This window comes from Streptomyces nigra (genome assembly GCF_003074055.1).
Classification (GTDB): domain Bacteria; phylum Actinomycetota; class Actinomycetes; order Streptomycetales; family Streptomycetaceae; genus Streptomyces; species Streptomyces nigra.
This window is the reverse complement of sequence record NZ_CP029043.1, coordinates 512,208-567,480: the sequence shown is the minus strand read 5'-3', so window position 1 is coordinate 567,480 and position 55,273 is coordinate 512,208. Positions and strand designations below refer to the sequence as shown.

Annotated in this window: 55 protein-coding genes (2 of these 55 only partly in view); 28 read left to right on the top strand and 27 right to left on the bottom strand. The window is 72.9% G+C overall.

The window, feature by feature from the left end; all coding sequences use genetic code 11:
• Nucleotides 1–332, top strand: partial view of a GNAT family N-acetyltransferase gene (locus tag DC008_RS02655; protein WP_108705518.1) — the final stretch only. 523 nt of this gene lie to the left of the window's left edge; only the last 332 of its 855 coding nucleotides appear in the window; the start codon falls outside the window, past its left edge; its stop codon occupies nt 330–332.
• Nucleotides 333–666: 334 nt separating this feature from the next.
• Here the strand turns inward: DC008_RS02655 and DC008_RS02650 are convergent, their stop codons facing one another.
• The 3 genes from DC008_RS02650 to DC008_RS02640 all read right to left on the bottom strand — a co-directional run bounded on the left by DC008_RS02650 (nt 667) and on the right by DC008_RS02640 (nt 6,308).
• A complete protein-coding gene (locus DC008_RS02650; RefSeq protein ID WP_108705517.1) occupies nt 667–1,395 on the bottom strand; it encodes a class I SAM-dependent methyltransferase in 729 nt (242 codons plus the stop codon).
• Between the two features lie 7 nt (nt 1,396–1,402).
• Nucleotides 1,403–5,692: an aminotransferase class I/II-fold pyridoxal phosphate-dependent enzyme gene (locus tag DC008_RS02645; RefSeq protein ID WP_108710535.1), complete on the bottom strand. Its 4,290-nt coding sequence runs from the start codon at nt 5,690–5,692 to the stop codon at nt 1,403–1,405.
• A gap of 130 nt (nt 5,693–5,822) precedes the next feature.
• Nucleotides 5,823–6,308, bottom strand: coding sequence for a nucleoside deaminase (locus DC008_RS02640; RefSeq protein WP_108705516.1), 486 nt, complete (start codon nt 6,306–6,308; stop codon nt 5,823–5,825).
• A gap of 142 nt (nt 6,309–6,450) precedes the next feature.
• On the opposite strand from DC008_RS02640, the gene DC008_RS02635 reads away from it, so the two are divergent.
• Nucleotides 6,451–7,230, top strand: a complete 780-nt coding sequence (locus DC008_RS02635) for a GNAT family N-acetyltransferase (protein WP_108705515.1) — start codon at nt 6,451–6,453, stop codon at nt 7,228–7,230.
• 78 nt (nt 7,231–7,308) lie between these two features.
• On the opposite strand, the gene DC008_RS02630 is transcribed toward DC008_RS02635, so the two are convergent.
• The 4 genes from DC008_RS02630 to DC008_RS02615 all read right to left on the bottom strand — a co-directional run bounded on the left by DC008_RS02630 (nt 7,309) and on the right by DC008_RS02615 (nt 11,470).
• Nucleotides 7,309–7,572, bottom strand: coding sequence for a GlsB/YeaQ/YmgE family stress response membrane protein (locus tag DC008_RS02630; RefSeq protein WP_055619720.1), 264 nt, complete (start codon nt 7,570–7,572; stop codon nt 7,309–7,311).
• A 185-nt stretch (nt 7,573–7,757) separates the two neighbouring features.
• Nucleotides 7,758–8,198, bottom strand: coding sequence for an SPW repeat protein (locus DC008_RS02625; RefSeq protein WP_108705514.1), 441 nt, complete (start codon nt 8,196–8,198; stop codon nt 7,758–7,760).
• Nucleotides 8,199–8,325: 127 nt separating this feature from the next.
• Nucleotides 8,326–9,696 carry a cryptochrome/photolyase family protein gene (locus DC008_RS02620; RefSeq protein WP_108705513.1) on the bottom strand — a complete coding sequence of 457 codons (1,371 nt, stop codon included), beginning with the start codon at nt 9,694–9,696 and terminating at the stop codon, nt 8,326–8,328.
• 247 nt (nt 9,697–9,943) lie between these two features.
• A complete protein-coding gene (locus tag DC008_RS02615) occupies nt 9,944–11,470 on the bottom strand; it encodes an SDR family oxidoreductase (RefSeq protein ID WP_108705512.1) in 1,527 nt (508 codons plus the stop codon).
• A gap of 264 nt (nt 11,471–11,734) precedes the next feature.
• On the opposite strand from DC008_RS02615, the gene DC008_RS35355 reads away from it, so the two are divergent.
• Complete coding sequence (locus tag DC008_RS35355; protein ID WP_164492252.1) at nt 11,735–11,902, top strand: hypothetical protein; 168 nt, start codon at nt 11,735–11,737, stop codon at nt 11,900–11,902.
• A 117-nt stretch (nt 11,903–12,019) separates the two neighbouring features.
• On the opposite strand, the gene DC008_RS02610 is transcribed toward DC008_RS35355, so the two are convergent.
• The gene (locus DC008_RS02610) at nt 12,020–13,090 is read right to left on the bottom strand and encodes an acyl-CoA dehydrogenase family protein (protein WP_108705511.1); all 1,071 of its coding nucleotides are present in this window, start codon (nt 13,088–13,090) and stop codon (nt 12,020–12,022) included.
• Nucleotides 13,091–13,189: 99 nt separating this feature from the next.
• On the opposite strand from DC008_RS02610, the gene DC008_RS02605 reads away from it, so the two are divergent.
• From DC008_RS02605 to DC008_RS02580, 6 genes are all read left to right on the top strand, one after another.
• Nucleotides 13,190–13,546, top strand: coding sequence for a YciI family protein (locus DC008_RS02605; RefSeq protein WP_108705510.1), 357 nt, complete (start codon nt 13,190–13,192; stop codon nt 13,544–13,546).
• On the top strand, nt 13,543–14,739 hold the full coding sequence (locus tag DC008_RS02600) for an RNA polymerase sigma factor (RefSeq protein ID WP_108705509.1): 1,197 nt from the start codon (nt 13,543–13,545) through the stop codon (nt 14,737–14,739). Before DC008_RS02605 ends, DC008_RS02600 begins: the two co-directional genes overlap by 4 nt.
• Before the next feature lie 199 nt (nt 14,740–14,938).
• The gene (locus DC008_RS02595; protein WP_425276563.1) at nt 14,939–15,646 is read left to right on the top strand and encodes a chitinase; all 708 of its coding nucleotides are present in this window, start codon (nt 14,939–14,941) and stop codon (nt 15,644–15,646) included.
• Between the two features lie 39 nt (nt 15,647–15,685).
• Nucleotides 15,686–16,594: an aldo/keto reductase gene (locus DC008_RS02590; RefSeq protein ID WP_164492251.1), complete on the top strand. Its 909-nt coding sequence runs from the start codon at nt 15,686–15,688 to the stop codon at nt 16,592–16,594.
• Nucleotides 16,595–16,800: 206 nt separating this feature from the next.
• The gene (locus tag DC008_RS02585; RefSeq protein ID WP_108705506.1) at nt 16,801–17,193 is read left to right on the top strand and encodes a VOC family protein; all 393 of its coding nucleotides are present in this window, start codon (nt 16,801–16,803) and stop codon (nt 17,191–17,193) included.
• A gap of 48 nt (nt 17,194–17,241) precedes the next feature.
• Nucleotides 17,242–18,306, top strand: a complete 1,065-nt coding sequence (locus DC008_RS02580; RefSeq protein ID WP_108705505.1) for an adenosine deaminase — start codon at nt 17,242–17,244, stop codon at nt 18,304–18,306.
• On the opposite strand, the gene DC008_RS02575 is transcribed toward DC008_RS02580, so the two are convergent.
• Both DC008_RS02575 and DC008_RS02570 read right to left on the bottom strand, forming a co-directional pair.
• Nucleotides 18,294–18,803, bottom strand: a complete 510-nt coding sequence (locus DC008_RS02575) for a mycothiol transferase (protein WP_108705504.1) — start codon at nt 18,801–18,803, stop codon at nt 18,294–18,296. The genes DC008_RS02580 and DC008_RS02575 overlap by 13 nt on opposite strands.
• Nucleotides 18,804–18,828: 25 nt before the next feature.
• Entirely contained in the window at nt 18,829–19,716 is an 888-nt protein-coding gene (locus DC008_RS02570) for a LysR family transcriptional regulator (RefSeq protein ID WP_108705503.1), read from the bottom strand.
• A gap of 140 nt (nt 19,717–19,856) precedes the next feature.
• On the opposite strand from DC008_RS02570, the gene mgrA reads away from it, so the two are divergent.
• Nucleotides 19,857–20,849: an L-glyceraldehyde 3-phosphate reductase gene (gene mgrA, locus DC008_RS02565; protein ID WP_108705502.1), complete on the top strand. Its 993-nt coding sequence runs from the start codon at nt 19,857–19,859 to the stop codon at nt 20,847–20,849.
• 18 nt (nt 20,850–20,867) lie between these two features.
• Here mgrA and DC008_RS02560 read toward each other — a convergent pair whose 3' ends face one another.
• Nucleotides 20,868–21,155 carry a DUF1905 domain-containing protein gene (locus tag DC008_RS02560; RefSeq protein WP_108705501.1) on the bottom strand — a complete coding sequence of 96 codons (288 nt, stop codon included), beginning with the start codon at nt 21,153–21,155 and terminating at the stop codon, nt 20,868–20,870.
• A 320-nt stretch (nt 21,156–21,475) separates the two neighbouring features.
• Here DC008_RS02560 and DC008_RS02555 point away from each other — a divergent pair, with 320 nt between their 5' ends.
• The 4 genes from DC008_RS02555 to DC008_RS02540 all read left to right on the top strand — a co-directional run bounded on the left by DC008_RS02555 (nt 21,476) and on the right by DC008_RS02540 (nt 25,888).
• Complete coding sequence (locus tag DC008_RS02555; protein WP_108705500.1) at nt 21,476–21,886, top strand: hypothetical protein; 411 nt, start codon at nt 21,476–21,478, stop codon at nt 21,884–21,886.
• 67 nt (nt 21,887–21,953) lie between these two features.
• A complete protein-coding gene (locus tag DC008_RS02550) occupies nt 21,954–24,299 on the top strand; it encodes an ABC transporter ATP-binding protein/permease (protein ID WP_108705499.1) in 2,346 nt (781 codons plus the stop codon).
• Between the two features lie 7 nt (nt 24,300–24,306).
• Complete coding sequence (locus DC008_RS02545; protein WP_108705498.1) at nt 24,307–24,852, top strand: hypothetical protein; 546 nt, start codon at nt 24,307–24,309, stop codon at nt 24,850–24,852.
• Entirely contained in the window at nt 24,842–25,888 is a 1,047-nt protein-coding gene (locus tag DC008_RS02540) for a serine/threonine-protein kinase (RefSeq protein ID WP_108705497.1), read from the top strand. The genes DC008_RS02545 and DC008_RS02540 overlap by 11 nt, the downstream gene beginning before the upstream one ends.
• 18 nt (nt 25,889–25,906) lie before the next feature.
• Here DC008_RS02540 and DC008_RS02535 read toward each other — a convergent pair whose 3' ends face one another.
• Nucleotides 25,907–27,205: a streptophobe family protein gene (locus tag DC008_RS02535; protein WP_108705496.1), complete on the bottom strand. Its 1,299-nt coding sequence runs from the start codon at nt 27,203–27,205 to the stop codon at nt 25,907–25,909.
• 236 nt (nt 27,206–27,441) lie between these two features.
• Between DC008_RS02535 and DC008_RS02530 the strand changes: the two genes are divergently transcribed.
• From DC008_RS02530 to DC008_RS35855, 3 genes are all read left to right on the top strand, one after another.
• Nucleotides 27,442–28,605, top strand: a complete 1,164-nt coding sequence (locus tag DC008_RS02530) for a DUF6777 domain-containing protein (protein ID WP_208645802.1) — start codon at nt 27,442–27,444, stop codon at nt 28,603–28,605.
• Nucleotides 28,606–28,703: 98 nt separating this feature from the next.
• Nucleotides 28,704–29,159: an ATP-binding protein gene (locus tag DC008_RS02525; RefSeq protein WP_055619741.1), complete on the top strand. Its 456-nt coding sequence runs from the start codon at nt 28,704–28,706 to the stop codon at nt 29,157–29,159.
• 78 nt (nt 29,160–29,237) lie between these two features.
• Entirely contained in the window at nt 29,238–29,726 is a 489-nt protein-coding gene (locus tag DC008_RS35855; RefSeq protein ID WP_108705494.1) for a helix-turn-helix domain-containing protein, read from the top strand.
• A gap of 17 nt (nt 29,727–29,743) precedes the next feature.
• On the opposite strand, the gene DC008_RS02515 is transcribed toward DC008_RS35855, so the two are convergent.
• Together DC008_RS02515 and DC008_RS02510 are read right to left on the bottom strand one after the other, a co-directional pair.
• Entirely contained in the window at nt 29,744–30,346 is a 603-nt protein-coding gene (locus tag DC008_RS02515; RefSeq protein ID WP_055619743.1) for a ClpP family protease, read from the bottom strand.
• A 2-nt stretch (nt 30,347–30,348) separates the two neighbouring features.
• Nucleotides 30,349–30,987 carry an ATP-dependent Clp protease proteolytic subunit gene (locus DC008_RS02510; RefSeq protein ID WP_108705493.1) on the bottom strand — a complete coding sequence of 213 codons (639 nt, stop codon included), beginning with the start codon at nt 30,985–30,987 and terminating at the stop codon, nt 30,349–30,351.
• Between the two features lie 193 nt (nt 30,988–31,180).
• On the opposite strand from DC008_RS02510, the gene DC008_RS02505 reads away from it, so the two are divergent.
• Together DC008_RS02505 and DC008_RS36320 are read left to right on the top strand one after the other, a co-directional pair.
• On the top strand, nt 31,181–32,014 hold the full coding sequence (locus DC008_RS02505; RefSeq protein WP_108705492.1) for an ATP-grasp domain-containing protein: 834 nt from the start codon (nt 31,181–31,183) through the stop codon (nt 32,012–32,014).
• An 89-nt stretch (nt 32,015–32,103) separates the two neighbouring features.
• On the top strand, nt 32,104–32,856 hold the full coding sequence (locus DC008_RS36320; protein ID WP_108705491.1) for a cellulose binding domain-containing protein: 753 nt from the start codon (nt 32,104–32,106) through the stop codon (nt 32,854–32,856).
• A gap of 3 nt (nt 32,857–32,859) precedes the next feature.
• Here the strand turns inward: DC008_RS36320 and DC008_RS02495 are convergent, their stop codons facing one another.
• From DC008_RS02495 to DC008_RS02480, 4 genes are all read right to left on the bottom strand, one after another.
• A complete protein-coding gene (locus DC008_RS02495) occupies nt 32,860–33,234 on the bottom strand; it encodes a hypothetical protein (protein WP_164492250.1) in 375 nt (124 codons plus the stop codon).
• Nucleotides 33,235–33,609: 375 nt separating this feature from the next.
• Complete coding sequence (locus DC008_RS02490) at nt 33,610–34,551, bottom strand: MurR/RpiR family transcriptional regulator (protein ID WP_108705490.1); 942 nt, start codon at nt 34,549–34,551, stop codon at nt 33,610–33,612.
• Nucleotides 34,552–34,606: 55 nt separating this feature from the next.
• Complete coding sequence (locus tag DC008_RS02485; protein ID WP_108710534.1) at nt 34,607–36,274, bottom strand: phospholipid carrier-dependent glycosyltransferase; 1,668 nt, start codon at nt 36,272–36,274, stop codon at nt 34,607–34,609.
• Between the two features lie 74 nt (nt 36,275–36,348).
• Nucleotides 36,349–36,996 (bottom strand): nucleoside/nucleotide kinase family protein, encoded by a 648-nt coding sequence (locus DC008_RS02480; RefSeq protein WP_108705489.1) that lies wholly within the window; start codon nt 36,994–36,996, stop codon nt 36,349–36,351.
• Nucleotides 36,997–37,212: 216 nt separating this feature from the next.
• Here DC008_RS02480 and DC008_RS02475 point away from each other — a divergent pair, with 216 nt between their 5' ends.
• On the top strand, nt 37,213–38,709 hold the full coding sequence (locus tag DC008_RS02475; protein ID WP_108705488.1) for a hypothetical protein: 1,497 nt from the start codon (nt 37,213–37,215) through the stop codon (nt 38,707–38,709).
• Nucleotides 38,706–39,650 carry a lysylphosphatidylglycerol synthase domain-containing protein gene (locus DC008_RS02470; protein ID WP_108705487.1) on the top strand — a complete coding sequence of 315 codons (945 nt, stop codon included), beginning with the start codon at nt 38,706–38,708 and terminating at the stop codon, nt 39,648–39,650. The genes DC008_RS02475 and DC008_RS02470 overlap by 4 nt, the downstream gene beginning before the upstream one ends.
• Nucleotides 39,651–39,663: 13 nt before the next feature.
• Here the strand turns inward: DC008_RS02470 and DC008_RS02465 are convergent, their stop codons facing one another.
• Both DC008_RS02465 and DC008_RS02460 read right to left on the bottom strand, forming a co-directional pair.
• Nucleotides 39,664–40,635 carry a hypothetical protein gene (locus DC008_RS02465; RefSeq protein ID WP_108705486.1) on the bottom strand — a complete coding sequence of 324 codons (972 nt, stop codon included), beginning with the start codon at nt 40,633–40,635 and terminating at the stop codon, nt 39,664–39,666.
• An 11-nt stretch (nt 40,636–40,646) separates the two neighbouring features.
• On the bottom strand, nt 40,647–42,119 hold the full coding sequence (locus DC008_RS02460; protein ID WP_108705485.1) for an APC family permease: 1,473 nt from the start codon (nt 42,117–42,119) through the stop codon (nt 40,647–40,649).
• Between the two features lie 312 nt (nt 42,120–42,431).
• Here DC008_RS02460 and DC008_RS02455 point away from each other — a divergent pair, with 312 nt between their 5' ends.
• Nucleotides 42,432–42,896, top strand: a complete 465-nt coding sequence (locus DC008_RS02455) for a DUF5709 domain-containing protein (protein WP_108705484.1) — start codon at nt 42,432–42,434, stop codon at nt 42,894–42,896.
• Between the two features lie 19 nt (nt 42,897–42,915).
• Here the strand turns inward: DC008_RS02455 and sthA are convergent, their stop codons facing one another.
• Nucleotides 42,916–44,319, bottom strand: coding sequence for a Si-specific NAD(P)(+) transhydrogenase (gene sthA, locus DC008_RS02450; protein WP_108705483.1), 1,404 nt, complete (start codon nt 44,317–44,319; stop codon nt 42,916–42,918).
• Nucleotides 44,320–44,411: 92 nt separating this feature from the next.
• Here sthA and DC008_RS02445 point away from each other — a divergent pair, with 92 nt between their 5' ends.
• Nucleotides 44,412–45,530 carry a sulfite oxidase gene (locus tag DC008_RS02445; protein WP_108710533.1) on the top strand — a complete coding sequence of 373 codons (1,119 nt, stop codon included), beginning with the start codon at nt 44,412–44,414 and terminating at the stop codon, nt 45,528–45,530.
• An 81-nt stretch (nt 45,531–45,611) separates the two neighbouring features.
• Here DC008_RS02445 and DC008_RS02440 read toward each other — a convergent pair whose 3' ends face one another.
• Both DC008_RS02440 and DC008_RS02435 read right to left on the bottom strand, forming a co-directional pair.
• Nucleotides 45,612–45,818, bottom strand: coding sequence for a hypothetical protein (locus tag DC008_RS02440; RefSeq protein ID WP_055620155.1), 207 nt, complete (start codon nt 45,816–45,818; stop codon nt 45,612–45,614).
• 208 nt (nt 45,819–46,026) lie between these two features.
• Entirely contained in the window at nt 46,027–47,241 is a 1,215-nt protein-coding gene (locus DC008_RS02435; protein ID WP_108705482.1) for a glycoside hydrolase family 64 protein, read from the bottom strand.
• A gap of 367 nt (nt 47,242–47,608) precedes the next feature.
• Here DC008_RS02435 and DC008_RS02430 point away from each other — a divergent pair, with 367 nt between their 5' ends.
• Complete coding sequence (locus DC008_RS02430; RefSeq protein WP_108710532.1) at nt 47,609–48,505, top strand: GNAT family N-acetyltransferase; 897 nt, start codon at nt 47,609–47,611, stop codon at nt 48,503–48,505.
• 11 nt (nt 48,506–48,516) lie between these two features.
• On the opposite strand, the gene DC008_RS02425 is transcribed toward DC008_RS02430, so the two are convergent.
• On the bottom strand, nt 48,517–49,425 hold the full coding sequence (locus DC008_RS02425; protein ID WP_108705481.1) for an AraC family transcriptional regulator: 909 nt from the start codon (nt 49,423–49,425) through the stop codon (nt 48,517–48,519).
• Between the two features lie 169 nt (nt 49,426–49,594).
• Here DC008_RS02425 and DC008_RS02420 point away from each other — a divergent pair, with 169 nt between their 5' ends.
• Entirely contained in the window at nt 49,595–50,350 is a 756-nt protein-coding gene (locus DC008_RS02420; protein WP_108705480.1) for an SDR family NAD(P)-dependent oxidoreductase, read from the top strand.
• Nucleotides 50,351–50,410: 60 nt separating this feature from the next.
• On the opposite strand, the gene DC008_RS02415 is transcribed toward DC008_RS02420, so the two are convergent.
• Nucleotides 50,411–51,298 (bottom strand): Gfo/Idh/MocA family protein, encoded by an 888-nt coding sequence (locus DC008_RS02415; RefSeq protein WP_108705479.1) that lies wholly within the window; start codon nt 51,296–51,298, stop codon nt 50,411–50,413.
• Nucleotides 51,299–51,531: 233 nt separating this feature from the next.
• Between DC008_RS02415 and DC008_RS02410 the strand changes: the two genes are divergently transcribed.
• From DC008_RS02410 to DC008_RS02400, 3 genes are all read left to right on the top strand, one after another.
• On the top strand, nt 51,532–52,389 hold the full coding sequence (locus tag DC008_RS02410) for an aldo/keto reductase (protein ID WP_108705478.1): 858 nt from the start codon (nt 51,532–51,534) through the stop codon (nt 52,387–52,389).
• A gap of 106 nt (nt 52,390–52,495) precedes the next feature.
• A complete protein-coding gene (locus tag DC008_RS02405) occupies nt 52,496–53,761 on the top strand; it encodes a glycosyltransferase (protein ID WP_108705477.1) in 1,266 nt (421 codons plus the stop codon).
• Nucleotides 53,761–54,600, top strand: coding sequence for a transferase (locus DC008_RS02400; RefSeq protein ID WP_108705476.1), 840 nt, complete (start codon nt 53,761–53,763; stop codon nt 54,598–54,600). The genes DC008_RS02405 and DC008_RS02400 overlap by 1 nt, the downstream gene beginning before the upstream one ends.
• A 13-nt stretch (nt 54,601–54,613) precedes the next feature.
• Here the strand turns inward: DC008_RS02400 and DC008_RS02395 are convergent, their stop codons facing one another.
• Together DC008_RS02395 and DC008_RS02390 are read right to left on the bottom strand one after the other, a co-directional pair.
• Nucleotides 54,614–54,961, bottom strand: coding sequence for a hypothetical protein (locus DC008_RS02395; RefSeq protein ID WP_108705475.1), 348 nt, complete (start codon nt 54,959–54,961; stop codon nt 54,614–54,616).
• Nucleotides 54,962–55,034: 73 nt separating this feature from the next.
• Nucleotides 55,035–55,273: the 3' end of a GlxA family transcriptional regulator gene (locus DC008_RS02390; RefSeq protein ID WP_108710531.1), read on the bottom strand. 736 nt of this gene lie beyond the right edge of the window; only the last 239 of its 975 coding nucleotides appear in the window; its start codon lies off the right edge, out of view — the gene reads right to left on this strand; the stop codon is at nt 55,035–55,037.

Below are 55,273 nucleotides of genomic sequence, written 5' to 3'. Positions count from 1 at the left end.
TCGGCGCCCCCGGCCACCACGCCGTCGTCCGGCGCTCCGGGAGCCGTGTGACCGGGTACGGCGTCGTACGGCCCGGACACGACGGCCCGCGCATCGGCCCGCTGTTCGCGGACGGCCCCGAGGACGCCCGGGCCCTGTTCGACGCGCTGGCCGCACACACCGGTGGCCGCGAGGTCGCCGTCGATGTGCCCGAGACCAACCCGGCGGGCGTCGCTCTGGTCGAGGCGGCCGGCTTCACCCCGTCCTTCGAGACGGCCCGCATGTACACCGGGCCGGTCCGCCCGTACGCCCGGGACCGGGTCTTCGGCGTCACCACCCTCGAACTGGGATAGCCCGGCTAAGGGCTGTCCCGTCATTCCCGGCGGGCGTGCGACGCCGGCTACGGCACCTCGCCGCGTTGTCGGGCCGTCCGCATGCATCCAGTTTGCGGACGGCCCGCCGCCTCGCGATGCACCGCATCCGACGCCGCGCGCCGATCCACCGGGAATGACGGGACAGCCCTTGGAGCTCCGAACAAAAATGGAGCCCGGCCCGCGGCGTCTGGCCCGCACGCTCGCCGCGTTGCCGAAAGCCTCTGGTGGCCCCAGCTACCAGGGCTTCCGGCGCCTTGCGATCGCACGCGCCAGACGCCGCGAGCTGATCGGACTCCACTTTTGTTCGGAGCTCTTAGCGCGCCCGCCCCGCCAGCAGCACCATCCCCGAGTCGCCGTAGTCCGGGAGCGTCGGGTCGGCGTCGATGCGGGTGACGGCGAGTTCGCGGGTGAGCGGGGTGAACACCTCCGACACGATGTCCGGGTCCACGGGGCAGCCCGGCCAGCGGGAGGCCGGGCCGATCCGGTACGTCGGCATGTTCTCCATGAACGCCGCCACCAGATGTCCGCCCGGCGCCACGCACCGGACGAACGTCCGGCAGAACGCGGTGAACTCGGCGCGGTCCTCGGTGGCACCCTCCGCCACGAAGTGCATGGAGGCCAGGTCGTAGTGGCCGGGCCGCAGATCCCGCACATCGGCGTGCACCACGTGCACCGGGGCCAGCGCCCCGGCCAGCGTGGCCGGCAGGTCGGGGTTCAGACGGCGGCACAGGTCGTGGAACGGCAGCCAGCTGGCGTCCGGCCCGTCCAGGATCTGCTGCTCCAGATAGGCCACGTTGCCCGCGCCGGCCTCCACCGCCTCCACCCGGCGGCTCGCCGCGGCGGCCAGGATCAGCGGATACACGTTCGGTCCCGCGCCGAACTCCACCGAGCGGCCGAGCGAGCGGGGCGGCAGCCGGCGGTAGAACGCCGAGTGGTGGGCGATGACCGCCGCGTCGCAGGGGTGCACCTCGCGGTAGTTCTCCGCGAGGTAGTCGGCCACCGGCCAGCGGTCCCAGTCCACGTCGTCGTTGTGCGTGATCATGCTCGGCTCAGTCCTTCGGCCGCAGCGGGAAACGTGCGGAGAGTCGGGTGAGGACGTCGTTCAGCCGGTCGATGTCCTCGTGCGTGTGCAGCGCCGTGAGCTGGACGCGGAAGCCGACCCGGTCCCGGGGGACCAGCGGATAGGCGGCCACCGTGACATAGATGCCCTCCTGCCACAGGAACCTCGCGACCTGCTCCAGGTCGGACGGGTCGGCGAGCGGGATCTCCACGATCGGCAGCCGGTCGCTGTTCAGGGTGCGCACCCCGAGGGTGTCCAGATGGTCAAGGACCCGGGCCGTCAGGCGGTACAGGTCGGCGCGCAGGGTGTCTCCGCGCCGGGCGTTCACCTCGAGCCCGGCCATCGCCGTCGCCAGCGACGCCGTGGGCGAGGGGCCCGAGTACAGATAGGGGGCGGCGGCCGTCTTCAGCCGGTTCTTCAGGTCGGTGGGCAGCGCCAGGAAGGCGAGCAGCGACGAGTACGCCTTGGAGAACCCGGCGGCCAGGACGATCCCGTCGTACGTCTCGCCGGTGTGCCGTACGACCGCGTTGCCCCGCAAGCCGTACGGGCACGGCTCGACGGGGGAGCGCTCGCCGATGACACCGAAGCCGTGCGCGTCGTCGACGTACAGGGTGGCGCCCCGGTCCCGGCAGACGGCGGCCAGCGTGGGCAGGTCGGGGATGTTGCCGGTCATGCTGTTCACCCCGTCCACGCAGACCAGCCGGGGCGCGCCGGCCGGGGCCGCGGCCAGCAACGCGTCCAGCTCCTCCGGGCGTTCGGCGTGGAACCGGCGCAGGGTCGCGCCCTGGCCGCGGGCCACCGTGCAGCCGTCGTACACCGTGCGGTGCGCGGTCGCCTCCACGAAGACCTGCCCGCCGTCGGCGAGGACCGGGATCACCGAGGTGTGGATGATCGTCAGCGTCGGCAGCAGCAGGGTGTCCGGGGCGCTCAGCAGTTCCGCGAGCCGCTCCTCGATCCGCGGATACAGCCGGGGACTGCCCAGCAGCCGCGACCAGCTCGGGTGCGTGCCCCACTCCTGCACCGCCGGGTCGATGGTGGCGGCGATCTCCGGGTCCCAGTCGAAGCCCAGGTAGTTGCAGGAGGCGAAGTCGATCAGCCAGTGCCCGCGGCTGCGGATCTGCCGGCCGCGGACCTCGTCGAGGACGGCGTCCGTCATCGGGCTGGTACGGCGCAGCCGGTCCAGGTCGCCCTCCCGGGCCACCCGCCGGCCACGCACCGGCAGGGTCGGCCGGTCGCCGTCGCGGCGCCGCTCTCCGGTGCCCGGCGCGGACCGGCCGCCGTCCCGGCGCAGCACCTGCCGGCTCTCCTCCAGCGTCATCGGCCGGGCGAACAGATACCCCTGCCCGAACCGACAGCCCATTTTGGCCAGCAGGTCCCGCTGGTCGGGCTCCTCGATGCCCTCGGCGATCACCTGGAGCCCCAGGGTGTCCGCGATGTGCACGATGCCCTCGACCAGCGCCACCTGCTGGGCGTCACGCGGGATGTCGTCGATGTACGACTTGTCGATCTTCAGGACGTCGATGGGGAAGTCCCGCAGATAGCGCAGCGAGGAGAAGCCGGTGCCGAAGTCGTCGACCGCGATGTGCACCCCCAGGTCCTTCAGGGACCGCAGCATCGACTGGACCTGGGTGTCCCGGCGCAGCAGCACCGTCTCCGTCAGCTCCAGCTGGAGACTGCCCGGCGCGAGCCCCGGCGTCCGCAGGGCCTGGTCGACCTGCTGCACGAACCCGTTGTCCCGGAACTGCCGGGCCGAGACGTTGACGCTGACGTACGGCGGGCGCTCCGCCCCGTGCTCCTCCTGCAGACCCGCGATGTCATGGGCCGCCTTCTCCAGGACCCATGAGCCGAGGGCGGCGATGTGCCCGGTCTCCTCGGCCAGGGTGATGAACTGCTCCGGGGTGACCGGCCGCTGCGCGGTGCGCGGCCAGCGGGCCAGCGCCTCGAAGCCGACGACCTCGCCGGCGGCGATGTCCACGACGGGCTGGTAGCGCAGCGCGAACTCCCGGGCCGCTACCGCCTTGGCGAGTCGGCTCTGCAGATTGTGGCGTTCGATCATGCGGCTGTGCAGCAGCGGCCGGAAGCGGCGCCACTGCCGCTTGCCCGCCGCCTTCGCCGCGTACAGGGCCAGATCGGCGTGGCCCAGCAACTCGTCGGCGTCCGTGCTGTCCCGGGCCGTCGCCACGCCCACGCTCGCCGACACGGTCACCGACTCGCCGCCCATCGCGAAGGGCCGGGTCAAGGTCTGGATCACCTGCGCTGCCAGCAGTTCCGCGTCGAGCGGCTGCCGCGCGTCCTCCATCAGGACGGCGAACTCGTCCCCGCCGAGCCGGGCCGCGGTGTCGGTGCGCCGCAGCGTCCCCGACAGCCGGATGCCGACGTCCTTGAGCAGATGGTCGCCGGCCGAGTGCCCGAGCGTGTCGTTGACCAGCTTGAAGTCGTCCAGGTCGATGAAGAGCAGACAGGTCAGCGACGACTTGCGGTGCCCGCGCAGCAGCGCGCGCTCGATGCGCTCCAGCAGCAGCGTCCGGTTCGGCAGCCCGGTCAGCGAGTCGTGGAAGGCGCGCTCGGTCAGCTCGTGCTCCAGCCGCCGCTGCTCGGTGACGTCCCGCAGCGTGACCACCAGACCGGCCACGGTGCGCTCGTCACGGAAGTCGCTGCACCGCACCTCCACCTCGCACCGGCCGTCCGGATGCCGCACCCACCAGTGGTCGTGGGTGGCCCGCGGGCCGATCTCGCGGACCGCCGCGAGCTGCCGGGCGGCCCGCTGCCGGTCCCCGGGGTCCACGAGGTCCGGCAGTACCCGGCCCACCAGGTCCGAGCTGCCGAACACGGAGGCCGCGGACGGGCTGGCGTACCGGATCACGTCGTCGTCCTCAAGGATCAGGATGACGTCGGACGCGTTGCGCACGAGGGTGCGGAAGTACGCCTCGCTCTCCCGCCGGATGACCTCCTGGCGCAGGACCACGCGCTCCTTCGCGAGACCCGCGTGCGAGGCGAGGATCTCCAGCGAGCTCCGGGTCTCGTTCAGCCGTCCGGGGGGCCCCGCCACCACCAGCACGCCCGGGATGTCCCCGGCCGGGCGGTCGGGCGGCACCATCGGGCAGACCAGCGCGGAACTCAGTCCGTCCAGGCGGGCCGCGATCTCCGGCTCCAGGCTGTCGGTCGCGACCAGCCGGGCGTGGCGCGGGGTGAGCGCCGACGTCCGCTCGGCCGGCAGCAGCAGCGTGCGGTGCCGCACCGCGGGCCCGAGCAGCCGGTCGACGGCGGCCTCGCAGGAGCGGACGACCTCCTCCTGCCGGACCGCCGACACCAGCGAGGCACCGGCCGCGCGCAGCGTCAGTTCCCGCTCCACGGCCCGGCGATGGGCCACCACCATGCCGGCCAGCCGCAGGATGACCAGCAGGAACAGCGTGGCGGAGAACGCGGCGATGACCGGGACACCGTGCGGCCGGTCCTTCACCCCCTCGATCAGCAGGACCGTCGGCGCGACGAAGGTGGCCACCGCCAGCAGCAGCAGCCGGCGCGGCGGCGGCAGCAGCGACTCGCGCACCGGCTCCGACGCCGTCAGCTCCACCATCGACGGGTGCAGCGCGGCCAGTCCCCACGCCGCGTAGAAGACGATCCACCCGGAGTCCACCAGGGTGCCGGTCCGCCACTCCTCGTGCAGCTGCAGGATCCCGTACGTGATGTCGAAGCCGAGCAGGGTCACGGTGCCCACGACGAGCAGCGCCAGCGAGGTGTTGTTCCGGGTCGTGCCGCTCGGGGTCAGCAGCCGGGCGAGCAGGGCCAGCACGAGCACGTCGCCGAGCGGATAGGCGATGCTGATGGCCCGCTGCTCCCAGGTCAGCCCGTCGATCTCGGTCAGCGGCCGGACGAGGAACGCCCAGACGGGCAGCGCCAGTCCCGCGGTCAGGATCAGCGCGTCCACCAGTCCGGGCAGGTCGTGACCGGTCCAGCGGTAGTGGACCAGGCCGGAGAGGCCGACGGCGAACAGCGGATAGGTGACGAGGTAGCAGGCGTCGGCGGGGGAGGGGAACGGATTCTCGACGTGGAAGTACGTCTCCACCACGTTGTAGTACGTGTCGCCGGCGATGAAGGAGAACAGCGCCGCGGCCAGCACCCACCAGGGCCAGCGGTGGGCGGGCCGGTTCACATGCGTGCCGGCCAGCATCGCCACGACACCGGACAGACCGATCAGCGCCCACACCGGAGTGAGCGCGTCCGGTACCGTCATGTACACGGCCGTCGCCGCGACGACCAGGGCGCCGTAGGCGATCATCAGCCGCCGGGGCGGCGGCCACGGCCGGCGACTCGCACCCTCGGTGGAGACCGGGCCCTCCACCTGGTCTGTGCCCATCCTCGATCGTAGGCACCCCCGATCGGCGCCTGCATCTCGGGCGGACGGGCCGTCAGCCGGCGTGCCCGTGGAACCGCCGATGCAGGGCCCGGATGTCCTCCGTCAGCTCGGGCACCGGCCCCTCGACGGTCACACCGGGTGCCACCTCGTGCACCGGCAGCGGCCGCACCGGCGCCGGCGGCACGCCCAACTCGGCAAGCCAGCCGCTCAGTTGCTCCGACGAGGCGACGTACACGATCCGTCCCAGGCCCACCCAGGCGTGCGCGGCCGCGCACATCGGGCAGTGCTCGCCGGAGGTGTACACCGTGGCCGCCGCCCGCTCCTCGGGGGACAGATGGGCGGCGGACCAGCGGGCCAGCTCGAACTCCGGGTGCCGGGTGCGGTCACCGGAGGCGACCCGGTTGTGGTCCTCGGCCAGGACGGTGCCGTCCGCTCCCACCAGGACCGAGCCGAACGGCTCGTCGCCCGCGTCCAGGGCCTCGGCGGCCAGCTCGACACAGCGGCGCAGATACGGCAGTTCGGCGTCCTCGACGACCATGGTGGGTCCTCCTCCAGGATCGGTTCCGTGCGGTCCTCCATGGTCGCCGACGGACGGGGCCGTGGCGCGCCGAGGCCCGGCAGGGGCGCGGCCGCGCGGTAATACGCTTGCCGCCGCCCCGGGTTGGTGCTGAGGTGACCGCATGGATCCCGCCGCCGTACTCGCCCTCTTCGACCGCGATCTGCGCCAGGGGGCGCGGCCGGACGGCCCGGACGCCGTCGTGGAGCGGGCAGGGCCGGTCGTCCGGCAGGTGTCGCCGGCGCCGGGGTGGAACGGCGTCGTCTGGTCCGCGCTGGACGAGTCGACCGCCGACGCGGCCATCGCCGCGCAGATCGATCACTTCGGCGGCCTCGGGCTCGAGTTCGAGTGGAAGCTGTACGGCCACGACCGCCCCCTCGACCTGGGCCGGCGGCTGAGGGGCGCGGGCTTCACGGCGGAGCCGGAGGAGACGGTGATGGTCGCGGAGGCCGCCGCCCTGGACCTGGACGTGCAGCCGCCGGCCGGGCTACGCCTCGTTCCCGTGACCGACGCCGCCGGTGCCGATCTCGTCGCCGAGGTGCACCGCCGGGCGTTCGGCGGCGACGGTGAATCGATCCGGCAGCGGGTGCTCGCGCATCTCGCCACGGGCGAGGACACCCTGCTCGCCGTGGTCGCCGTGACGGACGACGGTGAGCCCGTGAGCGCCGCGCGGATGGAACTCGTGCCCGGCACCCGGTTCGCCGGGCTCTGGGGCGGTGGGACCGTCGAGGGCTGGCGGGGCCGGGGGCTCTACCGCGCCCTCGTCGCGTACCGCGCCCGTGCGGCGGCGGACCGCGGTTACCGGTACCTCCAGGTCGACGCCATGAGCACCAGTCGCCCCATCCTGGAGCGGCTCGGCTTCGCGGCGCTGACCACGACGACACCTCATGTGTTCACGCCCTGAGGGCGCCCACGCCGAGGCCCGCGACCGGAGCCGGTCGCGGGCCTGTGCCTCGTGCGCGGTGGGTCGCCGCGCCTGATGTCAGCGGCGGGCCTTCGCCCGGTCCAGTGCGACGACGCCCAGCGCGGCGAGACCGATCTGGATGAGCCACTCGACCCAGTCGACGCCGTCCGTGTCGCCCACGTCCAGACCGGCGGCGATCGCCGAACCGATCAGTGCGGCCACGATACCGACGAGGATCGTCCACAGCACGCCGATGCGCTGGCGGCCCGGGACGACGAGCCGTCCGAGCACACCGATGACGATGCCGATCACTATGGCACTGATGATCCCCGAGATCTCCATGTCGCTCCTCTTCTCCGATCCCCGCATCACGGCGGGCTGTGCCCGCATCACAGCGAGTGCCCCGCGAAACGCCGGACAGTCCGGATCACCTCGAACAGCCTTACGGTCACGGACGCGGTCATGGACACGGAGGGGCCGGCCCGCCGTGCGGACCGGCCCCGGGCGATGTCCCCTGCCTCGGTGCGCTACGACCTGGTGGTGCTCCTTACCGCCGTGCCGGCGCACAGCAGACCGAGGACCACGGCCAGCGCACCGATGATGATGTTGTTCACGACCACGCCGGCGTCCGGGCTGTCCCCGACGATCCACGGCGCGATGATCATCCAGACGCCCATCGCGCAGAAGGCCCAGCTCAGGCCGTACATGCGCTCAGGAGCCCGGGTGAACCCGAGGGCCAGCAGACCGATGGCGATGCCCATGATCAGGTTGTGGGTCACCAGCGCCGGCTGGCTCGTCGTGTAGTGGAGTATCCAGGGGGACGCGGCGCAGTACAGACCGAGCAGGAACACCGGTCCGTCCAGGAGCGTCACATCGCGGCCCCCGAGCATGCGGTCGTACCGGTCCCGCATCGCGGATACGTCCGGATGGCTGGCCATGTCACCTCTGGTGTGCGAGACGTCGGCCATGACTCGTCTCCTTCGACTCATGCGCACACCGCTCGAGGAACGGTGTGCGTTGGATACCACCTTCAACCATTCTGCTCTTATTTTTTCCTTATGTGTAGAGCTGGGGTGCTTGCGGGGACCGACCGCTTCAGCGACCCCGGGCGCGCTTGAAGCGGTCGAGACCCTCGGCGAGCTCGACGACCGGGGCCGGGTAGCCGAGCGCGGCACGGTCGTCGTCGCCGAGCCGCCACGGCTCGTGCACCACGGCGCGCGGCACCTCCGCCAGCTCGGGCACCCAGCGGCGGACGTAACGGCCCTCGGGGTCGTACCGCTTGGCCTGCAGGACCGGGTTCAGCACGCGGTTCGGGCGGGTGTCGGTGCCGGTCCCGGCCACCCACTGCCAGTTCAGCTGGTTGTTGGCCAGATCACCGTCGACCAGCAGGTCCAGGAAGTGCCGGGCGCCGACCCGCCAGTCGACGTACAGCGTCTTGGCGAGGAAGCTCGCCGTCAGCAGCCGCCCCCGGTTGTGCATCCAGCCCTCGTGCCGCAGCTGGCGCATCGCCGCGTCGACGATCGGATAGCCGGTACGGCCCTCCCGCCACGCGGCGATGTCCCGCTCCGCCTCCCGCTCCGGCCGCCAGCGGTCGCCACGCGTGCGGTAGTCGGCCGTGGCGGCCGCCGGCCGTGCCGCGAGGACCTGTCGGTGGAAGTCCCGCCAGGCGAGCTGCCGTACGAACGCCTCGGCGCCCGCGCCGCCCGCCCGGCGGGCCCGGTGGACCAGCTCGACGGGCGAGAGGGTGCCGAAGTGCAGATGCGGGGAGAGCCGGGACGTGGCGTCACCGGCGAGGTCGTCGTGCCGGTCCGCGTAGGCGGCCACGCCGTCGCGCAGCCAGGCCGTCAGCCGGCGCCGGCCCTCCTTCTCCCCGCCCGACGCGAGCCCCTCCGACAGCCCGGACAGCGTGCTCCGCTCGGGCAGCGGCTCGGACCCCACGCCGTCCGGGACGCGCACCGCGCGCGGCGCGCCGAGCGGGTCCCGCATCCGATGGTCCGACCAGCGCCGCAGATACGGGGTGAAGACGGCGAAGTGGTCGGAGGACGCCGGGGTCACCGCGCCGGGGGCGACGGCGGTCGTCACCGTGTCGTGGACGTGCAGCCTTACGCCCTCCGCCTCCAGGGCCCGGCGCAGCCGCTCCTCGCGGCGCTGGGCGTGGGCGCTGACGTCGGACGCCATGTGCACCTCGGCGGCGTCCGCCTCCGTCACCACCCGGCACACCTGCTCGACCAGGTCGCCCCGGCGCAGGACCAGCCGGCCGCCCCGCTCACGCAGCCCGGCGTCCAGATCGCGCAGACAGTCCGCGAGGAACGCCAGCCGGTTGGGCGCCGCGAACCCGGCGGCGTCGACGGCCGTATCCCGCACGAACAGCGGAACGGTCCCGTCGGTGCCGTCCAGAGCCGCACGCAGCGGCGGATGGTCGTGCAGACGCAGGTCGCTGGTGAACAGGACGATCGAGACGCTCATGAGGGGTGCTCCCGGGGGTGCGGAACCAGGGCCTTTCGTTTGGATCATCCCGGCGTCGCGGGGTCCGGCACGCGCATCTGCGGCGTTGTCGTCGGTTGCCGACTCCCCCACGCTCGGCTTCGCTCGCGCGGGAGGGGCCCCATCGCGTCGCCGCCCTCCTCCGCCTTGCGGCTGCACGCACCAGCCCCCGCTCGGGCACGTCACCATGTCGTCCTGGCCGCAGCCGGGCTGATCCAAACGAAAGGCCCTAGCGAGAGGCGGTGCGTTGCATCGCGGGCGCGGACGAACCCGCCGCGGCCCGCGCGATGTTGCGGGCCATCCCGCCGAACACGATCGTGTGGAACGGCGACACGCCCCACCAGTACGCGTGGCCCGCCAGCCCGTGCGGATGGAACAGGGCGCGCTGGCGGTAGCGGATACGGCCGTCCGGACCGGTGAACACGCGCATCTCCAGCCACGCCAGCCCCGGCAGCCGCATCTCCGCGCGCAGCCGCAGCAGCCTGCCCGGCTCGATCTCCTCGACCCGCCAGAAGTCCAGCGAGTCGCCGACCCTCAGCCGCGCCGCGTCCCGGCGCCCGCGGCGCAGCCCCACCCCGCCCACCAGCCGGTCCAGCCACCCCCGCACGGCCCAGGCGAGCGGGAACGAATACCAGCCGTTCTCCCCGCCGATCCCCTCGATGACCCGCCACAGCGCCTCCGGCGAAGCGTGCACCACCAGCTCGCGGTGATCGGTGTAGAGGCTGCCGCCCGCCCAGTCGGGGTCGGTGGGCAGCGGGTCGCTGGGCGCGCCCGGCACCGACGCCGACGACCACCGCGTGGACACCTTCGCGTCGCGCACCCGCCGCAGCGCCTGCCGTACCGCCTCATCGAAGCCGATCGGATGCCCCGGCGGGTCCGGCACGTACCGGGCGATGTCGTGCTCGCGGCACACCACCTCGTGGCGCAGCGACTCGGTCAGCGGCCGGGCGATGGACGACGGCACCGGTGTCACCAGCCCCACCCAGTGGCTGGACAGCCCCGGCGTGAGGACCGGAATCGGCAGGATGAGCCGCCGGGGCAGCCCGGCCACCTGCGCGTATCGGACCATCATCTCCCGGTACGTCAGCACGTCCGGGCCCCCGATGTCGAAGGCCCGGTCGACGTCCGGCGGCATGAGGGCGCTGCCGACGAGGGCGCGCAGCACGTCCCGTACGGCCACGGGCTGGATACGGGTGTGCACCCAGCTGGGCGTGACCATCACGGGCAGCCGTTCGGTGAGGTAGCGCAGCATCTCGAAGGAGGCCGAGCCCGAGCCGATGATGACCGCCGCCCGCAGCACGGTCGTCGGCACCCCGGAGTCGAGCAGGATGCGCCCGACCTCCGCCCGCGAGCGCAGATGCGGGGACAGCTCGTGCTCCGGCACACCGGCCGGGGTGAGGCCCCCGAGGTAGACGATCCGCCGTACGCCCGCCGCCCGGGCCTGCTCGGCGAAGGTCCGCGCCGCCCTGCGGTCGGTGTCCTCGAAGTCCTTGCCGGTGCCCAGCGCGTGCACCAGGTAGTAGGCGACGTCGATGTCCTCCAGGGCGCGGGCCACCGACGCGGCGTCCGTGACGTCGCCGCGCACCACCTCCGCGTCCGGGGCCCACGGGTGGTCGCGCAGCCGCTCCGGCGAGCGGGCCAGACAGCGCACCCGGTGCCCGGCGGCCAGCAGTTCGGGCACGAGGCGCCCGCCGATGTATCCGGTGGCGCCCGTCACCAGGCACCGCACTCCCTCATCCGCCGCGTCGTGTTCCATGCCGTCGGTCGTCCTCACCTGTCGGGGCCTTCGTGAGGACTTCCCCGCCGACGCCCGATCGGGATGCGCCGCGGGCCACGTCGTACCCCCGTGCGTGCAGGGTTCGTCCGTTCGGGTTGATCCGGCGGGCCGGACACCGCTGACCGGGCGGGAAGTCGTGGACATGCTCGTGGCGGGCGGGGGCAGACGGGATGTACCGGGTGGGAGCCGACGCTTCGGTTCTCGTCCGATGACAGGGGCAACGGTGCGGAGGTGGCTGCCGGTATGGGCGCGAAGGTGTTGGAGCGGTTTCCCGCGGGGTCGCCGCGCGGATCGTGGCCGGCGGAGGAGTACGCGGCGGAGCGCCGCGCCGAGGGCGAACCGGCGACGGTCGTGATGGACCTGAAGTCCGACGCCTTCCTCGTCGTGGTCCCGGCGGCCGACGAGGACTGAACGCGCCCGGCAGGCACGACTCCGTTCAGGGCTTCTGACCGCCCCCGGCCGGCACGGCTCTGCTCCGGGCCTCTCCGTGCCGACCAGGGCTGACCGCTCCCGGCCGCACGGCTCCGCTCAGGGCTTCCCCGTGGCCAGCACCCGCAGATGGGCCTCTCGCGACGCGGCCGTCTGGCCCTGCACCAGCAGGAACAGGGCCTCCCGCGCGAGGCGTTGGGCCGTACTGGACAAGGAGAGGGAACGGCCGCCGCCGGCCACGACCGCCGCCGTGGTGGCCGTACGCATCAGCTCGGCCGCGTCGATCCGCAGTCCCAGGCGCTCCGCCAGGTCCGCCTCGGTGCCGGGCGCGTCGGCCAGTGCGTAGGCCCGCTCCCGGACCGTCTCCAGGCGACCGCGCAACGGCTCGGCCATCTCGTCGTCCAGCAGGGCGAGCGCCGCCTCGGCGATGCCGAACACCGCGGGTGAGGCGCTGACCGTCTTCCCCCGGTCCCGCGCCGCCCACTCCTCGTACGGCAGCCGCAGCGCGACGGACTCGAGCGGGAGCCGCAGCCCGTCCAGCTCCAGCGAGACCGTGCGGGACGCAGTGAGCGCCGCCAGCCGCATCGGTTCCGAGGGCCGCAGCCCCGGCTGCTCCCTGGCCTCGGTGAACGCGAACACCGCCTCGCCGTCCCGCGAGATCCCGGCGAGCAGCATCACGTCGTTGAGCCCCCAGCCGGTGTACCAGGGCACCCGCCCGTCGAACCGCAGACCGCCGCGCTCCTCGGTGACCCGCACGGGCGTGCGCGGGTACGTCCGCAGATGCGCGTACGCCACCCCCGACAGCAGCTCCCCGCGGGCCATCGGGCCGAGCAGGCGCGCCCGCACCGGGCCCTCGCACGCGGCCAGCGTCGCCACCGGCGTGTGGTGCTGGGTCTGCACGAACCACGTCGAACAGCAGGCACCCGCGAGGATCTCCGCCGTGCGCCGCGCCACCGCCGCGGGCGCCGCCCAGCCGCCGTATTCGCGCGGGGCGCTCACCCCGAGCAGCCCCGAACGCCGGATCGCCTCGATGTGCCCGGCGGGCACGCCCTCCTGGTCGACGCGTTCGGCCTGCGGCGCGAGCAGATCGGCGGCGACCTGCCGGGCGCGCTCGACGAGCGGGTGGTCCTCGACGCGGTCGGTGACGGTGGGGTGGTCCTGGCTGGTCATGACGAGAATTCTCGCCGTACGGCCCCGCGAGGTGTCGATCCGGGGGCGTGCCGTTCGTGTAGAGGGTGAAAGACCGGTACGACGCCCCAGGAGGCCGTCATGAAGTACTACCTGCTCAGTGTGATGCAACCGGTCGGAGAGCCGCCCGCCCCGGACGTCCTCGCCGAGATCGGGAAGAACCTCGACGCCCTGAACCAGGACCTGCGCGAGGCGGGGGCCTGGGTGTTCGCCGGGGGACTGCACGGACCGGAGTCCTCCACGGTGCTGCGGCCCCGCGACGGCGACGTCCTGGTCACCGACGGGCCGTACGCCGAGGGCAAGGAGATGCTCGGCGGCATCAGCCTCATCCAGGCGCCCGACCTGGACGCCGCCCTGGCGTGGGGCCGTCGGCTCGCCCTGGCCACCACGCTGCCCATCGAGGTGCGGCCGTTCGTCGGCGAGGCCGGGGAGCGATGACCGGACCGGACGTCGAGGTGGTCTTCCGCGCGGAGTACGGCCGTGCGGTCGCCGTCCTCGTCCGCCTCCTCGGCGACATCGACCTCGCCGAGGAGGCCGTCCAGGACGCCTTCACCACCGCGATGGAACGCTGGCCCCGCACCGGTGTGCCGCCGAGCCCGGCGGGCTGGATCGTCACCACCGCCCGCAACCGCGCGATCGACCGGCTGCGCCGCGAGGCGACCCGGGACGGGCGGCACGCGCAGGCGGCCCTGCTGCACGCCCCCGACGCACCGCCCGAGGAGGGCCCCGTGCGCGACGAACGTCTCCGCCTGATCTTCACCTGCTGTCACCCCGCCCTGGCGATGCCGGCCCGGGTCGCCCTCACCCTCCGTCTGCTCGGCGGGCTCAGCACCGCGCAGATCGCCCGGGCCTTCCTGGTGCCCGAACCGACCATGGCGCAGCGGCTGGTGCGGGCCAAGGCGAAGATCCGCGACGCCCGCATCCCCTACCGGGTGCCGCGCGCCGCCGACCTGCCCGACCGGCTCACGGCGGTGCTGGCCGTCGTCTACCTGATCTTCAACCAGGGCTGCGACGGGGAGCCCGCGCTGTGCGAGGAGGCCGTGCGCCTCGGCCGGCTGCTCGCGGACCTCATGCCGGACGAACCGGAGGCGACCGGGCTGCTGGCCCTGATGCTCCTCGTCGAGTCCCGACGCGCCGCCCGGCGGGACGAGAACGGCACGCTCGTCCCGCTCCCCGCACAGGACCGGAGCCGCTGGGACCACTCCCTCGTGGCGGAGGGGCAGGCGCTCGTCCGGCGGTGCCTGCGACTCGGCCGTCCGGGGCCGTACCAGATCCAGGCGGCGATCCAGGCCGTGCACAGCGACGCGCCGAACGCGACCCGCACCGACCGGGGTCAGATCCGGCAGCTCTACGACCAGCTCATGGCCGTCGCGCCCGGCCCCGTCGTGGCCCTGAACCGGGCGGTCGCGGTCGCCGAGACCGACGGACCGGGCCCCGCCCTCGCCCTGGTCGACGCCCTGGACCTCGACGGCTACCGCGTGTTCCACGCCGTCCGCGCCGATCTGCTGCGCCGCCTGGGCCGGACCACGGAGGCCGTACGCGCCTACGAGCGGGCCGTCGAGCTCTCCGAGAGCCCCGCCGAACGGGCCTACCTCACGCGCCGGTGCCGGGAGATCGCCCGGGAGCCCTGACCGCCTTTCCCTCCGGCCGAGTTGACTGGTCTACACCCTTGACTGGTACAGACCAAAGCGGTTGAGTGTGTCCCCACACCCCCCACCACGGCCGCCCCCACACCGTGGCCGACTTCGTCGGCGCGTGCGCACAAGGCCTTGATTTGTCATGCCCTTGTCCGGGTGCGGCCGTGCTCTCCGCAAAGGAGCTGATCACGTGCTGAAGCGCCGTCTGGCCGCACTCGTCTCCTCGCTGGCCCTGGGCAGCACCGCGCTGCTGCTCCAGCCCGCCCAGAGTGCCTCCGCCGCCGGATTCGTCGTCAGCGAGGCCCAGTTCAACCAGATGTTCCCGGGCCGGAACTCCTTCTACACCTACAGCGGCCTGGTCGCGGCGCTCAGCGCCTACCCCGGCTTCGCGAACTCGGGCAGCGACACGGTCAAGAAGCAGGAGGCGGCCGCCTTCCTCGCCAACGTCAACCACGAGACCGGCGGCCTCGTCCACATCGTCGAGCAGAACACCGCCAACTACCCGCACTACTGCGACTGGGGTCAGCCGTACGGCTGCCCGGCGGGCCAGGCCGCGTACTACGGACGCGGCCCGATCCAGCTGTCCTGGAACTTCAACTACAAGGCGGCCGGCGACGCCCTCGGCATCGACCTGCTCAACAACCCCTGGCGGGTGCAGAACGAGGCGGCCGTCGCCTGGAAGACCGGCCTGTGGTACTGGAACACCCAGACCGGCCCCGGCTCCATGACCCCCCACAACGCCATGGTCAACCAGGCCGGCTTCGGCCAGACCATCCGCTCCATCAACGGCAGCCTGGAATGCGACGGCAAGAACCCCGCCCAGGTCCAGAGCCGCGTCGACGCCTACCGGCGCTTCACCCAGATCCTCGGCGTCACCCCCGGCGGCAACCTCTACTGCTGACCGCCCTCCGGGTCCCGTGGCGTGTGCGACACTCCGCCGATGACGACGGAAACGATCACCGCGCACGCCTCGGGCACCTGGAACCTCGGCGACGACCTGCCCGTCAACCGCCTCGGCCTCGGCGCGATGCGGCTGACGGGCAGCGCCGCCTTCCATCACGGCGTCCCCAGCCGCAGGGAACGCTCCCTCGACGTCCTGCGCACCGCGGTCGGACTCGGCGTGAACCACATCGACACGGCCGCCTTCTACTTCTCCGCCCTGCGCTCCGCCAACGAACTCATCAACAGCGCGCTGGCGCCGTACCCCGACGACCTCGTCATCGCCACGAAGGTCGGCCCCCACCGCGACTACGACGGCGAGTGGGGCACCGCCGCCCGCCCCGACCAGCTGCGCGGCCACGTCGAGGAGAACCTCCGCCAACTCGGCCGCGACCACCTGGACCTCGTGTATCTGCGCCGGATGCGGCAGGACTCCATCGCCGAGCACTTCGGCGCCCTGGCCGAACTGCGCGAGGCCGGCCTCGTCCGCCACCTCGGCATCTCCTCCGTCCAGCCGCGCCACCTGGCCGAGGCACGCGCCATCGCGCCCGTGGTCGCCGTCCAGAACCGCTACGCCCTCGACCGCCCCGACCCGGACGCCGACGAACTGCTGCGCCTGTGCGCCGAGTCGGACATCGCGTTCGTGCCGTTCTACGCGGTGGCCGGGGAGGTGGGGGAGCGCGGCGCGACCGACGCGCACGACGAGGACGTCCGCGCCCTCGCCCGGGCGCACGGCGTCACCCCGGCCCAGATCCGCATCGCGTGGACCCTGAGCAGGGGCCCCCACGTCCTCGCCATCCCCGGCACCGGCAACCCCGACCATCTGCGGCAGAACGTGGCCGCGGGCGCGGTGCGCCTGACAGGGGAGGAGCTGGGGCGACTGAACGCGGTGCGAGAGCAAGGGAGTTGAGACTCGTGCCGCCCCCGCCCGGGAGAGGGGTGCTCCGGTGGTCCGTCGTCGGCGGGTGCGCCGCTTCCGGGCGTTCCCGCCTCTCTGCTCGGCGCCCGCTCCGGGCCCCTCGTCACACGCCCGTCGGCATGCCGTCCCCCAAGACTGGCGTCCCCCAAGTTTTACGTATAACCTCTCCCGCTAACCACCCGTCCCGGAAGGCCCCGATGCCGCACCTCGCCCTGGTCACCCTCGTCGTCGACGACTACGACGAGGCGATCCGCTTCTACACCGACGCCCTCGGTTTCCGGCTCGTCGAGGACGCGCCGCGGCCCGACGGCTCGCGCTGGGTCGTCGTGGCGCCGGTCGGCCCCGGTGCCGGCACCGGACTGCTCCTGGCCCGCGCCAAGGGTGACGGGCAGCGGGCGCGCGTCGGCGACCAGACCGGCGGACGGGTCGGCTTCTTCCTGCACACCGACGACTTCGCCCGCGACCACGCCCGGATGCTCGCGGCGGGCGTCACCTTCCTGGAGGAACCCCGGCACGAGCCCTACGGTTCCGTCGCCGTCTTCCAGGACCTGTACGGCAACCGCTGGGACCTGCTCCAGCCCGCCGGCTGACCCGCCCGTACCTCCGTCGTACCCCGCCCGACCCAGAGAGACCGCACCATGACCGCTACGCGCGTAGACGCCGCTGTGATCCGCCGCCTTCCCAAGGCCGTCCTGCACGACCACCTCGACGGCGGACTGCGCCCCGCCACCGTGGTGGAGCTCGCGGCGGAGATCGGGCACACCCTGCCCACCACCGATCCGGACGAGCTCGCCGCCTGGTACTTCGAGGCCGCGAACTCCGGCGACCTGGTCCGCTACATAGCGACCTTCGAGCACACCCTCGCCGTGATGCAGACCCGCGAGGGCCTGCTGCGGACCGCCGAGGAGTACGTCCTCGACCTCGCCGCCGACGGCGTCGTCTACGGCGAGGTCCGCTACGCCCCCGAGCTGAACACCCGGGGCGAGCTGACCATGGCCGAGGTCGTGGAGACCGTCCAGGAGGGCCTGGCCGCCGGTATGGCGAAGGCCGCCGCGGCCGGCACCCCGGTGCGGGTGGGCACGCTGCTGTGCGGCATGCGGATGTTCGACCGGGTGCGCGAGGCCGCCGACCTGGCCGTCGCCTTCCGGGACTCCGGCGTCGTCGGCTTCGACATCGCCGGGGCCGAGGACGGCTTCCCGGCCGCCGACCACCTCGACGCGTTCCAGCACCTGCGCCGCGAGAGCGTGCCCTTCACCATCCACGCCGGCGAGGCGCACGGCCTTCCGAGCATCCACCAGGCCGTGCAGGTGTGCGGCGCCCAGCGCATCGGCCACGGTGTGCGGATCACCGAGGACATCGTCGACGGCAAGCTCGGCCGGCTCGCCGGATGGGTGCGGGACCGCCGTGTCGCGCTGGAGATGTGCCCCACCTCCAACCTCCAGACCGGCGCGGCCACCTCGATCGCCGAGCACCCGATCACCGCGCTCAAGGACCTCGGCTTCCGGGTCACCCTCAACACCGACAACCGGCTCGTCTCCGGCACGACGATGACCCGCGAGATGACGCTCCTGGTCGAGGAGGCCGGCTGGACGGTCGATGACCTGCGCACGGTCACCGTGAACGCCGTCAAGAGCGCGTTCATCCCGTTCGACGAGCGCAAGGCCCTCCTGGAGGACGTCGTGCTCCCGGGCTACGCGCTCTGAAGGAGCCCGCGGACGTAGGCGGCCTGTCCGACGTGCTGGAGATCGTCGGACAGGACGCTGACCAGCCGGACGCCCAGGGTGACCGGCGGGTCCCAGTGCTCGTCGACGACGCGCTCCAGATCCTTGGCGGCCACCGTCCGCAGCACGCCCAGGGACTGCTCGTGCACGGCGTCGTAGTAACCGGTCAGCAGGTCGCCCGAGGACACCTGGACCTTGGCGACCTTCGCGGAGGTGTGTCCGTAGCCGGTGTCGTGGCGCGGCAGGTCGAGCGCGAACGTACGGTGCCAGTCCTGTGCCAGCCACACCTGTTCGAGCCCGAAGGCGTCGGCGATGTGATCGTCCTGGATCCGGGTGAGATGCCAGATCAGCCAGGCGATGGAATTGGCGTCGGGGGAGGGGCGGGCGCTCAGCCGGTCGGGGCCGAGGCCCTCGACGGCCGCGTGGACCTCTTCGCGGATACGGCCGTAGCCCTCGATGAGGATGTCCTTCGCATGCATGGGTCCACCATCGCGCATGTCCCCGTCAGGCGCCCTCGGTCTGGAGCAGTCCCATGAGCGCCCGCGCGGCCGGACTCGTGGCCTGCTCCGGCGGCAGCAGGGCGACCGTCTGGTACACGGTGTCGCCCGCGCCCTTCACCGGCAGGGCGGTCAGCGACGGGCGCTTGTGCCGGAAGTGACGTGGCACGACGGCGATCCCCAGGTTCTCGTCGACCAGGTCGAGCAGCCCGTGGACGTCGTTGACCTCCAGGGCGACCGTCCGGCGCACCCCGGCGGCGGCGAACACGGTGTCGGTGGCCCGGCGCGGACCCCAGTCCGGGTGGAAGTCGACGAACACCTCCCCGCCGAGGTCCTCGGGGGTGACGGCGGCGCCGGTCAGGGCGAGCGGATGGCTCGGATGGCACAGCACGGTCATGGGCTCGCTGGTCAGCGGCACGGTTCGCAGCTGGTCGGTCTCCTCCTGCGCGGTCCGTACGGCGAAGGCGAGGTCGAGGCGCCCGGCCGCGACCTCCTCCGCGAGCGCGCCGGAGCCCGCCTGCCGCAGGCAGATCTCCACGTCCGGGTGCTCCCGCCGGAAGGCCGCGAGCAGCCCCGCCACATGGACACCGGCGATGCACTGCTCGGAGCCGAGTGCCAGCATCCCGCGCAGCACACCTTGCACCGCGGCCACCGCCTCGTGCGCGGCCCGCACCTGGGCCAGGATGCGCTCGGCCTCGCACAGCAGGGCCCGCCCGGCCGGGGTGAGCGTCACCCGGCGGGTCGTCCGCACGAACAGCGGCGTCTGCAGCTCCCGCTCCAGGGCCCGGATGGAGGCCGAGAGGCCGGACTGGGACACCATGAGGCGTTCGGCCGCTCGGGTGAAATGCTGGTCCTCGGCGACCGCCACGAAGTGCTGGAGATGGCGCAGTTCCATGATTGAGCAGCCTAGCCGCTGAATCCCATCTGATTTACCTGTTGGACCACTGCCCGCAGGTCGCGACAGCATGGACGCCGACCGGAACGGCGGCTCACACCGGGGCCGCCTCCCCGTGTGCCCACCCCTCTGGAGTCGCGTTGTACACCGCACACCCCGACCGCTACGCGGACATGCCCTACCGGCGCACCGGACGCAGCGGCCTCAAACTCCCCGCGCTGTCGCTCGGCCTCTGGCACAACTTCGGGCCCGACCGCCCCGCCGAGACCCAGCGCGCCATCCTGCGCCGCGCCTTCGACCTGGGTGTCACCCACTTCGACCTCGCCAACAACTACGGCCCGCCGCCCGGCGCCGCCGAGTCGGCGTTCGGCGACGCCCTCGAGGCCGACCTCGCCCCCTACCGGGACGAGCTGATCATCTCGACCAAGGCCGGCTATCTGATGTGGCCCGGCCCGTACGGCGAGTGGGGCTCGCGCAAGTACCTGCTCTCCTCGCTCGACCAGAGCCTGAGCCGGATGGGCCTGGACTACGTCGACATCTTCTACTCGCACCGCCCCGACCCGGAGACTCCGCTGGAGGAGACGATGGGCGCCCTGCACTCGGCGGTGCAGCAGGGCAAGGCGCTGTACGTCGGCGTCTCGAACTACTCGGCCGAGCAGACCCGTGAGGCCGCCCGCATCCTGGGCGAGCTGGGCACCCCGCTCCTCATCCATCAGCCGCGCTACTCGATGCTCGACCGGCGCCCCGAGGACGAGGGCGTGCTGGAAGCGCTCGACGAGCTCCACGTCGGCTCGATCGTCTACTCCCCGCTGGAGCAGGGCCTGCTGACCGGCCGCTACCTCGACGGCATCCCCGAGGATTCGCGGGCGGCGAGCGACAGCCCGTTCCTGAACTCGGACGCCGTCACCGAGGACCTCGTCGGCCGGCTGCGTGCGCTGAACGAGATCGCCGCGTCCCGCGGGCAGACGCTGGCGCAGCTGGCCCTGGCCTGGGTGCTGCGCGGCGGCCGGGTGACGTCGGCGCTGGTCGGCGCGAGCAGTGCCCGCCAGATCGAGGACAGCGTCGCCGCGACGCGCAACCTCGACTTCGACGCCGAGGAGCTGGCCCGGATCGACGCGGCGATCAAGGGCTGACCCGCACGGGAGGGAGGCTCAGGCGCCGATCCGCTCGATGAGGCGGACGGTGACCGTGTCTCCCTCCTCCTTGCCGATGGCCTTGCGCACCCCGGCCTTGACGGGGAGCTTGTGGGTGCCGTCCCCGAGCGCCATGAACGAACTGCGGAACGGGTGCCCGTCGACGGTACCGCGGACCTTGACCAGTCCACGGGTGCCGAAGAACGCGGCGGACCGCGGCCAGACCACATAGGTCCAGCCCCCTTCGGCGGGGCTCTTGCGCAGGACGGCGGTGAACTCGGCGTCCAGGTCTGTGTGCGTGCTCATGGCGTCCTCCGGGGCGTGGCGGTCTCCTCGACCGGGGCGGTCCTCCCGCCTTCGCAGAGACAGACCGTCACGCCGTGCGGAAGTCATCGCCCGGGCCCCCGCCGGGGGGTGACCAGGTCTCCGTCTCGTTTCGGCCAGAAGCCGCCGTGAATATGCCAGGAGACTGGCCGGAAAGTCATGGTGACAGTGTTTCAGTAGTGAACATACTCGACAGCGAGGGTGCTTCACATGGGGCGACGGCGCGCTCACACACCGCTCACGGGCCGCACGGGAAAGCGAGGTCCGCCGACAGGCGACCACGGCACCACGGGGGAGGCTACGTGCACGACGAGTTCCTTTGCCATGTGACCGCGTACGGCGTCTGCGACGGGCGGCGGATCGGTGTACCGCTCGGGACCTACCGGGCCCCCACCCTCGCCCTGGCCCTTTGGTGGCTGCGCGACCGGGCGTCCTGGATGGCGGAGCGATTAGACCCGCGGCCGGAGTCCGAGCACATCCCTCCCGGTGCGCTCGTCCCGGTCGCCGACACCGTGCCCGACGTCCCCGCCGTACTGCGCTCCTGGTGCGGTGACCTGGACCGGCAGGAGCTGATCGCCGACGAGTTGGCGGCGGGCAGGCTGGTGCGGATCGCCGTGAGCGACGACACCACCGAGTACGAACTGCTCGCCGAGTCGGTGGACGCCCTCCGGATGCAGCGCACCGTCCCCGCCCTGATCGTGCCCGTCGGCTGACCTCTCGCCGACGTCCCCGGCCCGCGACGACCAGGCGCAGACCGGGACAGATCGATAGAATCCTGGCATGGCGGAGCGTTCGATCGCACCGACTGCGCCCGTACTGGTCCTGGAGACCGAGGCGGGCTCCACCGTGATGACCCCGGGCCGGGACTACCACGTGGGACGCGACCCACTCAGCGACGTCGTCATCGACGACGCCCGGGTCTCCTGGCACCACGCCGTGCTGCGCCCCGAGGACGGCCACTGGACCCTCGACGACGAGAACAGCACCAACGGCACCTACACCGACGGGCACCGCGTCGACCACCGCGACGTCGGCCCCGGCACCGTCATCCGCTTCGGCAACCCCGCCGACGGACCCCGGGCCGTCCTGCTCGACCGCCCCGCCCCGGCCGCCACGCCCGAGCGCCCCTCGGCCGTGTCCATGCCCAGCCGCACCGGCACCTTCCGGCAGCCCACCAACGTCCGGCCGCTGCCCACCCGGACCATCCGCGTCGGCCGCGCCGCCGACAACGACCTCGTCGTCGACGACCTGATCGTCTCCCGCCACCACGCCGAGCTGCGCGCCCTGCCCGACGGGACCTACGAGATCACCGACCTGGGCAGCCACAACGGCACCTATCTGAACGGCACTCCGGTCACCACCTCCCCCATCGCCGAGGGCGACATCGTCGGCATCGGCCACTCCGCGTTCTGCCTGGTCGGCGACCAGCTCCAGGAGTACGTCGACACCGGTGAGGTGTCCCTGGAGGTGCAGGACCTCGCCGTCGCCGTCGACCACGGCCGCAAGACCCTGCTCGACCACGTCTCCTTCCCGGTGGGGGAGAAGTGCCTGCTCGCCGTCGTCGGCCCGAGCGGCGCCGGCAAGTCCACCCTCCTCAACGCCCTCACCGGACAGCGCCCCGCCGACCACGGCACCGTCCTCTACGACGGCCGCGACCTCTACCACGACTACGCCGAGCTGCGGCAGCGCATCGGCCTCGTCCCGCAGGACGACATCCTGCACGGCCAGCTCACCGTCCGCAGCGCCCTGTCGTACGCCGCCGAACTCCGCTTCCCGCAGGACACCGCCAAGGCCGAACGCCGGGCCCGGGTCGACGAGGTCATCCACGAACTCGGCCTGGAGCAGCGCGCCGGGCAGCCCGTGCACAGCCTCTCCGGCGGCCAGCGCAAACGCGTCAGCGTCGCCCTGGAACTGCTGACCAAGCCGTCGCTGCTGTTCCTCGACGAGCCGACCTCCGGACTCGACCCCGGCATGGACCGCTCCGTGATGCACATGCTGCGCGGCCTCGCCGACGACGGCCGCACCGTCATCGTCGTCACCCACAGCGTGCTCAGCCTCGACGTCTGCGACCGGCTCCTCGTCCTCGCCCCCGGCGGACGCATCGCCTACTACGGACCGCCCGACGAGGCCCTGGACTACTTCGGGTTCGACCACTGGCCGGAGGCCTTCGAGGCGTTCGAACGCGACCGGGACCGGGACTGGGCCGGCGACTACCGCGTCTCCCCCCAGCACCGCCGGTACATCACCGACGCCACCGGGCAGCCCCGGCAGGACCGCGCCGACCCCGTCGTCATCACCCCGCCGCCCAGACCCCGCAGCCGCGGCGCCCAGCTGCGCACCCTGATCCGCCGCTACGCCGCCGCGCTCAGCGCCGACCGCACCTTCCTCATCATCATGATCGCCCTGCCGTTCGTGATGGGGGTCATGGCCCGCGCCCTCGCCGGCAGCAGACTGACCCAGGAGACGGCGATGAACGCGCTGCTCATCCTGTGCGTCGGCGGCGTCCTGACCGGCGCGGCGAACGCCGTGCGCGAACTCGTCAAGGAACGCGTCATCTACCAGCGGGAACGGGCCGTCGGCCTGTCCAGATCGGCGTACCTGATGTCCAAGGTGGTGGTCCTCGGGACGATCACCGTGCTCCAGGCCGTCGTCCTCACCCTGGTCGCCCTGCTCGGCGTCGACCTCAACGCGCCGCGTGGCGAAGGCGTGCTGCTGCCTCCCCTCGTGGAGATCATCATCGCCGTCGCCCTGCTCGCGTTCACCGCGATGATGCTCGGACTCGTCGTCTCCGCCCTGGTGCGCAAGGAGGAGGTGACGATGCCGCTGCTGGTGCTGCTCGCCATCGTCCAGGTCGTCTTCTGCGGCGCGCTGCTCCAACTGCACGGCGTGCCCGGTCTGGAACAGCTGTCCTGGCTGGTGCCCTCGCGCTGGGCGCTCGGCGCCATGGCCGGCACCGTCGAGCTGTCCCGGATCGTGCCGGGCGACCTCACCGGCGACCCGCTGTTCGAACATTCGGCGGGGATCTGGCTGTTCAACATCGGCATGCTGGTGGTGCTCTCGCTGATCTTCGGCTTCCTCGTCTCCCGGCTGCTGCGCCGGCGCGAACCCGTCGTGATGCGGAAGTAGGCGCCCGATGGCAACACCCGGCTTCCGCCCCACCCACGTCGTCCCCCGGCACGGCCTGTCCGCCTGGGAGACCCCGGACCCCGAACGGCCCACCGTGGCCCTCGACGCGCTGCTGCCGGTCCAGCTCGTCGAACGCCGCGGCGACTGGGGGCATGTGCTGTGCGCCAACGGCTGGTCCGCCTGGGTCGACGCCCGCTGTCTGGTCGCCGTGCCGCAGGACCCGCCCACCGCGGGCACCGGCCCGCTCGCCCGTACCGCCGATCCGCGCCCCCTGCTCGCCCGCGTCGAACGGGCGCTCGCCGGCTACCGCGCCGCCGTCGAGGAACTGGCCGCCGGCGGCCTGGACGGCGAGGGCTTCCACGCCCGCACCCACGGCGTCCGCGTCGGCATCGTCGTCGACGGCGAGTCCGTGTGGCTGTACGACACCGAGCACGAGCGGTGGGTGTACGCGGACGGCGCCAGGATGAGCACGTACGCCCCGGACGACACGCCCCACGCACGGGCCGAGCCCGGGCACGCCCCGACCCAGGTCGTGACGCCCGATGGCCCGTGAGACCAGCCTGTTCTCGGGACGGCCCTCCGAGCTGATCGGACGGCAGGTCGCCGGCTACCGCATCGAGCGCGAGATCGGCCGCGGCGGGATGGCCGTGGTCTACCGGGCCCGGGACCTGCGCCTGGAGCGCACCGTCGCACTGAAACTGCTGGCCCCCGAACTCGCCCGCAACGACACCTTCCGGCGCCGCTTCACCCATGAGTCCCGCGCGGCCGCCGCGATCGACCACCCGCACATCGTGCCGGTCTTCGAGGCGGGCGAGACGGACGGCGTGCTGTACATCGCCATGCGGTACGTCGCCGGCAGCGATCTGCGCCACCTGCTGGACCAGCAGGGGCCGTTGCCGCCCCCGACGGCCCTGCGGATCGCCGCCCAGGTGGCGTCCGCCCTCGACGCGGCCCACGAGAACGGCCTCGTCCACCGGGACGTCAAACCCGGCAACATCCTCGTGGCGCGCGGCACCGACAGCGACCACCCCGAGCACGCCTACCTCACCGACTTCGGGCTGACGAAGAAGTCGCTGTCCCTCACCGGCTTCACGACCGTGGGCCAGTTCGTCGGCACCCTCGACTACGTCGCCCCCGAGCAGATCTCCGGCAAGCCGGTGGACGCGCGCTGCGACGTCTACGGGTTCGCCGGCGTGGTCTACGAGTGCCTGGCCACGCGGCCGCCCTTCCAGCGCGACGACGACATGGCCCTGCTGTGGGCGCACCAGTACGACGAGCCGCCCCCGCTGACCGAGGCACGCCCCGACCTCGACCCGGCCGTGGACGCCGTGTTCGCCTCGGCGCTGGCCAAGAGCCCCGACGACCGCCAGGACTCCTGCCTCGCCTTCGTCGCCGAACTGCGCGCGGCGGTGGCCGGTGGCAGCCGGGCGGCCCACCCGCCGACCCGGGTGGACGTGGACGTCGCCCATCCACGCGAGACCCCGGCGCCGCAGCACCACCCCGGCCTCCGGGACGCCACCGGCGCCGGACGCCCGATGGCCCCGCCACCGGAGCCCCCGGCATGGGCACACCCCGTGTACCGCCGCTGAGCCGTACGGTCGGCGTGCTCAGCGCCCGGCCGCGCCGCCCGACGCCGCCGGCACCTCACCGCGATGCCGCAGCCGGACGGCCAGCAACCCGCCGAGGAAGCCCATGACCAGCCCCCACAGCAGGGCCAGGCCCAGCGCGGTCCAGATCTGAGGTCTCAGGAAGAGCTCGCCGGACAGGCCGCCGCCCAGGTCGCCGATGCCGAGGACGGAGAGGCCGTAGCGTGCGGAGATCCGGCCGACCAGGCAGATCATCAGCACCGTGAGCGCCAGCGCGACCGCCATGTGCACCGCGTGCTGCCAGGGCCGCACCCGGGCGGGTGAACGCCGGGCCATCACGACGGCGGCGGCCAGCAGCAGCACCGCGTCGACGACGAGCAGCCACCACACCCGGCCGTCCTGCTCGGCGAGCGTGCGCAGGTTGACCTCCGACACGTCCTGACCGCGCAGCACCTCGTCGAGGACATGCGGCATGGGCAGCCCGAACGGCCCCTCCACCCTGCCGTTCCAGGTCGCGCCGAGCCCGATGGTCAGCGCTAGCCACACCAGGTTCGGCAGCCCGAGCAGCAGCACCGCGAACGTCTCCGCCACATGGCCCCGTGTCGCGGCCACCACCAGACCGATCACAAAGCCCAGGGCGACGTACGCGAGGAGCAGCACCACCATGGCGTACGCGGCCGGGCGCACCGACTCCTGGAAGCGCAGCAGTCCGGCCGGCAGCGGGGCGCCACGCGCGACCAGCAGCGCCAGCGCCAGCACTCCCAGCAGCCAGAGCGTGCCGAAGACGACGGTCAGCCCCACGTCGGTCGTGAAGCCGACCTTCGGTTCGATGCCGAACAGGTCCCCCAGATCGCCGAGTGCGTCCTCGCCGAGGTCGCTCAGCGAGAGAGTGAAGGTCTGGCGTGCCCCGAACGACAGCGCCAGCAGCGCGAGCACCCACAGGACGGCGATCCGGCCCGCCCAGCCCGCCAGTTCCCCGGCGCCCGCGACCGCCCGGTGCCGCAGCGGCCGCAGGAACCCGGCCGCCAGCACCAGGGCGCCGGTGACCGTCACGGACAGCGGGATCACCGTCAGCTCGGCGTCCGACTCGGCCAGACCTCCGGCGCTGCCGGTGAGTTCGACGGTGCCGCCGACCGCCGTCACGACCGTCGCGGCGACGACCCGGGGGAAGGCGCCTTCCGGCAGATCCGCCGCCCCGGCCGCCCACAGTCCCAGGGCGGCGACCACCCCCATCGCGACGGCCGTCGCCAGCACCACGAGGAGGGCCTGCACCCAGCCGTGGGCGGCGACGACCGGACGGGAGGGACTCTGCGTGCTCACCCTGCCCACGCTAAGCAGCACCCCGGTGCCGCGCCCGCCGGGAGAGCCGTCCGCGTCCGCTTGCGAGCCCTGCCGAGCCGGAGCACAGAATGGGAACGAAGGACTGCGAAACAGGCTAAGTACAGCTGAACGTAGGAACTGCGACAAGAGCGGCACTGCGTGCTCCGTCGTCGCGGGACCGCGCGGGCGATGCGCCGCCGGTGCCCCGCGGGAGCCCGCGTCGGGAAGAAGGCCTCGTGAGCGTCGACCCTCCGTCGTCCGGCCGCCCCACAGGACCGCCTTCGGGCCCCCTGTCGGGTCCCTCCGAGCCACCCTCGGGACCTCCCTCCCAGCCCCCGTCCGGAGGCGGCGGCGGTGGCGGCGGTACGCCGGGCGGCCCCGGCCCCCAGCCGTGGTGGCGGTCCGTGCCCCGGATCGCGGTCATCACCGCCGTCGTCGTGGCCGCCGTCGTCGTCGCCGTGGTGCTCTCCCGGGGCGGCGGCGGCTCGAGCGACACCGCCGCCGCCGACGGCGAGGTCTTCCTCCAGGCCGCCGACAAGGAGGGCCCCGACCCCTTCACCGAGTCCACGGCGAAGGACAGCACCACCGAGCGCGCCACCCCGTCCGCGGCCACCGAGTCCGCACCGTCGAACGCCGTGCGCGGAGTCGACGGCGGCGCCGCCGGCCTCTACGGCGGCACCCGTGACGTGGCCAGCTGCGACGTCGAGAAGCAGATCCGCTTCCTCCGGGACGACCCCGACAAGAACAAGGCGTTCGCCTCCGTCGCCCATGTCGAACCGTCCCGTGTGCCCGACTATCTGCGCTCCCTGACGCCCGTGCAGCTGCGTCTGGACACCCGCGTCACCAACCACGGCTACAAGGACGGCGTCGCCACCAGCTACCAGGCCGTCCTCCAGGCCGGCACCGCCGTCCTCGTCGACGACAAGGGCGTGCCCCGGGCGCGGTGCGCCTGCGGCAACCCGCTGACCCCGCCGGTCCCGCAGAAGGGCACGGTCCGCCACACCGGGGACTCCTGGCCCGGCTTCCGCTCCTCCGAGGTCGTCATGGTGATGCCCGCGAAGGAACCCGTCGACGAGTTCGTCATCTACGACGACGAGCACGACGAGTGGATCGCCCGCAAGCCCGGCGACGACGTCGACAAGGACAAGAAGACCGAGCGCCCGGCGAAGCCCTCCCCGTCGGTGAGCGTGTCCCCGCCGACCTCACCGGGCACGGAGACGCCGAAGACCCCCGGCACCTCCACACCGGGGACGTCGACACCGGAGACCGAGACGTCCGAGCCGACGACCACCGAGCCCGAGCCGGGGACCACCACCTCGCAGCCGCCCCCGGACGGCGGTACGACGACCACCACGGGCTCCGCCTCCACGGGCCCGGATACGGCGTCCTCGTCGCTGTGACGTAAAGCGCGTCACGGACAGGGACTGCACGGCGCCGCACTGGGTACGAGGACTGGTGCAGTAGCGTCCGGCGGTGCCGGCTTCCGAGAGAGAAACGCATGATCGACCACGTGGACGGGGCAGTGATTCCGACTGGTTTCGACGTGCCCGTGGAACCGCTGAGGCGGGCGGCGCACTTCAGCGGGGACCCGGGCTGCATCGCCGAGGCCCGGACCTTCGCGGCGCGGTTCCTCGACCGGCTCAGGACCGAGTGGTGCGCCACGATCGGGCAGCCCGCCGAGGAGAAGGTGCTCCTCGTGGTCAGCGAGCTGGTCACCAACGCCGACCGGCACAGCAACGGCCCGTACATCCTGGACCTCGAGGGCACCGACGACTCGGTGTCCGTCTGCGTGTACGACAGCAGCTCCGCGCTGCCCCGCCGCTTCCCCAAGGACCCCGAGCGCATCGGCCGGCACGGCCTGGAGATCGTCCACGCGCTGGCCGCCGAGGTCGTCGTCGAGCGTGTCCCGGTCGGCAAGCGCGTCCGGGCCGTCATGCGCCTCGGCGCCGAGTGACGGCCCCCGCGCCCGCATTTCGTCCAGGGCGGAACGCCGACACCTTCCCCTGACGCCCCCGGCTCCTAGGCTGGGAAGGTGAGCGAACAAGCGCCGAACGAAGCCCGCGTCATCCCCCTGCGCCGAGCGGCCGCCCGTCCGGCCGCCGTACGCCCCGGGACGGCCCGCCCCGCGTCCGAACGCCCCGCGAGCGCCCGGCCGTCCACCGTGCCCGGCACCCCCGCCCCCTCCTCCCGGCCCCCGGCGGCCGCGCCCAGAGAACCGCTGTGGCGCGACCTCGTCGGCGACGTCCTGCGCCGTGAACGCCTCGCCCAGGAGCGCACCCTCAAGGACGTGGCCGACGCCGCCCGGATCTCCATGCCCTACCTCTCCGAGGTCGAGCGCGGCCGCAAGGAGGCCTCCTCCGAGGTCCTCGCGGCCGCCGCCCACGCCCTGGGCCTCGGCCTGGGCGACCTGCTGGCCCGGGTGCACGGTCAGCTGACCCGGGCCACCTCCCGCCCTGTGCCCGGATCCGGCCGCGGCAGGACGACGGGTTCGTCGTACGACGGGCTGTGCCTGGCCGCGTGACCCGGTGTGCCGGCGCCTCAGACCCGCACGAGGCGCCGGCTCACCACCTCGTCGGCCAGCCCGTACGCGACGGCCTCCGGCGCGGTGAACACCTTGTCGCGGTCCATGTCCGCGCGCAGCGTCGCGATGTCGTGGTGGGTGTGGCGCGCCAGCACCTCCTCCACCTGCGAGCGGATCCGGACCATTTCCTGGGCCTGGAGCGCCAGGTCGGACACCACGCCCCGGCTGCCCCCGGTCGCGGGCTGGCCCAGCAGGACCCGGGCGTGCTCCAGCACGAACCGCCGGCCCGGGTCGCCCCCGGCCAGCAGCACGGCCGCCGTCGAGGCGGCCTGCCCCACACAGAACGTGGAGATGGGCGCCTGGACGTACGTCATGGTGTCGTAGATCGCCATGAGCGAGGTGTAGGAGCCGCCCGGGGAGTTGATGTAGAGCGAGATCTCGCTCTCCGGTGCCGACGACTCCAGATGGAGCAGCTGCGCGATGACGACGTTGGCGACGCCGTCGTCGATCTCGGTGCCGAGGAAGATGATCCGCTCCGACAGCAGCCGGCTGAACACGTCCGAGGAGCGCTCGCCGTTCGCGGTGCGTTCCGTGACGTACGGAATCGTGTAGTTGGCCATGGTCACAGTCCCATCCGTCGCCGGGAGGCGGCCGGGCGGACGTCCGCGAGGGACTCCAGGACCCGGTCCACCATGCCGTACTCCTTGGCCTGCTCGGCCGTGAACCAGCGGTCGCGGTCGCCGTCCCGGGAGATCGTCTCCGGGGTCTGGCCCGTGTGCTCCGCGGTGATCCGCTCGATGGTCCGCTTCGTGAACTCCAGGTTCTCGGCCTGGATCTCGATGTCCGCGGTGGTGCCCCCGATGCCCGCCGACGGCTGGTGCATCATGATCCGCGCGTTCGGCAGCGCGTACCGCTTGCCTGCCGTGCCGACGCTCAGCAGGAACTGGCCCATGCTGGCCGCGAAGCCCATGGCGAGCGTCGCGACGTCGTTCGGGATCAGCCGCATCGTGTCGTAGATGGCCAATCCCGCGTGGACCGAGCCGCCCGGGCTGTTGATGTAGAGGCTGATGTCGGTGCGCGGGTCCTCCGCGGACAGCAGGAGCAGCTGGGCGCAGACCCGGTTGGCGGACGCCTCGGTGACCTCGGTGCCCAGCAACACGATCCGCTGGCCGAGCAGTTGGGAGGCGAGCTGGTCGTCGAACCGGGTCGGCGGGGTCTCGCCCTCCTCGGCGCGGGGCGCGAACGTGACGGATGGGGTCATCGGTCCTCCTCGGATGGTGGGTTGCCGTGGTCCCCACTGTCGGCCCCGCCGGGCGCCGGGTGCGGCTTTCTCTGCCTGCGGCAGATCGGCCGAGAGCAGAGCGCGCCCGGGCCCGGGCCGCGCTGTCCGACATTTGTTCGGCCTGTTCGGCTCCGCTTACGATCGGCTGCCACCGCAGCCCCAGGAGCCCCGTATGCCGGCCGAACGCCCCCGCATCCTTTACGTCAGCGATCTCGCGTACCCGGCCCGCGGGCGCCGCTACTGCGACGAGGACATCCACCTCACCTCCCGGCTGCGCGAGGACTTCGACCTGGCGCTGTGCCACCCCCGCGACGCGGCCGCGCTGATGGGCGCCTTCGACGCGGTCGTCGTCCGCAACAGCGGGCCCGTCCTCGGCTACCTGGACGTCCACGACGACTTCCGGCGCCGCGCGCTCGCCGCCGGGACGCGTGTCTACAACCCGCTCACCGGCAAGGGCGACATGGCGGGCAAGCAGTACCTGCTGGAACTGACCGCCGCCGGGTTCCCGGTCGTCCCGACCGTGGACCGGGCCGAGGACCTGCCCGTGCTGCCCGACGCCGAGCGGTATGTGGTCAAGCCCAGGCTGGGCGCCGACTCCATCGGGCTGCGGATCGTCTCCCGCGAGGAGGCGGCGGAGGCCGCCGACGGCACCGTCCTCGTCCAGCCCCATGTCGACTTCGCCTACGAGGTGTCCTTCTACTTCGTCGACGACGCCTTCCAGTACGCCCTGTACGCCCCGCACACCGACCGGCGCTGGCAGCTCGAACCGTACGAACCGACCGCCGCCGACCTGGAGTTCGCCCGGCGCTTCGTCGACTGGAACACCATCCGGCACGGCATCCAGCGCGTCGACGCGTGCCGCGCCCCGGACGGCTCCCTGCTGCTGGTGGAACTGGAGGACCTCAACCCGTATCTGTCGCTGGACGCCGTGGACGACACCCGGAGGGACGCCTTCGTCGCCGCGATGAAGGCGTCCCTGCGCCGCTTCGTCACCGGTTCCGGCTGAGCGGTGGCCTGAACCGGCGGCGCGGCACCGCCGTATCTCTTCCCGGGTATTGGTGAAGCCCGTACGAGACGGGACGGAAGGAGAGCGGTGTGTCCACCCAGCCCGACCCCGCGGAGTCCGGTGACGGACCGGCCCTGGAACCGATCCACGTCCTGCGCCCACGCCGTACCGACGCGCTCGCCGAGCTGTTCCGCGAGTGGGAGGAGGACACCGGCGCCGGATACGAGACGGTGGCCCTGCCCCGGCCGGCACCCGGCGCGGAGGACGCGACCCAGGAGCTCCCGGCCGTCCCGTACGGCGGCGGCCCCTCACCCGCTCCGCCCGCCCCGCACGGCGTGGGCTTCCGTCGTACCGCGCTCGCGGTGACCGTGACGGCCGCGGCGGTCCTCGGCTTCGGCGGGGCCCTGCTGCTGGTGGAGCGCGACGACGACGCCGGCACCGGGGCGGCCCGGGAGCCCTCCGTCTCCGCGACGCCCTCCGCCCCCGCGGCAGGCGCCCCGGGAGGGGACGCGCCCGGCGCCGGCGCGGGCTGCACGGCGTCCTTCCGGACCGTCTCCAGCTGGCAGGGCGGCTACCAGGGGGAGGTGACGGTCACCGGGGCCCCGGCCTCGGCCGTCGAGGCCTGGACGGCGACGGTCGTACCGGCCGACGGCGCCCGGCTGACCCAGGTCTGGGACGGCACCCTGTCAACCGCGGCCGACGGCTCGGCGACCGTGGCCAACGCGGACTGGAACGGCAGCCTCGCCCCGGGCGCGAGCGTCACCTTCGGCTTCCTCGCGGCGACCGCGTCGGACGCCTCGCCGTCGGCGGAGGTCACCTGCGCGGCACGCGGCGAGTCCTGACCGTCAGCGCCCGCGCTCGACCAGGGCCTGCGAGACCGCGCGCACACTGCGCGCGATGTGCTGCAGCTGCATGACCTCGGCCGCGTACATCTTGATTGTGTGCTCGATGACCGACTCGGGCAGCCCGAGCGCCGGGAGATCGGCTCGCGCGGTCTGCAGCGCGGTCCGCGCGACCCGGATCTCGTGCTGCACCTGGATCTGCGCGTGCCGGGCCAGCAGGACGGGGTGACGGATCAGCGCGGGGTAGCTGGCGTAGCGGGCCGGCACGAGGTCGCGCAGCCACTTGGCCGCGGAGCGTTCCCAGTCGTAGGAGCCGGGGGTCTTGACCTGGCACGGCCAGTCCGGGCTGATACGCGTCGTCGTCAGGGGCATGATCATCGCTTCCGGGTGTGCGGCGTCGTCCGGGGTGTCCGACGGGTTTTCGGCGCGGCCCCGGCCTAGGGGATGACCGGGGCCGCCGCCACCGGGCAGCCGCGCACGCGGTGCCCGACCGAACAGCCCGTGCGCCGACGCGGGTAGGAGACGGCGGCCCGGACTGCTCGTTGTGGAGCCCGATACGACAGCCGGCATGCGCACGACGGATGGGAGAACGTGCGCATGAGCGGACCGGCTGCTTTCTGTCGGGCGGGTGATGCGTGTGCAGTATTTATATATGCCGTCTGGTTTGCAAGGCGTATGAAAACATTCATGCGTGATTTGAAGTGAAAGCTGCCCTTGTGCCGTGGTTCGGCAGGTGAGGTGGGAGCGGTCCCGTCAGTCCCGCAGGAAGAACTGATGCTGGTCGGAGATGTGCTCGTACTCCTCCAGGCGCCCCTGGGTGCGCTCCGGGTCGGCGTCGGTCATCGCCTGGAGCAGCGCGGCCGCCATCACTCCGGGGGCCGCGTACGAGTCGAAGACCAGGCGGGAGCCGGTGCCGGTGGCGAAGACGACGTCGGCGGCGTCGGCGATCGGGCCGAGCGCGAGATCGGTGACGAGGGCGATCTTCAGGCCGGCGCTGCGCGCCACCTGCACGGCCGTGAGCGTCTCCTGGGCGTGCCGGGGCATCGAGAACGCCAGCACCCAGGTGCCCCCGGCCTCCCGCGACTGGAGCAGGGCGTCGTAGGCGACGCTGCCACCCCGGGTGACCAGGCGTACGTCGGGGTGGATACGGCGGGCCGCGTAGGCGAAGTACTCCGCGAGGGAGGCCGAGATACGCAGCCCGAGAATGGTCAGCGGTGTGGACCGCGACAGCTTGCGGCCGGCGTCGATGACCTTGTCGGGGTCGACGAAGTCCCGGCGCAGGTTCTCCAGGTTCTCGATCTCGGCGTCCACGGCGGACTGCAGCTCATTGGCGCCGTTCTCCTCCGAGGGGCCGCCCGCGAACGTCCCCAGGGCGATCGACTGCAGCTTCTCCCGCAGCGCCGGATAGCCGCTGAAGCCCACCGCCGCCGCGAACCGCGTCACCGAGGGCTGGCTGACCCCGACCCGCTCCGCGAGATCGGTGATCGACAGGAACGCCGCCTCCGTGAGGTGCTCGATCAGATACTGGGCGATGCGGCGCTGCCCCGGCGACAGCCTGGGCTGGTCGAACAGGGTCCAGAGCTGGGAAGTCGGGGAAGCCTCCGCTTCCGGAGCGGTCTTTCCCGAGGTGATCGCGGACGCCTGCGCGCGCGCCTGCTGGGGCGAGGGCGAAGGCGCGCCTCCTTTGTCTTCCACAGTGCTTCAACATAGCCCACACACCGTGGTGACCAGGGATCGAACGGGCGCCCGCTCACCGCCGGTACAGAGTGATCGAATGCCCGATGGTATCGACGGGGCGACTGCCGGCGATCAGCCGGGCCAGCCGTCCGGTCGCCTTGGCCGCCGCGGAGTCCGACACGACGAGCAGCCCGCGCACCTCGTCCGGAGGCACCTGGCGCGGATCTCGGGCCCGGATGCCGTAGTACGACGGCACCCCGCTGCCCTTGTAGACGAGCCAGACCCGCTCGCCCGGATACCGCTCGCGCAGCCGGTCGGCCAGCCGGCCCAGGTCCTGGCCCCAGTCCACGTTCGAGTCGTGCAGCCGAAGCCGGGTCCGCTCCGGACCGCCGAACGCCTCGTTGGAGTACGGAAGATAGTAGGGGAACGTCCGCAGTGAACTGACCGCGACGAAGGCCGCCAGCGCCACCACCCCGGCCGTGATCCACCGCCGTCGTACGACGAATGAGCACCCCGCCGCCACCGCCAGGAACATCGGCAGGAACAGGGCATACCGCGTACCGAAGTTGCGCGCCCCGAGCATCGCCGCGGCCAGCAGCACGGCGGAAGGTGCCAGCAGATACGGCGCCACCGGCCGCAGCCGCCGTACCGCGAGCACCGCCACCACACCCGCCGCCCACAGCGCCAGCATGCCGAGCGGCGTCTTCACGAGGAGCGCGGCGGGCAGGTAGTACCAGAGCGCCCCCGTGTAGAGCCGGCCGAACAGGAAGCCCTGCCAGGGGTGGTTCTCGAAGGCGAACTGCACACGCATACCGTCCCGGTAGGACTCCGGGAACGGCAGCAGGTCCACCGCCAGTCCGCGCAGCCCGTGCACGACCGGCACCGGCTGCTCCGGGTCCCAGCGCAGCCGGGGATCGACCACCAGGTACGCCAGCCAGACGACGGCGACCGCGACCAGGGCCACGACTCCGGCGCCCGTGACCGCCCGGCCCAGCGCGCGGCGCCGGGACGACGACGGCACCCGCGCGGACCACACCGACAGCGCGGTGAGCGCCAGCAGGACGGGCACGGCCGGGAGCGTGCTCATCTTCGTCGCCAGGGCCGCCCCGAGCGCCACCCCGGCCAGGGGGACGTACCGGCGAGGCCGCCCGCGTGCCCGCCACACCAGCCACGCCGACGTCAGCACGAATCCGGCCGCCGGCACGTCGAGCGTGGCGAGGGAACCGTGGGCGATCAGATCGGGGGAGAAGGCGTACAGCGCGAGAGCCGCCAACCCCGCGCCCGTGCCCGCCAGTTCACGGGCGAAGGCGAACACCACCCAGCCGAAGGCAAGTGTCAGGGCGATCACGGGGAGCCGCGCGAACAGCATGACCCGCCACGGGTCGTTGCCCGACTCGTACAGCAGGTGCCGCCCCAACTCGCCCTGGTCGCCGGTGAATCCGGGGTCCACCCGGGGGTCGGCGAGCGCCACTCCCACCGCGATGACGAGCTTGCCGAGCGGCGGATGCTCGGGGTTGTGGACCACCCGGTGCTCGTGCAGATACTCGGCGGCCGTCCCCACGTACACGGGTTCGTCGATCGTCGGCGTCTGCCGCACCGCCGTCGTCACCATGGCCACGGCCATCTGCCCGAGCAACAGCGCCACCAGCAGGGGCGTCAGCCATCGCCGTGCGGCGGGCCTTGCACGGGGGACGGGGGGCGTCCCCGTGGACGCGACCGGGTTCGGTTCGAGTGCCATCATCCGCTCCGGGGTGCCGCCGGGTCCGTGCCCGCGGGTACGGTCCACGGCTGCCCGGGGTTCACGCCGTCCCGGTGTCACGCGGGGAGCGCGGTCGCGGGGACCGTCAGGTCGGCCCGGTCCCGGGTCGCCGCGACCAGCTCGGCGTTGCGCTGGTCCGAGCGCATCACCCAGGCCACCGCCTCCTCGTGCGTCTTGCCGAACCGCTCATGACGGGCGATCAGCCGCCGCAGCCGCTCCTCCTCGTCCAGTTCGCAGAACCACACCTCGTCCAGCTGCGCCCGCACCCGCGCCCAGGCGCCCGTGTCCAGCAGGAGGTAGTTCCCCTCGGTGACCACCAGCCGGGCCGCCGGCTCCACCGGCACCGTGCCGGCGATCGGCTGCTCCAGCTCCCGTTCGAAGCCGGGTGCGTAGACGATGTCGTCGCCGGGCTCCTCGCGCAGCCGCCGCAGGAGTGCCGCGTACCCGGCCGCGTCGAAGGTGTCCGGGGCGCCCTTGCGGTCGCGGCGGCCGAGCCGTTCCAGTTCGGCGTCGGCGAGATGGAAGCCGTCCATCGGCACATGCGCGACCCATGGGTCGCCCGTGCCGTTCAGCTCCCGCACCAGGGTCTCGGCCAGGGTCGTCTTGCCCGCGCCGGGGCTGCCGGCGATACCCAGGACGGCGCGGCCGCCGCCGTCGGCCAGGGAGCGGGCGCGGTCCAGGAGTTCGGTGAAGGTCGGTGCCACACAGCAGAGTCTGGCATCCGGGTGACGGCGGGCCACCCCGGCGGGGGCCGCTGACCGGGGCGAACACGCGGGCCGTGCGGCACCTGGCCGAACCCGCCCCCCATCTGAGTCCGGTTCGAGTTAGTTTATCAGTGTTTATGATCTTTTCGGCTCCCCGGGCCTCTCGCCGGGCCGCGGAGCCCGGAGGACCCGCGACGCGGGGGTGAGGGGTGATCGATGGCGCACGGCACCAAGCCCATGCTCGTCAGCACGGGACGGCGCGACGAACCGAGCGGGACGGGAGCGCCCCGGCGCCTGCGCGGGGACCTCCTGCTCGCGGCCGTGGCCGGCGCCTTCACCGTCGCGCAACTCCTCCTCGTAGGGCCTGCGATGGGCCTGGGCTGGGACGAGATCGTCTACGTCAGCCAGGTCTCCGCCGACCGGCCCGCCGCCTTCTTCAGCGCTCCCCGCTCGCGCGGGGTCTCCCTGCTGGTGTGGCCCGTCGCCTCCTGGTCGTCGTCCACGATCCTGCTGCGCGTCTATCTCGCCGTCCTGTCCGGCCTCGGCCTCTACGTCGCCCTGCGGGTGTGGCGCGGGCTGTTCCCGGCCCGGGTGCTGGCCGGCGCCGGAGCCTTCCTCGCCACCCTGTGGATCACCCTGTTCTACGGTCCGCAGGCCATGCCCAACCTCTGGGTCGCGTTCGGCGCCCTGATCTGCGTCGGCTGCTTCCTGCGGGCCCGCGCCGACCGCTTCGACACAGCCGCCCTGTGGGGGATCGTCGCAGGCGCCGCGCTGATGGCCTGGATGCGGCCCACGGACGCCGTGTGGGTGACGTTGCCCCTTCTTGTCCTCGTGCTCGTCCGGCGGCTCTGGCGGCTCGGTGGCGCGCTCGCCGGAGGCCTGGCCGCCGGGGGCGTCGAGTGGGTCGTCGAGGCGTTCCTCGCCTTCGGCGGACTGCGCGAACGGCTCAACGAGGCCTCCCGCATCCAGGGCGACCTGGGCTGGAACATCGCCGTCGACGACCAGATGCGCAGCCTCATGGGATACGCCCTGTGCCGGCCCTGCAACGGCGAACTCCCCGACCCCGGCATCTACCTCTGGTGGCTGACACTCCCGCTGCTCGCCGGGTACGGCCTCCTGGTCGCCGTCCGCTCCGGGCGCACCCGGCGCACCCTGCTCCCGCTGGCCTGTGCCACCACGGCCGCCGTCCCCTACCTGTTCCTCATCGGCTACGCGGCCCCCCGTTTCCTGCTTCCCGCCTACGCGCTGCTCGCGATCCCCGTCGCCGACGCCCTGTTCCACCTGGCCGTCGGCAGGGACGGGCGGAGGCGCCCGGTGGCCCTCGCCCTGATCGCGCTGGCGCTCGCCGGCCACCTGAGCGTGCAGTTCTCCGTCCTGACCGCCACCGTGGACCGCACCACCCGCGCCCGGATCGACTGGGCCCGCTCGGCCACCGAACTCCACCGGCTCGGTGTCCGCCCGCCCTGCCTGCTCACCGGGCGCGACTCGATCCCCATCGCGTTCTACACCGGCTGCGCCTCCGGCGCGGTCAGCGGCCACAACGCCGACACCACCGAGGCCGCGATCCTCGACACCGCCCGCCGCGACCCCGTCGCCGCCCTCAGTCCCCGCCACGGCGAGGGCCCCGGCTACGCCCGGACCTGGGACCTGCACCGCCTGCCCCGCCTGGACGTCCGCGTCGCCCCGCTCCCGGGCGCGGGCGGACCTGGATGACGCCGGACCCGGCCCTCACCCCCGCCCCCCGGCGCGCCCACGCCTACGCGCACACCGCCCTCACCCTCGCCGTCCTCGTCGCCGTGGCCTGGCTGGCCCGGCGCCACTGGCCGGTGCTGCACACCGGTGCCGTCCGGCTCACCGCCGCCGACCGGGGCTGGCTGCTGGTCGCCGCCGCGGCCACCCTGGCGACCTGGCCGTGCGCGGCGCTCGCCCAGCAGGGCGCCGTGCTGCGCCGGCTGCCGCCCACGGCCCTGGTGGCCGCGCAGTTCGCCGCGTCCGCCGCCGGTCATGTGCTGCCCGCCGGACTCGGCTCCGGCGCGGTGAACCTGCGCCACCTCGTACGGGCCGGCCTGCCGCTCACCCGCGCCGCCACCGCGCTCGCCGTGAAGGGCACCGCCGGGGTGGTCGTCCGGGCGGCCCTGATCGCCGCACTCGTCCTCGCCCTCCCGGGCGTGCTGCGGCTGCCGCGCGCGGGCGGGGGAGTGCCGGCCGCCCTGTGTGCCGTGGCGCTCTGTGTCCTGCTGCTCAGCGACACCGTACGGTCCCGGGGCCGCGCCGTCCTGACCGCGCTGCGCGGCCACTGCGTCGCCGTGCACGCCCGGCCGGCGCGGGCGGCGGCCCTGTGGGGCGGCTCGCTGGCGTACGTCCTGCTGCACTGCGCCGCGTTGAGCGCCGTGGCCCACGCGGTCGGGCTGACGCTCGGCCCGGCCCGGCTGGCCCTGCTGTACCTCGCGGCGAGCGGGGCGGCCGCGCTGCTGCCGACGCCCGGCGGCCTCGGCTCCCTGGACGCCGTGCTCGCCTACGCCCTCACGACCGCCGGGACACCGGCGGCCACGGCCGCCTCCGCCGTCCTCGGCTACCGGCTGCTGACGGTGTGGCTGCCGCTTCTGCCGGGCCTGCTGGTCCTCGCCCTGCTGGTCCGGCGCCGCACGCTGTGAGCCCCGGGGCAGCTCACCCCGGCACCTCGATCTCGCGCCGCCATCGCGTCAACTGCTTGACCGGGTCGCCGGTGTACGCCCACGGGGTGCGGGTCGCCCGCCCGCCCAGCATCCGCAGCAGCGGCCCGGCGACCTCGCGGACCCCCGCCTGACAGGCCGCGTGCGCCAGGTGGTTGAGGTCCCGCACCTCGGCCGGCGTCACCGCGCCCCCGCCCCGCCCCCCGATCCAGCGCTCCCAGGTCCGTCGTACGTCCCCGACGGCACCCGGACCGGTCCAGTGCGTACCGAGCCCCATGGACGCGTGCTGGCCCCCGCTGGCGTCCAGGGCGTAGCGGTACTCCTCGACCCGCGCGTACTGGACCAGCACCGGCAGCGGGCAGCCCGGCGGCGACACCCCGGCCGCGTCCCGGGCGAAGTCGTACATCAGGCCGTGCGAGCCGTGCCAGCGGGACGAGTAGTAGTGCAGCACCTGCAGGTGGCCCTCCACGCTGTACGGGTCGCGCCGGTGCAACTCGTCCCACCAGCGCCCCAGTTCCTGCCGCCGCACCCCCGACGGGTACAGCCGTGCCACCGAGATGAGCGACACCCACGGCGTCGGATCCTCCGGGTACGCCTCGGTGGCCCGCAGGCAGGCCAGCACCGCCGCGTCGACCCGCCGCTGGTCCACGGCGACGCCCCGGCCCGCGGCCACGGCGAGGCTGAACGCCCGGGTCGTCTCGGTCGCCGCCCGCAGCACGAGCGGGTCGGCGCCGCGCGGCTCGGCGGCCAGCCAGGACTCCGCCGTCGAATTCGCCGCGCACGCCTGCGCGAGCGACCGCACCCGGTGCCCGCGCGACGGCCAGTCGGGGCCGGTGGCCCGCAGCAGCTCCCGCAGGCCCTGCCAGCGCCCGATGACGATGTCCTGGCGGGCACGGGTGAGGGCGGCGTCGCCGCAGTCGGGGTCGAAGTCGGGGATGAGGTCGCGCCGGGAACCGCCTCGCGCCATCTGGGCCTCCGTCAGAAGTCGGTGGGAGAGCCCTCGTGGACGAGGGAGCCTGAGCCGCTTCGGGCGGCCGGGACGTAGTCCGCCTCGACGGTCCGGGTGGCGTCCAGCGCGGACGGCCGGTAGTAGTCGCTGCCCTGCCGCCAGTACCAGAGCATGGGGATCGCGCCGGCGGCCAGGCCCCCGATGCCGATGCCGATCGCGCAGCCGCTCAGCTCGCCCAGCGACTCCACGAGCATCGCGAACATGAACAGGGACCCGAACAGCGGCCACACCCCGCCCAGCAGGAAGTCCGGCACCGACCTCAGCAGCAGCCTGCGGTAGGCGACGACCGCCGCGAGCCCCGTCAGCCCGTAGTAGAAGGCGATCTGCAGCCCCATCGCGGCGATCGCCTCGGAGAGGATGTCGCCGACCGTGCCGAGGAGGTTGGACGCGAGGAACATCGCCGGCGCCACCACCCCGACGACCGCGATCGCCACCCACGGAGTGTTCCAGCGCGGGTGCACCCGGCCGAGCGCCGACGGCATCGTCCGGTCCCGGCCCATCGCGAACAGGGAGCGCGTCACCTGGATCAGCGTGGTCTGCAGGGTGGCGACGGTGGACAGCATCACCGCCGCGACGAGCACCTTGCCGCCCCAGCCCGGCCACACCTCCTCGCCGAGCGCGGCCAGCACGTTCGCGTCGTTCTCCCGGATCTGCCGGGACGACAGGATGACGTTGACCGCGATGGTGAAGACCTCGAACAGCAGGAAGACGACGCCGACCCCGATCAGACCCGCGAGACCCGTCGTACGGCGGCTGTCCCGGGTCTCCTCGCTGAGGTTGCTCGCGACGTCCCAGCCCCAGTAGTAGAACGCGGCGATCAGCACCCCGGAGGCGAACCCGGCGACCCCGTCGAAGTGCCCGAAGCCCAGCCACGACCAGTCGAAGGCGCGGGCCCCGTCGGCGTGGAACAGGGCGAGCACCGCGAACAGCGCCAGGATGGACAGCTCGGCCCCGGTGAGCACCAGTTGGGCCCGTACGGTGAGCCGGGCCCCGCCCAGCACCACCAGCAGCATGACCAGGAACCAGCCCGCGCCGACCAGGGTGGACAGCGCGGTGTCGTGGGCGAGCCCCTCGTCGAAGAGGGCCAGCGTCATCGCCCCGGCGGGCAGTGAGCCGGCCACCATGAAGATGGTCGCCGAGACGACCAGCGCCCAGCCGCAGAGAAAGCCCAGGAACGGGTGCAGGGTACGGGCGACCCAGCAGTAGCCGGCCCCGGCGTGCACGGCGATCCGGCTGAGCCGGCTGAAGGCGACGGCGATGCCGAGCATGGGTATCGCGCAGTACAGCAGCGCGGCGGGACTGGCCAGACCGACCGCGCCGACCAGGACCGCGGTGGTCGCGGCGATCGAGTAGGCCGGGGCGCTGCCCGCGACCGCCATCACCACGGTGTCGAAGGTGCCGAGGGCGTTGGCCTGGAGCCCTCGGCCCCTGGGGTTGCTCATGGCTGGGCCGCTTTCCGTCGTGCACGGCGCACGGGGCCCCGGCCCCGGCGCCGTAAGAAGTGGGGGGTGTGGGACAACGCCACGAACCTCCAAGGGATGACCTCGGGTCGGGGCGGCCGACATGGGGGTGGCGACACTGTACGCCGTTGCGTCGCCGGGCCGTCACGCGGTGTGCGCAGTGATGATAGCGACCCGGCCGGGGCCCCACCGGGGCCTCGGGGATCTTCATGGGTTGGAGACGGTGCTTCGGGAAACGCGGTTCAGGACACGCGCGGGCACGACAGCCGCCGCGCCTGAGTGAGGGAGGCAGGCATGGGCACCGAGCCGATGGCCGACGACGCGTACCAGCCCACGGGCAGCAACGAGGAGCAGGAGGACGCGGCGCCGCTCGACATGCAGGACGCCCTGGACGAGCGGACGTACGACGACACGCTCGACGAGGGCTACTCGCCCCCGGAGAAGCCGCTCGGCGTGGACAGGTACGGCACCACCGCGGCCGAACAGCACGAGGGCGAGAGCCTCGACCAGCGGCTCGCGGAGGAGGTCCCGGACGTCGACGCTCCCGTCGGCGACGACGTGGGCGACCTGCCCGGCGGCGAGGGCGAACCCGTCGACCCGGAGGCGGGTGACGAGCGCGCCGGCCGGCTGGTGGCCCCGGACGAGGGGGCGCACGAGGACGCCGTCAAGGAGGAGATCGCCGACGACGTGGGCATCGACGCCGGGGCGGCCGGCGCCGAGGAGGCCGCGATGCACGTCGTCGACGACGAGGACCTGTGACGCAGTCCGTTCCGGCCCCTCAGTCGACGATGTGGTCGATCTGCCGCAGCCGGTTCGTCGCGTCGAGGGCGGCCACCTTGTAGGACTCCGCGAGCGTCGGGTAGTTGAACACCGCGTCCACCAGATAGTCGACGGTCCCGCCGCACCCCATCACCGACTGGCCGATGTGGATGAGCTCGGTCGCGCCCGTGCCGAAGCAGTGCACCCCCAGCAGGGTGCGGTCCTCGGGGGAGACCAGCAGCTTCAGCATGCCGTGCGAGTCGCCGATGATCTGCCCGCGGGCCAGCTCGCGGTAGCGGGAGATGCCGACCTCGAACGGCACCCGGTCCTCCGTGAGCTGGTCCTCGGTCCGGCCGATGAAGCTGATCTCCGGGATGGTGTAGATCCCGATCGGCTGGAGGTGGTGCATCCGGCCGACGGGCTCCCCGCAGGCGTGGTACGCCGCCGCCCGTCCCTGTTCCATCGAGGTGGCCGCCAGGGCCGGGAATCCGATGACGTCGCCGACGGCGTAGATGTGCGGGACCTCGGTGCGGTAGTGCTCGTCGACCGTGATCCGGCCGCGGGGGTCCGCGCTCAGCCCCGCCTTGGCCAGGTCCAGTTCGTCCGTGAGGCCCTGCCGGCCCGCCGAGTACATCACGGCGTCGGCCGGGATCTTCTTGCCGCTCTCCAGGACGGTGAGCGTGCCGCGGGCGTGCCGCTCCACCGCGGCGACCGTCTCGCCGAACCGGAACGTCACCGCGAGGTCCCGCAGGTGGTACTTGAGGGACTCGATCACCTCGACGTCGCACATGTCGAGCATCCCCGGGCGCTTCTCGACCACGGTGACCTTGCTGCCGAGCGCCGCGAACATCGACGCGTACTCCATGCCGATCACACCGGCCCCGACGATCACCATGGAGCGCGGAACCCGCTCCAGCGACAGGACGTTGTCCGAGTCCATGATCGTCTTGCCGTCGAACTCCACACTGGCGGGCCGCGCGGGCCGGGTGCCGGTGGCGATGACGATGTGCTCGGCGGTGAGCAGCCGCTCCTGACCGGTGACCTCGCGCAGGGCGACCGTGTGCGGGTCGACGAAGCGGCCGACGCCGGCGTACAGGGCGACCTGGTTGCGGGAGAGCTGGCTGCGGATGACGTCGACCTCGCGACCCACCACATGCCGGGTGCGCGAGGTCAGATCGGCGACCGTGATGTCGTCCTTCAGCCGGTAGCTCTGGCCGTACAGATCGCGCTGGCTGAGGCCGGTCAGATACAGCACGGCCTCGCGCATGGTCTTGGACGGGATGGTGCCGGTGTGGATGGAGACGCCCCCGACCATGTCGGGGCGGTCCACGACGGCGACGCGTCGGCCGAGCTTTGCGGCGGCGATGGCGGCCTTCTGGCCGCCCGGTCCGGAACCTATGACGAGCATGTCGTAGTCGGGCACCTCAGGAGTCTGGCAGCCGGTGGGCCCGTTCCGGAAGGGTGAGCGGGCAACCGTCCGCGCGGGCCACGGCGATCGCGCGGATAATGGCGGTCATGGGTCATCGACTCGCCGACGCGAGCGCACCGGCCCGGCTGGCCGCCCCCGACGAGGGCATCGGCCCGGACGAGCTGGCGCTCGCCGCGCGCAACCACGGTCTGCCGCTGGAGACCCTGCGCCACGACGTCACCCCGCCCGGCCTGCACTATGTGCTCACGCACTACGACATCCCGTACGTCCCCGACGGCACGCCGTGGCGGCTCACCGTCGGCGGCCGGGTCCGCCGCCCGCTGAGCCTGTCCCCGGCCGACCTCGCGTCGTTCCCGCAGGTCACCACCCGGGTCACGCTGGAGTGCGCCGGCAACGGGCGAGCCCTGCTCACGCCCCGTCCGGTGAGCCAGCCCTGGCTCGAAGCAGCCGTCGGCACCGCCGAGTGGACCGGCGTCCCGCTGCGGCTGCTGCTCGCCGAGGCGTCGGTACGCAACGAGGCCGTCGACGTCGTGTTCACCGGCGCCGACCACGGGGTGGAACGCGGCGTCGAGCAGGACTACCAGCGGGCGCTCCCCCTGGAGGTGGCCACGGGCGACGACCCCGACGTACTGGTGGCGTACGCGATGAACGGCTCCCCGCTGCCCCCGCAGCACGGACACCCGCTGCGCCTGATCGTGCCCGGCTGGTACGGCATGGCCCACGTCAAGTGGCTGCGGGACGTCACCGTCGCCGACGAGCCGTTCACCGGATTCCAGCAGACCGTCGCCTACCGGCTGCGGCAGCGGCCCGAGGAGGTGGGGGAGCCGGTGACCCGGATCGCCCCGCGCGCCCTGCTGGTCCCGCCCGGCTTCCCCGACTTCATGTCCCGCGCCCGGATGCTGCGCCCCGGCCCGGTGACCCTGGAGGGGCGGGCCTGGTCCGGATACGCGCCCGTCACCCGTGTCGAGGTCAGCACGGACGCCGGCGTCACCTGGCGGGAGGCGGAACTGGACCCGGAGGACGGGCACAGCTGGGCCTGGCGCCGCTGGCGGCACCCGTGGACCGCCACTCCCGGCACCTACGAGCTCGCCGTCCGGGCGACCGACGCCGACGGCCGCTCCCAGCCCCTGGAACAGCCCTGGAACCGGGGCGGGTTCGCCAACAACGCGGTCCATCGGGTGCCGGTCGTCTGCCTGGACGAATAGTCGGGGGGCGCAGCCCGGGGGCCGCCTCGGGCGTCGGCTCCTGCCCGAGGCGGCCGTGCGGCTCTTGCGCGCGGGGGACTTCTACGGCAGCAGCTTCTCCAGGGCGGAGGGCCCTTCCGCCTCGATCTTGCGCTTGGCCCATTCCAGGTTGCGCGCGTTGATGTCCTTGCCCGAGGCAAGCACGATGTCCTCGGGCGACACCTCGGTGCCGGTGCGGGCGTGGAGCAGGTCGTCCGGGGTGCAACGCTCCTCGGACGGCCCGGACGCTTCGGGCTGGGACGTCGGCATCATCTCTGCTCCCTCGGATCCGGGGATCTTCGGTTCGGGCCCGGTGCGGTCATCGGGTCTGCTACCCACCATTCATCGCCGGAGCGGCTCCTGCATCCGGAGGACCCCGGGGACCCGCCGCGGCACCGCTGCCCCGAGCCCTCGGGGTACCTCCGGGGGCGGGACGGAAACCCCGGCCCGTCCCCCCGCCACCTGCTGCCCGGACCCGTCAGGCGAACGGCGTGAGCGTCAGCGTCAGCCCGGTCGGCGCCGTGTCCTGGATGTACGAGGCGAAGTCGGCCACGTCGTCGAAGGCGAAGCCGTACGCCTTGCCGTCCTCGGTGGCCGCGTGCACGGCCTTGGCGTAGTGGTTGGTGAGATCGGTGCCGTAGAACCCGGCGGGGTCGGTCGTCGGCTGCGCCGGCTTGCTCAGCAGCGTCGAACGGTTGAAACCGGCGCCGAGGATCGCCGCCACCGGCCCGGTGGTGCCGTCGTTCGGGGCGGCCAGCTTGCCGTCGCAGAACAGCACGTCCCGCGTTGACGGCTTGGCGAAGGACACCTGCGCCGGCCCGTCGAAGGTGAAGCGGTCGCCGCGCACCCGGCCGGTGAACGTGCCCGCGTTGGTGGTCACCTCGAGGTCCCGGCCGGTGTAGGTGCTCCACACCTCGTCGATGTACGGGGCGAAGTAGTCCTCGGCGAACAGCCCGGCGTCCAGGCCGTGGCCCGGGGCGATGACCCGGGTGTCGTCCACGACGAGCCGGGAGAACTCCTCCACCTCGCGGACCGCGTCGAAGACGGAGGCGCGCCCGCCCTCCTTCAGCTTGCCCGTCGTCTGGTCCTTCGCACCGGTGAGCCGGATGCTCAGCGGCACGCTGAACATGTCGACCATGGTGGTGTTGCAGAACATCCCGGACGAGTTGAACGTGAACTCGGCACAGTCGTGCAGCACCGGGAAGTTGGGGTCCGAGGAGACCCAGCCGGCCGGGAACTGGAGCGCCGCGTTGCCGTTGCCGTCGGCGACGGCCTTGAACTTGAGCTTCTCGCCGAGCGCCACATAGATCCGGCCGGACATGTGGGGGAGGGACAGCCGGGTCCCGCCGCTCCCGGAGAGGCTGATCGCGTAGTCGGTGAACCCGTCGGCGCCGTTGTCCGACAGGGCGATGGGCGCGAGGGTGCCGTCCGGGGTGAGGCGGACCTGGCGGCCGTCCTGGTTGCCGACGACGTAGATGTGCACGTTGGCGTTGTCGAACTCGCCGTTGTCGTTGACGATCGTCAGCGGCAGCGTGTCCGCCGCGGCCTTCGCCTTCTTCGCCGCACCGTCCTCGGACGTGCCCGCGAGGGCGTACGGCGCCACGGTCGCGATGGCGGGGACGGCGACCGCCGCGCCGCCGAGGGCGAACAGGAGCCGGCGGCGGCCGAGGGGGCGCTGGTGTCGGGATGTCATGTGGGGGGTCTCCCGGGGTGGTCGAGCGGGTGCCTTGGACACGGCGGCCCCGGCGAGCGTTCTGAGAGCGCTCTCGGAACAGGGGAGTCGCGCCGCCGATGGGCCCCGATGGTACGCACGCCTCTCTCAGGGGCCAACAGGTCCGCACAGCGCCGAAATTGGGCTGACCTGCGGAAACAGTGATCGTCATGAAACGTGCACGATCGTTTAATCCTTGCCTAAGGCAGCCTTAAGGCGTGCCGACCGCTTGAGAGCGCTTCCGGAAGAGGGGTCGGGGGACAGGGTGATCCGCGAAAAGACATGGACGGCGTGGACGGCCGCCACGTACCGTCCGGGGGCTTTCACCGTCCGCAACCCGGAGGACTTCATGACCGATCCGGTCATCCGCACGCTCACCGCCGACGACACCGCGCTCTTCGACGCCCACCCCGACCCGCTCTCCGCCGCAGAGGGGCATCGGGAGACGGTGTTCCGTGCCGAGTGGAAGAGGGTGGCCCTGCGCGACGGAGCCGTCGTCGCCCGCGGCGCCTGGTGGGGCGGCCCGGACGACGCGCAGCCGGTGAACATCAACTGGTTCGACGTCGCCGAGGGCGAGGAGGAGGCCGGCGCCGCGCTGCTGCGCTCGGCGCCCTGGCAGGTCGAGTTGGAGATCAACCTGCCCGGCGACTGGCGCGAGGACCCTGACCTCAAGGCCGCCGCCGAGGCCCGCTTCGCCGCCGCTCGCGCCGCCGGCTACACCCTTCTCGTGGAGCGCTTCCAGTACCGCTGGACGCCCGACCTCGGACTGCCCGAGCGCCCCGGACGTCTGCGGTTCGCACCCGAACCGGACGACGCCGTCTTCTTCGACGCCCTGCGCCGTATCCACTCCGCCACCTACGACGCGCACGCGCTGCGGGCCGTCGAGGAGGGCGGCCTCGACAAGGCCGCTCAGGAGGAGCTGGACTTCTTCCACTGGTGCCCCTCGCCGCGCGAGTGGTGGCAGGTCGCCCACACCCCCGACGGCGAACTCGCCGGCATCCACATACCGGCGCACAACCCGTCCGGGCCGACCATCGGGTTCATCGGCGTCGTCCCCGAACAGCGCGGCCACGGCTACGCCTACGACCTGCTCGCCGAGTGCACCCATCATCTCGTCGAGCACGGCGCCGCGCGCGTGACCGCCTCGACCGACCGGGGCAACGCCCCCATGGCCGCGCACTTCGCCAAGGCGGGCTTCCCCGTCGTCAAGGAGCGCATCAACTTCGAGCCGCCCGCCGCGAACTGACGGGTCGTCGCTCAGGACGGGGCGCCCGGCCCGCCGTTCACCGCGTGCCGCAGGCGGGCGGCGTCCCGGCTGGGCGGTGTCCCGAACTGACGGCGGTACTCCCGGCTGAACTGCGAGGGGTTGTCGTAGCCGACGGTGCGGCCGACCCCGGTGACATCGCCGGGCCGGGTGGCGAGCAGCAGCCGGGCCTCCTGCAGACGGATCCGCTTCTGGAACTGGATGGGGCTCATCGCCGTCACCGCCTGGAAGTTGCGGTAGAAGGCCGACGTGCTCATCCCGGACATCCGGGCCACGTCCTCGACCTGGAACGGCTCCGCGTAGTGCTCGCGGATCCAGCGCACCGCCCGTGAGACATGGCTCAGCCCGCTGTCGGCGAGGCCGAGTTGACGGACCGTCGCGCCCTGCTCGCCGGTGATCACCCGCCACAGGATCTCCCGCTTGATCAGCGGGGCGAGGACGGGGCGGTCACGCGGCTCGTCCAACAGCCGCAGCAGCCGTACGACCGCGTCCAGCAGCGCGTCGGAGGCGGTGCTGACGGCGATCCCCGACGGTGTGCCCCCGCCGGTCCGGGCGCCCGTCCCCGGGCCGGCCTGGAGCAGCAGCTCCGCGACCGCCGAGGGCTCCAGCACCATGCCGAAGCCCAGCGCCGGATGGTCGGGGTCGACCCGGACGAACTGGCCGGTGACCGGCAGGTCCACGGAGGCGACCAGGTACTCGCCGGGGCCGTACTCGAAGAGGCGGTCCCCCAGGGCGAGCCGTTTGGCCCCCTGGGCGATGACCGCGAGAACGGTCCCCGTCATCTCGGGGACCGGGGGCTCGGACCGGTCCACGCGCGCGATGTGGACGCCCTCGATCGCGGTGGTCCAGTCGGGCCGCACATGCCGGGCCAGCAGCGTTCTCAGCTCTTCCAGAAGGTCCATACGCCCATTGCAGCACCGGGCCGGGCCCCAGTTCCCGTACGCGGGAGGATCGTGCAGGTCCGCGAGAGGATCGGTCTAACGTTTCCCCAGGCCAGAGGCTTTGAATGGAGGCATCGAAGTTGTTCCGGTGACAGCCGGGACGACACAATCGGACCATTGGAGAGACGTCATGCAGGTCGCCATCGTCACCGGGGCCAGTTCCGGCATCGGGCAGAGCGCCGCCGTCGAGATCGCCCGCCGTGGCGTCGGGGTCGTCCTGACCTACGGCAGGAACAAGGAGGGTGGCCTGGAGACCGTCGCCGCCATCGAGAAGGAGGGCGGCACCGCCGTCGCCCTGCCGCTGGACGTCGGTGACAGCAGCACCTTCCCGGCGTTCCGCGACGCGGTCGTCGCCGCCCTGCGGGACACCTGGCAGCGGGACACCTTCGACCACCTGGTGAACAACGCCGGCATCGCCCACACCGCGATGTTCGAGGACACCACCGAGGACGACTTCGACCGGCTGATGCGGGTTCTGCTGAAGGGCCCCTACTTCCTGACCCAGGCGCTGCTCCCGCTGCTCGCGGACGGCGGATCCGTCGTCAACACCAGCAGCAACGTCACCTCGTCCGGGCTGCAGCCCGGCTACTCCGCCTACGCCGCCGTCAAGGGCGGGCTGGACGTCCTGACCCGGGCCCTGGCCAAGGAGTTCAGCCCGCGCGGCATCCGCGTCAACGGCGTCGCGCCGGGCGCCACCCGCACCCGGCTCGGCGACGACGCCTTCACCAAGTTCCCGGAGATCATCCCGGCGCTCGCCGAGCGCACCGCGCTCGGCCGGGTCGGGGAGCCCGACGACATCGGCGCGATGATCGCCACCCTCGTCTCCGACGAGAGCCGCTGGGTCACCGCGCAGACCATCGAGGTGTCCGGGGGCTACAACCTGTAGGCGCCGCGGGGCCGCCGGTCGTGACGACACGACACCGGCGGCCCGCTCGTCGGCCCTCCGTCACGCGCCGGCGCCCAGCCGGCTCTCCGCGTCCGCCAGGATCTCCGTGACGCGCAGGCCGAACCGGGCGTCACAGGCGTGCGGGTTCCCGGTGCGCACCGCGTCCAGCAAGGCGTCCGCCGCCCGGCCGAGCGCGTCCACGGCGGTCGCGGTGCTCTCCGGGAACAGCGCAACCCCGGCCGTGCCCCGCAGCTCCACCGTGGCGCCGGCCGCCGCCGGAGGCGCCGTGAGGCTCAGGGCGAGCGTGCTGGACGCGCCGCCCGTGTGCTCCAGGACGAGATGGACCGTGTCGCCGGGGCCGTGCGCGGCCGCCGCGACCCGCCGGGCGTCGCCCAGGACCGGCAGCAGCACCGACAGGGCGTGCGGGCCGACGTCCCACAGGGCGCCCTTGTCCCGCCGCCACGGCGAGTCCGCGAACGGGCTGCCCTCGCCGCTGAACACCGCGCCGAGCCACTCGGCCCGCCCCGTGAACCAGCCGTCCGCGTCGGCCTGCCGGGCGATCCAGTCCTCCGTCTCCGGCTGGAACCGCGCCGTGAAGAACACCACCGAGGACACCCCGGTCCCCTCGGTGGCCGCGACGACGGCCCGCGCCTGCTCCACCGTCGGCGCGAGCGGCTTGTCCAGCAGCAGATGGCGTCCCGCCCGCGCGGCCCGCGCCGCCAGATCCGCCTGGATGTCCGGCGCCAGCGCCACCGCCACCGCGTCCACGTCGGCGATCAGCGCGTCGACGTCGTCGTAGGCGCGGACGCCGTGGGCGTCGGCGAGTTCCTTCGTGGGAGCCGTACGACGGCCCCACACCCCGACGAAGTCCAGCTCGCCGTGTGCGCTCAGGGCCGGGGCGTGGGCCATCCGGGCCCACGGGCCGGTGCCGAGCAGTCCGATGCGCATGCCGCCGCCTCTCACAGTGCCGAAAAGACCGGGTGAGCGTGCCACACCGACCCGGGCGCCGCGCAAGTGGCCCGTTTCCCGACCACCGTGCTGGGGACCCGCAGGGCGATTCAGCGGCGCCGTCGCTGAATGCGTTCTCTTTCTTCTATTGGACCTCGCGCGGCCCGACGGTCAGGCTGGTGGGGCCCGGGAGCGTTCATCACCGCGCGACAGCCCAGAGAGGTCACGAACCCATGCACACCCGCCGTATCGGGGACGTCGAGGTCAGCGCCATCGGACTGGGCGGAATGCCCATGTCCATCGAGGGACGCCCGGACGAGGAGCGGTCCCTCGCCACGCTGCACGCCGCGCTGGACGCGGGCGTCACCCTCATCGACACGGCCGACGCCTACCACCGCGACGCCGACGAGGTCGGCCACAACGAGACCCTGATCGCCAAGGCCCTCGCCTCCCACGACCGGGGCCAGGACGTCCTGGTCGCCACGAAGGGCGGCCATCTGCGCCCCGGCGACGGCAGCTGGACGCTCGACGGCAGCCCCCGGCACCTCAAGGAGGCCTGCGAGGCGTCCCTGCGCCGGCTCGGCGTCGAGGCCATCGGCCTCTACCAGTTCCACCGCCCCGACCCGAAGGTGCCGTACGCCGAGTCCGTCGGAGCCGTCCGCGAGCTGCTCGACGAGGGCAAGATCCGTATGGCCGGCATCTCCAACGCGAACCCCGACCAGATCCGGGAGGCCGACGAGATCCTCGGCGGCCGGCTGGTGTCCGTGCAGAACCAGTTCTCCCCGGCGTTCCGCTCCAGCGAGCCCGAGCTGCGCCTGTGCGACGAGCGCGGTATCGCGTTCCTGCCGTGGAGCCCGCTCGGCGGCATCGCCAAGGCCCGTGAACTCGGCTCCGCCTACGCCCCGTTCGCCCGGGTCGCCGAGGCGCACGGGGTGAGCCCGCAGCAGGTCTGCCTGGCCTGGATGCTCGCCAAGTCCCCGGTGGTCGTGCCGATCCCGGGCTCCAGCAGGCCCGAGACCATCCGCGACTCCCTCGCGGCGGCCGAACTGCGGCTCACCGACGAGGAGTTCGCCGAACTCGACGCCGTGTGACCCGTCGCCCCCTTCCCGTGGCCCGGCAGGGCGAGTGCAGAGTGACTGAGACAACAGTGCGATAACGCAGGGCAACTGACGGGCCCTCGGCGCGGTCTAGTCCACCATGAAGATCTCTTTCCTGCTGCACAACGCCTACGGGATAGGGGGCACGATCACCACCACCTTCAACCTGGCCCAGGCACTCGCGGACCGGCACGACGTGGAGATCGTCTCGGTGCTGCGGCACCGGGAACGCCCCAACCACACCCTGGACCCGCGTGTGGCGCTGCGCCCGCTGGTGGACCTGCGGCAGGAGAAGGACCACCCTCTGCACCAGCGGCCGGCCAAGGTCTTCCCCGTCGCCGAGTACCGGTACCACCAGTACAGCGAGCTGACGGACCGCCGGATCGGCGAGGCCCTGGCCGCCACCGACGCCGAGGTCGTCATCGGCACCCGCCCCGGCCTCAACGTCCACCTGGCACGGCAGGCACCCGAGCACGTCCTGCGCGTCGGGCAGGAGCACCTCACCCTCGACAACCACCCGCCCCGGCTGCGCACCGCACTGCGCCGCGCCTACCGCCGGCTCGACGTGCTCACCACCGTCACCGAGGCCGACGCCGCCGCCTACCGGCGCAAGATGCGGCTGCCGGGCGTCCGGGTGGAGGCACTGCCCAACAGCGTGCCCGACCCCGTGCTGCCCGCCGCGGACGGCACCGCCAAGGTGATCGTCGCGGCCGGACGGCTCGTCCCCGTCAAGCGCTACGACCTGCTCATCGAGGCCTTCGCGACGGTCGCCGCCGCTCATCCGGACTGGCAGCTGCGCATCTACGGCAAGGGCGAGGAGCACACCCGGCTGCGCCGGCTCATCGAACGGCTCGGACTCTGTGACAACGCCTTCCTGATGGGCGCCGCCGCACCGATGGAGGCGGAGTGGGTCAAGGGCTCGATCGGGGCCACCGCCGCCAACTTCGAGCCCTTCGGCATGACCATCGTCGAGGCCATGCGCTGCGGGCTGCCCGTGGTGAGCACCGACTGCCCGTACGGCCCCGCCGAGATCATCGAGGACGGCGCCGACGGACGGCTCGTCCCTGTCGGCGACCGCGACGCCCTGGCCGCCGCGCTGCTGGACCTCGTCCGCGACGACGATCTGCGCCGCCGTATGGGCCGTGCCGCCCTGGACAACGCGCGCCGCTTCGGACCCGTCCCCGTGGTCGAGCAGGCCGAGCGTCTGATCGAGGCGGCGGCGACGGCTCGCAGGACCGGCCGGCCCCCGGCGCCACCGGAACCGGCACGACTGCGCCGGGCCTTGGCCGGACACGGCTTCGCCGCCCGGGACGCCGCCTACGCCGCGGCCTCCGCCGCACGCCGCACGATCCGCGGAGGCAAGTGATGAACACGCAGTCGGCACCCACCGCACCGCCCGCCATAGCCTGCACGGCCGACGCGGACGGCCGGATCACCTTCCACGTCGTCCCACCCGACCCGGCGGCCTTCCCGTCCCCCCGGCTGCTGCTGCGCCTGCGCCCCAGGAAGGGACAGCCGGAGGAGAGCCTCCGGGAACTCGACCTCACCGTGGGCGGCGACGGACGGCTGACCGCCGTCCTCGACCCGCTGCCCGACCTGCCCGAGGGCCGCTGGGACCTCTACCTGCTGCCCGAACCGGACGGCGAGCGCGTGCGGTCCCGTCCCGGCCTCCGTGACCTGCGCGCCCTCGTGGCCGGGCACCTCCGCGACCGGCCGGCACCGGTGGCCGTCCGCATTCCCTACGTCACCAAGGACGGGTATCTCGCGCTGCGCACCTGGCTGCGCGATGCCCACGCCGAGGTCGCCGGCATCGACGTCACCGACCGGTCCACCACCGTCAGGGCCCGGCTGCACGGGGCCTCGCTCACCGAAGGGGGCTGCGTGCTGCTGCGCCTGCGCGGCGGCAAGGGCGTCGAGCGAACCGTCGCCCCGCAACCCGGCACCGACGGCCGCGACCTCGCCTTCACGGTCGACCACGCGGACCTGCTCGCCGAGGGCGGGACGGGCGACCGGGTCTGGGACGTCTTCGTCCGGCCCGGGGCCGGGGACGACACCGCCGTGATCCGCGCAGGCCGGCTGCTCGACGACGTGGCGGACCGCAAGGAGATCTTCGTGTATCCCGCCGCCACGGCGGGGGAGTTCGCGGTGCGCCCCTACTACACGGTCGACAACGACCTGGCGGTCGAGGTGCTGCGGCGGACCTGAACGGGCCAGCCGGTCAGGCGGCGCTGCTGCGGTGGGGCGACCGGTGACGGCAGGTCAGATCGTGTTCGCTGCCGAGGCTGGTCCACCACCGCTCGCAGCACGCCGCGTCGAGCTCGGCCCGCACGATCGCCTCGGCCGCTTCACCGCCCCGCCCGGCCCTCGCGGTCAACTCCCTTAGCTTCTGGTCCTGTTCGCCGATCACCGTCTCGCGTACGACGGCGATCACCGGCACCAGGCTGGCGGCGGCGAACAGGCACGCCGCCCAGGCCGGGCCGTACCGGATCTCCAGCACCGTGATCCAGGCGAGTCCGGCGCTCGTGGCCAGGTAGAGGAGGCAGAGGAGGCGGCTGGAACAGTTCATGGCGTTCACCGTCCTTGGGGGAGGATCGATACCTCTTGCCCAACTGTCGGCGGGCCATTCGGACTCGGGTGATTTATCCCACCGTTACCGAAGACGCCTGAGAGACCGTTCTTCCCTGAAAGGCGGAGCGATACGCGTACGGCGTGGTGCCGACCACCCGGCGGAAGCGCTCGCGGAACGCGGTCGGCGAGCCGAACCCGGCCTGCCGGGCGATGCGTTCGACCGTGTGGTCGCTGTTCTCCAGCAGGTACTGGGCCCTGCGCACCCGCGCCCGCAGCAGCCATTGCAGCGGAGTCGTCCCGGTCTGCTCAC

Bases quoted from the DNA above. Each gene is read 5' to 3' on its own strand.
- DC008_RS02590 (WP_164492251.1), top strand. From the start codon at position 15,686: ATGACGACGGAAACGATCACCGCGCACGCCTCGGGCACCTGGAACCTC.
- DC008_RS02645 (WP_108710535.1), bottom strand. From the start codon at position 5,692: ATGATCGCCTACGGCGCCCTGGTCGTCGCGGCGACGGCCGTGTACATG.
- DC008_RS02640 (WP_108705516.1), bottom strand. From the start codon at position 6,308: ATGGTCGTCGAGGACGCCGAACTGCCGTATCTGCGCCGCTGTGTCGAG.
- DC008_RS02455 (WP_108705484.1), top strand. From the start codon at position 42,432: ATGGGCACCGAGCCGATGGCCGACGACGCGTACCAGCCCACGGGCAGC.
- DC008_RS02510 (WP_108705493.1), bottom strand. From the start codon at position 30,987: ATGACCCCATCCGTCACGTTCGCGCCCCGCGCCGAGGAGGGCGAGACC.
- DC008_RS02495 (WP_164492250.1), bottom strand. From the start codon at position 33,234: ATGATCATGCCCCTGACGACGACGCGTATCAGCCCGGACTGGCCGTGC.
- DC008_RS02585 (WP_108705506.1), top strand. From the start codon at position 16,801: ATGCCGCACCTCGCCCTGGTCACCCTCGTCGTCGACGACTACGACGAG.
- DC008_RS02610 (WP_108705511.1), bottom strand. From the start codon at position 13,090: ATGACCAGCCAGGACCACCCCACCGTCACCGACCGCGTCGAGGACCAC.
- DC008_RS02650 (WP_108705517.1), bottom strand. From the start codon at position 1,395: ATGATCACGCACAACGACGACGTGGACTGGGACCGCTGGCCGGTGGCC.
- DC008_RS02550 (WP_108705499.1), top strand. From the start codon at position 21,954: ATGGCGGAGCGTTCGATCGCACCGACTGCGCCCGTACTGGTCCTGGAG.
- DC008_RS02620 (WP_108705513.1), bottom strand. From the start codon at position 9,696: ATGAGCGTCTCGATCGTCCTGTTCACCAGCGACCTGCGTCTGCACGAC.
- DC008_RS02625 (WP_108705514.1), bottom strand. From the start codon at position 8,198: ATGGCCGACGTCTCGCACACCAGAGGTGACATGGCCAGCCATCCGGAC.
- DC008_RS02525 (WP_055619741.1), top strand. From the start codon at position 28,704: ATGATCGACCACGTGGACGGGGCAGTGATTCCGACTGGTTTCGACGTG.
- DC008_RS02505 (WP_108705492.1), top strand. From the start codon at position 31,181: ATGCCGGCCGAACGCCCCCGCATCCTTTACGTCAGCGATCTCGCGTAC.
- DC008_RS02545 (WP_108705498.1), top strand. From the start codon at position 24,307: ATGGCAACACCCGGCTTCCGCCCCACCCACGTCGTCCCCCGGCACGGC.
- DC008_RS02470 (WP_108705487.1), top strand. From the start codon at position 38,706: ATGACGCCGGACCCGGCCCTCACCCCCGCCCCCCGGCGCGCCCACGCC.
- DC008_RS02410 (WP_108705478.1), top strand. From the start codon at position 51,532: ATGCACACCCGCCGTATCGGGGACGTCGAGGTCAGCGCCATCGGACTG.
- DC008_RS02435 (WP_108705482.1), bottom strand. From the start codon at position 47,241: ATGACATCCCGACACCAGCGCCCCCTCGGCCGCCGCCGGCTCCTGTTC.
- DC008_RS02460 (WP_108705485.1), bottom strand. From the start codon at position 42,119: ATGAGCAACCCCAGGGGCCGAGGGCTCCAGGCCAACGCCCTCGGCACC.
- DC008_RS02540 (WP_108705497.1), top strand. From the start codon at position 24,842: ATGGCCCGTGAGACCAGCCTGTTCTCGGGACGGCCCTCCGAGCTGATC.
- DC008_RS02485 (WP_108710534.1), bottom strand. From the start codon at position 36,274: ATGATGGCACTCGAACCGAACCCGGTCGCGTCCACGGGGACGCCCCCC.
- DC008_RS02420 (WP_108705480.1), top strand. From the start codon at position 49,595: ATGCAGGTCGCCATCGTCACCGGGGCCAGTTCCGGCATCGGGCAGAGC.
- DC008_RS02405 (WP_108705477.1), top strand. From the start codon at position 52,496: ATGAAGATCTCTTTCCTGCTGCACAACGCCTACGGGATAGGGGGCACG.
- DC008_RS02440 (WP_055620155.1), bottom strand. From the start codon at position 45,818: ATGCCGACGTCCCAGCCCGAAGCGTCCGGGCCGTCCGAGGAGCGTTGC.
- DC008_RS02445 (WP_108710533.1), top strand. From the start codon at position 44,412: ATGGGTCATCGACTCGCCGACGCGAGCGCACCGGCCCGGCTGGCCGCC.
- DC008_RS02570 (WP_108705503.1), bottom strand. From the start codon at position 19,716: ATGGAACTGCGCCATCTCCAGCACTTCGTGGCGGTCGCCGAGGACCAG.
- DC008_RS02400 (WP_108705476.1), top strand. From the start codon at position 53,761: ATGAACACGCAGTCGGCACCCACCGCACCGCCCGCCATAGCCTGCACG.
- DC008_RS02560 (WP_108705501.1), bottom strand. From the start codon at position 21,155: ATGAGCACGCACACAGACCTGGACGCCGAGTTCACCGCCGTCCTGCGC.
- DC008_RS02630 (WP_055619720.1), bottom strand. From the start codon at position 7,572: ATGGAGATCTCGGGGATCATCAGTGCCATAGTGATCGGCATCGTCATC.
- DC008_RS02605 (WP_108705510.1), top strand. From the start codon at position 13,190: ATGAAGTACTACCTGCTCAGTGTGATGCAACCGGTCGGAGAGCCGCCC.
- DC008_RS02465 (WP_108705486.1), bottom strand. From the start codon at position 40,635: ATGGCGCGAGGCGGTTCCCGGCGCGACCTCATCCCCGACTTCGACCCC.
- DC008_RS02615 (WP_108705512.1), bottom strand. From the start codon at position 11,470: ATGGAACACGACGCGGCGGATGAGGGAGTGCGGTGCCTGGTGACGGGC.
- DC008_RS02600 (WP_108705509.1), top strand. From the start codon at position 13,543: ATGACCGGACCGGACGTCGAGGTGGTCTTCCGCGCGGAGTACGGCCGT.
- DC008_RS02580 (WP_108705505.1), top strand. From the start codon at position 17,242: ATGACCGCTACGCGCGTAGACGCCGCTGTGATCCGCCGCCTTCCCAAG.
- DC008_RS35355 (WP_164492252.1), top strand. From the start codon at position 11,735: ATGGGCGCGAAGGTGTTGGAGCGGTTTCCCGCGGGGTCGCCGCGCGGA.
- DC008_RS02430 (WP_108710532.1), top strand. From the start codon at position 47,609: ATGACCGATCCGGTCATCCGCACGCTCACCGCCGACGACACCGCGCTC.
- DC008_RS02415 (WP_108705479.1), bottom strand. From the start codon at position 51,298: ATGCGCATCGGACTGCTCGGCACCGGCCCGTGGGCCCGGATGGCCCAC.
- DC008_RS02635 (WP_108705515.1), top strand. From the start codon at position 6,451: ATGGATCCCGCCGCCGTACTCGCCCTCTTCGACCGCGATCTGCGCCAG.
- DC008_RS02395 (WP_108705475.1), bottom strand. From the start codon at position 54,961: ATGAACTGTTCCAGCCGCCTCCTCTGCCTCCTCTACCTGGCCACGAGC.
- DC008_RS02425 (WP_108705481.1), bottom strand. From the start codon at position 49,425: ATGGACCTTCTGGAAGAGCTGAGAACGCTGCTGGCCCGGCATGTGCGG.
- DC008_RS02575 (WP_108705504.1), bottom strand. From the start codon at position 18,803: ATGCATGCGAAGGACATCCTCATCGAGGGCTACGGCCGTATCCGCGAA.
- DC008_RS02475 (WP_108705488.1), top strand. From the start codon at position 37,213: ATGGCGCACGGCACCAAGCCCATGCTCGTCAGCACGGGACGGCGCGAC.
- DC008_RS02515 (WP_055619743.1), bottom strand. From the start codon at position 30,346: ATGGCCAACTACACGATTCCGTACGTCACGGAACGCACCGCGAACGGC.